General features: G+C 56.6%; 48 protein-coding genes (2 of these 48 cut by a window edge). 28 read left to right on the top strand and 20 right to left on the bottom strand.

Annotated elements, in window-relative coordinates:
- The 3 genes in view from bcsG to bcsE are tightly spaced (each overlapping or abutting the next) and all read right to left on the bottom strand, a layout consistent with a single transcriptional unit that may run on beyond the window.
- A protein-coding gene (gene bcsG / locus AC0TNG_RS09265; protein ID WP_473712986.1) for a cellulose biosynthesis protein BcsG crosses the window boundary here: on the bottom strand, positions 1–1458 show its 5' portion. It extends 222 nt beyond the left edge of the window; only the first 1458 of its 1680 coding nucleotides appear in the window; its start codon is at positions 1456–1458; the stop codon falls past the left edge of the window.
- Positions 1451–1648 carry a cellulose biosynthesis protein BcsF gene (gene bcsF, locus AC0TNG_RS09260; RefSeq protein WP_024908822.1) on the bottom strand — a complete coding sequence of 66 codons (198 nt, stop codon included), beginning with the start codon at positions 1646–1648 and terminating at the stop codon, positions 1451–1453. The genes bcsG and bcsF overlap by 8 nt, the downstream gene beginning before the upstream one ends.
- Positions 1642–3204, bottom strand: a complete 1563-nt coding sequence (gene bcsE / locus AC0TNG_RS09255) for a cellulose biosynthesis c-di-GMP-binding protein BcsE (protein ID WP_473712984.1) — start codon at positions 3202–3204, stop codon at positions 1642–1644. Before bcsE ends, bcsF begins: the two co-directional genes overlap by 7 nt.
- A 175-nt stretch (positions 3205–3379) precedes the next feature.
- On the opposite strand from bcsE, the gene bcsR reads away from it, so the two are divergent.
- The 9 genes from bcsR to AC0TNG_RS09210 all read left to right on the top strand — a co-directional run bounded on the left by bcsR (position 3380) and on the right by AC0TNG_RS09210 (position 19245).
- Positions 3380–3568, top strand: coding sequence for a cellulose biosynthesis protein BcsR (gene bcsR, locus AC0TNG_RS09250; RefSeq protein ID WP_024908824.1), 189 nt, complete (start codon positions 3380–3382; stop codon positions 3566–3568).
- An 11-nt stretch (positions 3569–3579) separates the two neighbouring features.
- Positions 3580–4332 carry a cellulose biosynthesis protein BcsQ gene (gene bcsQ, locus AC0TNG_RS09245; RefSeq protein WP_024908825.1) on the top strand — a complete coding sequence of 251 codons (753 nt, stop codon included), beginning with the start codon at positions 3580–3582 and terminating at the stop codon, positions 4330–4332.
- Complete coding sequence (gene bcsA, locus AC0TNG_RS09240) at positions 4329–6944, top strand: UDP-forming cellulose synthase catalytic subunit (RefSeq protein ID WP_473712983.1); 2616 nt, start codon at positions 4329–4331, stop codon at positions 6942–6944. The genes bcsQ and bcsA overlap by 4 nt, the downstream gene beginning before the upstream one ends.
- A gap of 10 nt (positions 6945–6954) precedes the next feature.
- Complete coding sequence (bcsB, locus tag AC0TNG_RS09235) at positions 6955–9375, top strand: cellulose biosynthesis cyclic di-GMP-binding regulatory protein BcsB (RefSeq protein WP_473712982.1); 2421 nt, start codon at positions 6955–6957, stop codon at positions 9373–9375.
- Positions 9376–9381: 6 nt separating this feature from the next.
- Positions 9382–10488 (top strand): cellulose synthase complex periplasmic endoglucanase BcsZ, encoded by a 1107-nt coding sequence (bcsZ, locus tag AC0TNG_RS09230; protein WP_024908828.1) that lies wholly within the window; start codon positions 9382–9384, stop codon positions 10486–10488.
- Complete coding sequence (gene bcsC, locus AC0TNG_RS09225; protein ID WP_473712981.1) at positions 10470–13952, top strand: cellulose synthase complex outer membrane protein BcsC; 3483 nt, start codon at positions 10470–10472, stop codon at positions 13950–13952. The genes bcsZ and bcsC overlap by 19 nt, the downstream gene beginning before the upstream one ends.
- Before the next feature lie 119 nt (positions 13953–14071).
- Entirely contained in the window at positions 14072–16078 is a 2007-nt protein-coding gene (gene hmsP, locus AC0TNG_RS09220; RefSeq protein ID WP_024908830.1) for a biofilm formation regulator HmsP, read from the top strand.
- A 159-nt stretch (positions 16079–16237) separates the two neighbouring features.
- Complete coding sequence (locus AC0TNG_RS09215) at positions 16238–17524, top strand: dicarboxylate/amino acid:cation symporter (protein ID WP_023333768.1); 1287 nt, start codon at positions 16238–16240, stop codon at positions 17522–17524.
- A 227-nt stretch (positions 17525–17751) separates the two neighbouring features.
- Positions 17752–19245 (top strand): M16 family metallopeptidase, encoded by a 1494-nt coding sequence (locus tag AC0TNG_RS09210; RefSeq protein WP_024908831.1) that lies wholly within the window; start codon positions 17752–17754, stop codon positions 19243–19245.
- A 61-nt stretch (positions 19246–19306) separates the two neighbouring features.
- Here AC0TNG_RS09210 and kdgK read toward each other — a convergent pair whose 3' ends face one another.
- On the bottom strand, positions 19307–20236 hold the full coding sequence (gene kdgK / locus AC0TNG_RS09205; protein ID WP_473712979.1) for a 2-dehydro-3-deoxygluconokinase: 930 nt from the start codon (positions 20234–20236) through the stop codon (positions 19307–19309).
- A 228-nt stretch (positions 20237–20464) separates the two neighbouring features.
- Between kdgK and pdeH the strand changes: the two genes are divergently transcribed.
- Entirely contained in the window at positions 20465–21238 is a 774-nt protein-coding gene (gene pdeH, locus AC0TNG_RS09200; RefSeq protein WP_024908833.1) for a cyclic-guanylate-specific phosphodiesterase, read from the top strand.
- A 65-nt stretch (positions 21239–21303) separates the two neighbouring features.
- Complete coding sequence (locus AC0TNG_RS09195) at positions 21304–23346, top strand: AsmA family protein (protein ID WP_473712978.1); 2043 nt, start codon at positions 21304–21306, stop codon at positions 23344–23346.
- Between the two features lie 93 nt (positions 23347–23439).
- Here the strand turns inward: AC0TNG_RS09195 and AC0TNG_RS09190 are convergent, their stop codons facing one another.
- The 3 genes from AC0TNG_RS09190 to AC0TNG_RS09180 all read right to left on the bottom strand — a co-directional run bounded on the left by AC0TNG_RS09190 (position 23440) and on the right by AC0TNG_RS09180 (position 26998).
- The gene (locus AC0TNG_RS09190) at positions 23440–24762 is read right to left on the bottom strand and encodes an MFS transporter (RefSeq protein ID WP_024908835.1); all 1323 of its coding nucleotides are present in this window, start codon (positions 24760–24762) and stop codon (positions 23440–23442) included.
- A 260-nt stretch (positions 24763–25022) separates the two neighbouring features.
- Complete coding sequence (gene yhjD, locus AC0TNG_RS09185; protein ID WP_024908836.1) at positions 25023–26048, bottom strand: inner membrane protein YhjD; 1026 nt, start codon at positions 26046–26048, stop codon at positions 25023–25025.
- A 50-nt stretch (positions 26049–26098) separates the two neighbouring features.
- Positions 26099–26998 carry a LysR family transcriptional regulator gene (locus AC0TNG_RS09180; protein ID WP_048991720.1) on the bottom strand — a complete coding sequence of 300 codons (900 nt, stop codon included), beginning with the start codon at positions 26996–26998 and terminating at the stop codon, positions 26099–26101.
- 119 nt (positions 26999–27117) lie between these two features.
- On the opposite strand from AC0TNG_RS09180, the gene AC0TNG_RS09175 reads away from it, so the two are divergent.
- Entirely contained in the window at positions 27118–27876 is a 759-nt protein-coding gene (locus AC0TNG_RS09175) for an SDR family NAD(P)-dependent oxidoreductase (protein ID WP_061716335.1), read from the top strand.
- Between the two features lie 156 nt (positions 27877–28032).
- Positions 28033–28632: a response regulator transcription factor gene (locus AC0TNG_RS09170; protein WP_407821238.1), complete on the top strand. Its 600-nt coding sequence runs from the start codon at positions 28033–28035 to the stop codon at positions 28630–28632.
- Here AC0TNG_RS09170 and AC0TNG_RS09165 read toward each other — a convergent pair.
- Both AC0TNG_RS09165 and AC0TNG_RS09160 read right to left on the bottom strand, forming a co-directional pair.
- Positions 28611–28949, bottom strand: a complete 339-nt coding sequence (locus AC0TNG_RS09165) for a lysozyme (protein WP_473712977.1) — start codon at positions 28947–28949, stop codon at positions 28611–28613. The two genes, AC0TNG_RS09170 and AC0TNG_RS09165, sit on opposite strands and share 22 nt — an antisense overlap.
- 71 nt (positions 28950–29020) lie before the next feature.
- Positions 29021–29560 (bottom strand): GNAT family N-acetyltransferase, encoded by a 540-nt coding sequence (locus AC0TNG_RS09160; protein WP_290094181.1) that lies wholly within the window; start codon positions 29558–29560, stop codon positions 29021–29023.
- A 149-nt stretch (positions 29561–29709) separates the two neighbouring features.
- On the opposite strand from AC0TNG_RS09160, the gene AC0TNG_RS09155 reads away from it, so the two are divergent.
- Complete coding sequence (locus AC0TNG_RS09155; protein WP_290094180.1) at positions 29710–31299, top strand: STY4199 family HEPN domain-containing protein; 1590 nt, start codon at positions 29710–29712, stop codon at positions 31297–31299.
- 66 nt (positions 31300–31365) lie between these two features.
- On the opposite strand, the gene AC0TNG_RS09150 is transcribed toward AC0TNG_RS09155, so the two are convergent.
- The 4 genes from AC0TNG_RS09150 to AC0TNG_RS09135 form a co-directional block, all read right to left on the bottom strand.
- Positions 31366–33015 (bottom strand): alpha,alpha-trehalase, encoded by a 1650-nt coding sequence (locus AC0TNG_RS09150; protein WP_024908843.1) that lies wholly within the window; start codon positions 33013–33015, stop codon positions 31366–31368.
- Between the two features lie 199 nt (positions 33016–33214).
- On the bottom strand, positions 33215–34396 hold the full coding sequence (locus tag AC0TNG_RS09145) for a glycoside hydrolase family 5 protein (protein WP_473712976.1): 1182 nt from the start codon (positions 34394–34396) through the stop codon (positions 33215–33217).
- A gap of 135 nt (positions 34397–34531) precedes the next feature.
- Entirely contained in the window at positions 34532–35884 is a 1353-nt protein-coding gene (gorA, locus tag AC0TNG_RS09140) for a glutathione-disulfide reductase (protein WP_061716339.1), read from the bottom strand.
- 71 nt (positions 35885–35955) lie between these two features.
- A complete protein-coding gene (locus AC0TNG_RS09135) occupies positions 35956–36798 on the bottom strand; it encodes a 23S rRNA (adenine(2030)-N(6))-methyltransferase RlmJ (RefSeq protein WP_473712975.1) in 843 nt (280 codons plus the stop codon).
- A gap of 207 nt (positions 36799–37005) precedes the next feature.
- Between AC0TNG_RS09135 and prlC the strand changes: the two genes are divergently transcribed.
- Complete coding sequence (gene prlC / locus AC0TNG_RS09130; protein ID WP_473712974.1) at positions 37006–39048, top strand: oligopeptidase A; 2043 nt, start codon at positions 37006–37008, stop codon at positions 39046–39048.
- Positions 39049–39055: 7 nt separating this feature from the next.
- A complete protein-coding gene (gene rsmJ / locus AC0TNG_RS09125; RefSeq protein WP_024908847.1) occupies positions 39056–39808 on the top strand; it encodes a 16S rRNA (guanine(1516)-N(2))-methyltransferase RsmJ in 753 nt (250 codons plus the stop codon).
- Positions 39809–39904: 96 nt separating this feature from the next.
- Here the strand turns inward: rsmJ and uspA are convergent, their stop codons facing one another.
- Positions 39905–40342 carry a universal stress protein UspA gene (gene uspA / locus AC0TNG_RS09120; protein WP_003861223.1) on the bottom strand — a complete coding sequence of 146 codons (438 nt, stop codon included), beginning with the start codon at positions 40340–40342 and terminating at the stop codon, positions 39905–39907.
- Positions 40343–40625: 283 nt separating this feature from the next.
- On the opposite strand from uspA, the gene uspB reads away from it, so the two are divergent.
- Entirely contained in the window at positions 40626–40961 is a 336-nt protein-coding gene (gene uspB / locus AC0TNG_RS09115; RefSeq protein ID WP_003861224.1) for a universal stress protein UspB, read from the top strand.
- 43 nt (positions 40962–41004) lie between these two features.
- Here uspB and AC0TNG_RS09110 read toward each other — a convergent pair whose 3' ends face one another.
- The gene (locus AC0TNG_RS09110; protein ID WP_024908848.1) at positions 41005–41412 is read right to left on the bottom strand and encodes a hypothetical protein; all 408 of its coding nucleotides are present in this window, start codon (positions 41410–41412) and stop codon (positions 41005–41007) included.
- 179 nt (positions 41413–41591) lie between these two features.
- Complete coding sequence (gene pitA, locus AC0TNG_RS09105) at positions 41592–43091, bottom strand: inorganic phosphate transporter PitA (protein WP_473712972.1); 1500 nt, start codon at positions 43089–43091, stop codon at positions 41592–41594.
- 228 nt (positions 43092–43319) lie between these two features.
- Between pitA and AC0TNG_RS09100 the strand changes: the two genes are divergently transcribed.
- The 3 genes from AC0TNG_RS09100 to AC0TNG_RS09090 all read left to right on the top strand — a co-directional run bounded on the left by AC0TNG_RS09100 (position 43320) and on the right by AC0TNG_RS09090 (position 46213).
- A complete protein-coding gene (locus AC0TNG_RS09100) occupies positions 43320–44513 on the top strand; it encodes a BaiN/RdsA family NAD(P)/FAD-dependent oxidoreductase (protein WP_473712970.1) in 1194 nt (397 codons plus the stop codon).
- A gap of 109 nt (positions 44514–44622) precedes the next feature.
- The gene (locus tag AC0TNG_RS09095; RefSeq protein WP_024908850.1) at positions 44623–45021 is read left to right on the top strand and encodes a potassium channel family protein; all 399 of its coding nucleotides are present in this window, start codon (positions 44623–44625) and stop codon (positions 45019–45021) included.
- Between the two features lie 166 nt (positions 45022–45187).
- Entirely contained in the window at positions 45188–46213 is a 1026-nt protein-coding gene (locus tag AC0TNG_RS09090; RefSeq protein WP_024908851.1) for a TerC/Alx family metal homeostasis membrane protein, read from the top strand.
- A 60-nt stretch (positions 46214–46273) separates the two neighbouring features.
- Here AC0TNG_RS09090 and AC0TNG_RS09085 read toward each other — a convergent pair whose 3' ends face one another.
- The 3 genes from AC0TNG_RS09085 to AC0TNG_RS09075 form a co-directional block, all read right to left on the bottom strand.
- Positions 46274–46936: an HAD family hydrolase gene (locus AC0TNG_RS09085; RefSeq protein ID WP_248166212.1), complete on the bottom strand. Its 663-nt coding sequence runs from the start codon at positions 46934–46936 to the stop codon at positions 46274–46276.
- 524 nt (positions 46937–47460) lie between these two features.
- Positions 47461–48255: an SDR family NAD(P)-dependent oxidoreductase gene (locus AC0TNG_RS09080; RefSeq protein ID WP_148769390.1), complete on the bottom strand. Its 795-nt coding sequence runs from the start codon at positions 48253–48255 to the stop codon at positions 47461–47463.
- A gap of 32 nt (positions 48256–48287) precedes the next feature.
- Positions 48288–49169 carry a LysR family transcriptional regulator gene (locus AC0TNG_RS09075; protein WP_248166214.1) on the bottom strand — a complete coding sequence of 294 codons (882 nt, stop codon included), beginning with the start codon at positions 49167–49169 and terminating at the stop codon, positions 48288–48290.
- A 99-nt stretch (positions 49170–49268) separates the two neighbouring features.
- Between AC0TNG_RS09075 and AC0TNG_RS09070 the strand changes: the two genes are divergently transcribed.
- From AC0TNG_RS09070 to arnF, 8 genes are all read left to right on the top strand, one after another.
- Positions 49269–49775, top strand: a complete 507-nt coding sequence (locus tag AC0TNG_RS09070; RefSeq protein ID WP_024908855.1) for a phenolic acid decarboxylase — start codon at positions 49269–49271, stop codon at positions 49773–49775.
- 452 nt (positions 49776–50227) lie between these two features.
- Complete coding sequence (gene arnB / locus AC0TNG_RS09065; protein ID WP_090420545.1) at positions 50228–51367, top strand: UDP-4-amino-4-deoxy-L-arabinose aminotransferase; 1140 nt, start codon at positions 50228–50230, stop codon at positions 51365–51367.
- A 1-nt stretch (position 51368) separates the two neighbouring features.
- Entirely contained in the window at positions 51369–52352 is a 984-nt protein-coding gene (gene arnC, locus AC0TNG_RS09060; RefSeq protein WP_023333737.1) for an undecaprenyl-phosphate 4-deoxy-4-formamido-L-arabinose transferase, read from the top strand.
- Complete coding sequence (gene arnA, locus AC0TNG_RS09055; RefSeq protein WP_024908857.1) at positions 52349–54331, top strand: bifunctional UDP-4-amino-4-deoxy-L-arabinose formyltransferase/UDP-glucuronic acid oxidase ArnA; 1983 nt, start codon at positions 52349–52351, stop codon at positions 54329–54331. The genes arnC and arnA overlap by 4 nt, the downstream gene beginning before the upstream one ends.
- Positions 54328–55230: a 4-deoxy-4-formamido-L-arabinose-phosphoundecaprenol deformylase gene (arnD, locus tag AC0TNG_RS09050; RefSeq protein WP_024908858.1), complete on the top strand. Its 903-nt coding sequence runs from the start codon at positions 54328–54330 to the stop codon at positions 55228–55230. The genes arnA and arnD overlap by 4 nt, the downstream gene beginning before the upstream one ends.
- Positions 55227–56882, top strand: coding sequence for a lipid IV(A) 4-amino-4-deoxy-L-arabinosyltransferase (arnT, locus tag AC0TNG_RS09045; RefSeq protein ID WP_267217645.1), 1656 nt, complete (start codon positions 55227–55229; stop codon positions 56880–56882). Before arnD ends, arnT begins: the two co-directional genes overlap by 4 nt.
- On the top strand, positions 56882–57217 hold the full coding sequence (gene arnE / locus AC0TNG_RS09040) for a 4-amino-4-deoxy-L-arabinose-phosphoundecaprenol flippase subunit ArnE (protein WP_267217673.1): 336 nt from the start codon (positions 56882–56884) through the stop codon (positions 57215–57217). Before arnT ends, arnE begins: the two co-directional genes overlap by 1 nt.
- Positions 57214–57603: a 4-amino-4-deoxy-L-arabinose-phosphoundecaprenol flippase subunit ArnF gene (gene arnF, locus AC0TNG_RS09035; RefSeq protein WP_267217646.1), complete on the top strand. Its 390-nt coding sequence runs from the start codon at positions 57214–57216 to the stop codon at positions 57601–57603. The genes arnE and arnF overlap by 4 nt, the downstream gene beginning before the upstream one ends.
- On the opposite strand, the gene acpT is transcribed toward arnF, so the two are convergent.
- Positions 57551–57671, bottom strand: partial view of a 4'-phosphopantetheinyl transferase AcpT gene (gene acpT / locus AC0TNG_RS09030; RefSeq protein WP_473712969.1) — the end only. It continues 497 nt past the right edge of the window; 121 of the gene's 618 nt are visible here — the last part of the coding sequence; the start codon falls outside the window, past its right edge; its stop codon occupies positions 57551–57553. The two genes, arnF and acpT, sit on opposite strands and share 53 nt — an antisense overlap.

Here is a 57671-nt window from a genome sequence, read left to right as displayed (position 1 = left end):
TATTGGTGCGCCCTGATGCGGTGCCTTCATACCAAAGAATTTAATGCCTGCAGGTACGTTGGTGATGGACGGGCTTGGGATATCACGCAGACCTGACACCTGCATTCTGTCACCTTTCAGCGCACCACCGTGCTCAGGCACCACAACCACCATCACTTTACGGCCTGATTTTTCCAGCTCCGTGAAGAACGCGTCCAGCTCGTCGAAGAACTTCTGCGCACGCACTTTATAATCTGCCGTTTTGCTCACACCCGGGAAATGGTTACCGTCATGGAGCGGCAGGGTATTAAAGAACGTCGCGCTGCGTGGATTACTGTCTTTTTCGATGGTCTGCAGCCAGCGTTGCAGGACGGCGGTATCATCATAGACGGGCGAGCCGTCGAAGCCCAGCAGAGAGACAGGAAGACCGGTTTGGTCCATCAGCGGTGACTGCATACCACCCTGTTCGCGCACCTCTTTCAGGAAGTTACCGAACTGGCCGTTATGCCCCAGCATCAGGTGCTGCGTAAAGCCCAGCTTGGCGAGGTTATCGAACAGATAACACTGGTTGCCGGCGGGTTGATACAGGTTTTTATGCGATGTCTGACCGCAGCTTGCACGCAGCAGGCGGATCGCCGCCGGGCCGCTGTACGAGGTGGCAGAGTTGAAATCTTTAAACTGAATGTCGAAATGAGACCACAGCGGATGAGACATCAAACCAGCTGCATCCACATCGGCCCAGGAGAGAGAGCAGATGTTGATCACCAGCAGTTCAAACGGCTGAGCATCCGCCGGCAGCGCATCCGGGAATTTCGTCTGTCGCTTGTCTTCCCCGGTATAGAAACTGGAGAGCCAGGCGTTCAGGTTGGTTGAGGTCGGCGGTGCGGTCTGGGTTGGGATATCACCCACCACTGGCGTATCGCCTGCCGTGGTGACGGTGGCCGCTGCGCTTCCCCCGGTGGTGGTCACCGTGGTGGTCGGTTGACCGGCAGGCCACAGCGAAAAGTTTGGCCCAGCCAGGGTCAGCACGTTAAGCCAGATCATAATCGCGACGACAAACACCGTGACGCGGATCCACTGTGACAGGAACAGCCAGGCAACCAGCAGCACAAATACCGCGCCTATCATCTGCCAGTTAATAAACCTCTCGGTCAGATCGAGGACATAGCTGGCGCTAAAGCCTGCCACCTGGGACCCCTGGCTCATAATGCTGTCCGGCCCCGGTAGCCAGGTATCATGCCAGAACAGCGCAAAGCCGACGGGGATGGCAACCCAGTGACGTAAGCGATGCAGCCTGATATTTGGCAGCGGCATCAGCAGGAAGGCCATAAACACGAGGTTGAGTAGAGGATGGAAATTCAGATAGCCTGCCCAAAGCAGACCAAACTTCACCAGAAAGTAGAAGTTCCAGCCGGAAAGGCCGCGCCAGTATTGCCAGAGCGGCGAGGGTGACGAAGCGGTATAGGTAGAATTAGTCATGTTTTCGGTCTGCCTTGACGTGTGATGCCCGTGTCAGTGTTCCGGCTGGTTTTACGTAGCGAGGTTTTATAAACAGCACTCTGGCCGTATCACGGATACGGCGTATGGAATGACGCGCATAGTAGCCAAGCGGGAAAAAGATCAGCGCACAGAATATAACCAGTTGAATAATATCGCTGATATTCATGATGATGCGTTCTCCGCGTTGTCTGTTAATAAGCGAAGGGGTTCCGGCACCCGACGCCAGACGTGTCCATCATGTCTGGCATTGAGGATCGGTTTGGCATCGCTCTTGATAGCGAGTGGCTTAACCCATTGTTCAGGCTGGAGCGCACGCATCTGCACCAGCTCCGCGCTGATCGTATTATCTTCGAACCAAATCATACGGTTCGAGAAAATATCCCCGGTAGGCAGAGGGAAGATGTGGTTAAGCGCCGTATCGAGATCGTTTACCCGGCAGAAGGACAAAAACAGCACCAGGCGATTGTCGCCAATGGACATGATGTCCCCTGTACGGTTTGGGCGGCATAAGGTAAGCGCCTGTTCAACACGGATACCCGGAACAGGGCGCAGGGCAACCATAACCCCTTTTCCGTCTGCAGGAAGAAGCGTATTGCTCATCATGTTGCCGACGGCGTCGCAGAAGGTATCCCATTTTTGGTAACCGCGCAGCTTCATCGGCTGCGTCATGGAGAGCAGCGTAGAAATGTCTTCCGGTACATGGCGGCTAAACTGCTGACCCTGAACGCTTTCGATAAGCGTCAGGCAGCGTGACAGCGGCGCGTTCCAGGGGATAACCATATTGGCGCCGCAACCCAGAAGCAGACGCTCATCGGTAGCGCGCAGGCTGGTATTGTTTTCGCGTACGATGATTTTTAACGCACTGCCGCGCTGGCGGCGTAAGGTGTGGATTTGCCTCGCCAGCGTCTCAATCTGGTTATTCTGCATCAGCGAGAAAATAATCGTTGCCGCCTGGGTTGTGCGCGCTTCATGGAAGAGGGCTTCGTTAGATTCAAACAGTGACCAGTTTTCCGACAGGGCAGGTGCTCCCTCTAAAACCGCGATATGGCTCAGAATGCGTTTTTCATCACTGCGCGGTTGCACCACGGTTTCTTCCTGCTGTGCCAGGTGCCACTTACCCTCGATGTGTTTCAGCGTAAGTTGTTGCCTGGCGCTCACGCCTTTTTCATTACACCAGAATGCAATATCGTAGAGATAGCTTCCCGCCTGGTCACGAACGCTTGCCAGACCGAACAGGGAGCGATATTCACCCATTAAAAGTGAGAATAGCTTGTCATTATTACTGCCGGGATTGACTATCAATAGCGTGCAATTTTGAAATTTTGCCCATTTATTGATTTTTTCCAGCCACGGCAGCAGTTTTTCAGAAGGGATATTTTGCAGGACGTTATTTGCGCATTTAAGGATCACTAAATAGTGATCCGGATCAATAGTGCACTGAACGTCGCGGGACAAAAAGTATAGACTATCGGCATCCGATGTCATGGAAAATAATCGCACCGTCTGAGGCCCGCAATCGTTTTCCAGCGTGATAATTTTCTTCGGATCTTCGCCCATGCTAATGACGGCCACGCGGGAATCCTTATCCTGGGCAGCAATTGTCTGGTTTACCAGACTGATAGCATCTTCATTTCGGTCCGTATTAATCCACCAGACTCCTCCGACTGGCATGTGGCTCAATTCGTCCCATAATGACTGGATGCCAATAGAAAATATGGAGTCCACGGTGTCCCTCTTTTCGTCTAATTTATCTGTATCTCAGTTTACTAGCGAAAGCGTAGAAATAAACCTAACATTGAAATTAAAGAACATCAGATTTAGCATGTAAATGAAATTTGTCAGGGCAGGAAGCCCCGCAACTTCTTTAGCGTGCGATTTTCCTCAAAGGGATGGAAAAAGAATGGATAATAACGAACCCGGAACCCCAGTCGATTCGACCCTGGGTTACACATTCCAAAACGATTTTCTGGCGCTGACGCAGGCCTTTTCTTTACCTGAAATAGATTACACCGATATTTCCCAGCGGGAACAGTTGGCCGCGGCTATTAAACGCTGGCCGTTATTAGCTGAATTCGCCCATCAACATTAAGGGAGCCATTGATGGCCATACTCGGATTACAGGGTGTCCGTGGCGGTGTGGGTACCACATCTGTTACCGCGGCGCTGGCGTGGTCATTACAGCTTTTAGGTGAATCGGTGCTGGTTATTGACGCCTGCGCCGATAATTTGCTGCGTATGTCGTTTAACGTCGATTTTACTCGCGAAGAGGGCTGGGCCCGGGCGCTGCTCGACGATAAAGACTGGCAGGATGCAGGGATGCGCTATACCTCCCAGCTCGATCTGCTGCCGTTTGGTCAACTGACCACCACGGAGCGCGAGAATGAAGCCGCGTATCAGCGTCTGTTTTCGCAGTTCACGCTGGCGCTGCAGACCCTGAAAGAAAAGGGGCACTACAAGTGGATCCTGCTGGATCTGCCGCACGGCGCCGGCACGCTGACCCGACAGCTTATTGCCCAGTGCGATCATGTGCTCTCGATCGTCAACGTCGATGCGAACTGCCATATCCGCCTGCATCAGCAGGGGCTACCTCAAAATGGCCATATCCTGATTAACGATTTGCGCATTGGCAGCCAGATCCAGGACGATCTGTATCAGGTCTGGCTGCAGAGCCAGCGCCGCTTGCTTCCCATTGTCATCCATCGTGATGAGGGCATGGCGGAATGCCTTGCGTCTAAGCAACCGCTCGGCGAATACCGCAGCGATTCACTGGCGGCAGAAGAGATCCTGACGCTGGCTAACTGGTGTCTGCTGAACTTCGCCAACAGGGCGGAGCATGCAGGGAGTGATGTATGAGTCGTTTCGCCAGCTGGTTACTCATCCCACCGGTCAGTTCGCGTTTGAGCGAACATTACCGGCATTTTCGCCGTCACGGCGCGTCGGCATTCAGCGCCGCGCTCGGCTGTTTCTGGATGATTCTGGCCTGGATATTTATTCCACTCGAACACCCGCGCTGGCAGCGCATACGTGCCCGGCACAGTGAATTGTATCCGCACATTAATCCCGACCGGCCACGTCCTTTGGATCCGGCGCGTTATCTCATTCAGGCCATCTGGCTGGTGGCGACCTCATCCCGCGCGGAGACAAAAACGCCGCACTGGCGCAGTTTCTCCCGCGTGCAGCAGCTACGTGAACGCTACCACCAGTGGCTGGATAAACTGCCCAACAGCGTCAGCGATAAGACCAGCCATCTGGATAACCATAAAGAGCTCGGGCATCTCCACCCGGGCTTGCGGCGTTTTATCCTCGGCGTGATCGTCGTGTTCTCGCTCATTCTGGCGCTGGTCTGTATTACGCAGCCTTTCAACCCTCTGGCGCAGTTCACCTTCCTGATCCTGCTGTGGGGCGTGGCGCTGCTGGTCCGCCGTATTCCGGGCCGCTTCTCGGCGCTGATGCTGATTGTGTTGTCGTTGACCGTCTCCTGTCGCTACATCTGGTGGCGTTATACCTCGACGCTGAACTGGGACGATCCGGTGAGTCTGGTGTGCGGCCTGGTGCTGTTGTTTGCTGAAACCTATGCCTGGATTGTGCTGGTGCTGGGCTATTTCCAGGTGATTTGGCCGCTCAACCGCCAGCCGGTTCCGCTGCCAAAGGACACCACCCAGTGGCCAACCGTCGATCTCTTCGTGCCGACCTACAACGAAGACCTGAGCGTGGTGAAGAACACCATCTATGCCGCGCTGGGCATCGACTGGCCGAAAGATAAGCTCAAGGTCTGGATCCTGGATGACGGCAACCGTCCGGCGTTCCGCCAGTTCGCAGAGGAAGTCGGCGTCGAGTACATCGCCCGTCCGACGCACGAACATGCTAAAGCCGGGAACATCAACAACGCGTTGAAGTATGCCACCGGGGAGTTTGTCTCGATCTTTGACTGCGACCACGTCCCGACGCGCTCGTTCCTGCAGATGACTATGGGCTGGTTCCTGAAGGAGAAAGAGCTGGCGATGATGCAGACGCCGCACCACTTCTTCTCGCCGGACCCGTTTGAACGTAACCTTGGCCGTTTCCGTAAAACCCCGAACGAAGGCACGCTGTTCTATGGCCTGGTGCAGGACGGAAACGACATGTGGGATGCCACCTTCTTCTGCGGCTCCTGTGCGGTTATCCGCCGTAAACCGCTGGATGAAATTGGTGGTATCGCCGTCGAAACGGTCACCGAAGATGCGCATACCTCGCTGCGCCTGCACCGTCGTGGCTATACCTCAGCCTATATGCGCATTCCGCAGGCTGCCGGTCTGGCAACGGAGTCACTGTCGGCGCACATTGGTCAGCGTATTCGCTGGGCGCGCGGGATGGTGCAGATTTTCCGTCTCGATAACCCCCTGATCGGGAAAGGGCTCAAGCTGGCGCAGCGTCTCTGCTACGTCAACGCCATGTTCCACTTCTTATCCGGTATCCCGCGGCTGATCTTCCTGACCGCGCCGCTGGCGTTCCTGCTCCTTCACGCTTATATCATCTACGCCCCGGCGCTGATGATTGCGCTGTTTGTTCTGCCGCACATGATCCACGCGAGCCTGACGAACTCGAAGATACAGGGTAAATACCGCCACTCCTTCTGGAGTGAAATCTACGAAACGGTGCTGGCCTGGTACATCGCACCGCCGACGATGGTGGCGCTGATTAACCCGCACAAAGGGAAATTCAACGTTACCGCGAAGGGCGGCCTGGTGGAAGAGGAGTACGTCGACTGGGTGATCTCCCGTCCGTATATCTTCCTGGTACTGCTGAATATCGTTGGCGTCATCGCCGGTATCTGGCGTTACTTCTACGGCCCGGAAAACGAAATCCTGACCGTCTTCGTGAGTATGGCCTGGGTCTTCTACAACCTGATTATCCTCGGCGGCGCGGTGGCGGTGTCGGTGGAAAGCAAACAGGTTCGTCGCGCGCATCGCGTTGAAATCTGCATGCCTGCGGCGATCGCCCGTGAAGATGGCCATCTCTTCTCCTGTACCGTGCACGACTTCTCTGACGGCGGTCTGGGGATCAAAATCAACGGCCAGGCGAAGGTGCTGGAAGGGCAGAAAGTTAACCTGCTGCTTAAGCGCGGTCAGCAGGAGTATGTCTTCCCGACGCAGGTTGTTCGCGTGGCGGGCAATGAAGTCGGTCTGCAGCTCATGCCGTTGACCAAAAAGCAGCATATCGATTTTGTGCAGTGTACGTTTGCCCGCGCGGATACGTGGGCTCTCTGGCAGGACAGCTTCCCGGAAGATAAACCACTGGAAAGCCTGCTGGATATTCTGAAGCTGGGGTTCCGTGGCTATCGTCACCTTGCAGAATTTGCCCCGTCGTCGGTGAAATTAATTTTCCGGTCACTTACTTCGCTGGTTTCCTGGGTCGTGTCGTTCATTCCTCGTCGTCCTGAGCGGGATGAGGCGAAGCAGGCGGACCCGGTTATGGCTCAACAATGATGATAACGCGATGAAAACAAAACTTTCCTGGTTATGTGCAGTGGCAATGGGGATGAATGTCCTCCCCGCAACAATGGCTAACGCCGCTCCTGGTAATGCAGCGGCAACGCCTGCGCCAACGGTACCTGTCGTCGCGCAAGCAACCGATCCGGTTGTCACCGCGGCACCGGGTCAAACAGAAAACATCCTGCCGAACCAGCCAACGGAGGGGAACACCCTGCCGGCAGACGGTCAGGTCATCGGGCAGGTGATGCCGGGCGTCCGGGGGGCGAATGCGCCCGTCGTCGCAGACAATGCGCCGTCACGGGACGTCAAGCTGACCTTCGCGCAAATTGCGCCGCCTCCGGGCAGCATGGTGCTGCGCGGTATCAACCCTAACGGCGGCATTGAATTTGGCATGCGCAGCGATGAGGTCGTCTCTAATGCGGTGCTGAACCTTGAGTACACCCCGTCACCGTCGCTGCTGCCGACCCAGTCTCAGCTGAAGGTCTATCTGAATGATGAGCTGATGGACGTTCTGCCGGTCACCAAAGAGCAGCTGGGCAAGAAAACCCAGGCTCAGGTGCCGATTAACCCGCTGTTCATCACCGACTTTAACCGTATCCGCCTGGAATTTGTCGGTCACTACCGCGATGTCTGCGAAAACCCGGCCAGCAACACGCTGTGGATGGACGTCGGGCGTAACTCCTCGCTGCAGATGACCTACCAGTCGCTGGCGCTGAAAAACGATCTCTCGGCCTTCCCGGTTCCGTTCTTTGATCCGCGTGATAACCGTCCGCTCACGCTGCCGATGGTGTTTGCCTCATCCCCGGACGTGACCGAGCAGCTGGCGGCCACCATCGTGGCGTCCTGGTTTGGTTCACGTGCCGGCTGGCGCGGCCAGAGCTTCCCGGCGATGTATGACAAGCTGCCGGACAGAAATGCCATTGTGTTTGCGACCAACGCGAAACGCCCGGCCTTCCTGCGCGATCATCCGGACGTCAAAGCGCCGACCGTTGAGATGATAAGCCATCCGGAAAACCCGTACGTGAAGCTGCTGGTGGTCTTTGGTCGTGATGATAAAGATCTGGTGCAGGCAGCAAAAGCGATTGCCCAGGGCAACGTCCTGTTCCGCGGCAACAGCGTGGTGATAGATGAGGTCAAGCCGCTGCTGGCGCGTAAACCGTATGATGCGCCAAACTGGGTGCGTACCGACCGTGCGGTAACCTTTGGCGAGCTGAAAACCTATGAAGAACAGCTGCAGGCGACGGGGCTTGAGCCAGCGCCGATTAGCCTGTCGCTGAATCTGCCGCCGGATCTGTACCTGCTGCGCACCAACGGCATTGATATCAATCTGAACTACCGGTATACCGCGCCAGCCACCAAAGACAGCTCGCGCATGGATATCAGCCTGAACAACCAGTTCCTGCAATCCTTCAGCCTGCAAAGCACGCAGGATACGAACCGCCTGATGCTTCGCCTGCCGGTGCTGCAGGGGCTGCTGGACGGTAAAACGGATGTTTCCATTCCGGCACTGAAGCTGGGTGCGATAAACCAGCTGCGCTTTGACTTCCAGTACATGAACCCGATGCCTGGCGGCTCGGCGGAAAACTGCATCACCTTCCAGCCGGTTCAGAACCACGTGGTGATTGGCGATGAGTCGACCATCGACTTCTCGAAGTACTATCACTTCCTGGCGATGCCGGACCTGCGCGCGTTTGCTAACGCGGGCTTCCCGTTCAGCCGCATGGCCGATCTCTCTGAGTCCATTGTGGTGATGCCAAAAGCGCCAAACGAAGGGCAGGTCACGACCCTGCTGGACACCATGGCGACCGTTGGGGGACAAACAGGATTACCGGCGATTAACGTCACGTTGACGGACGATGGCAGCCAGATTCAGAACAAAGACGCTGACATCATGGTGATCGGTACCATTCCGGATAAGCTAAAGGATGACAAACGTATCGATCTGCTGGTGAAAGCGGCCCAGTCCTGGGTTAACACGCCGCTGCGCCAGACCGAGTTCCCGAGCATTATGCCGGATGTGAACGACCGTCAGGCCAGCGCGCAGACGACGGTAACGTCTCAGGGGGCGATGGCCGCAGTGGTGGGCTTCCAGTCCCCATACAACGAACAGCGCAGCGTGGTGGCCCTCCTTGCGGACAGCCCGCGCGGGTATGAACTCCTCAATACGGCCATGAACGACAGCGGTAAACGTGCCGCGATGTTTGGTTCCGTGTCGGTGATCCGTGAGTCCGGCGTCAATAGCCTGCGCGTGGGCGATGTGTACTACGTGGGCCATCTGCCGTGGTTTGAACGCCTGTGGTATGCGCTGGCTAACCATCCGGTGCTGCTCGCCATCCTGGCTGCGGTCAGCGTGGTCTTGCTGGCATGGGTGCTGTGGCGTCTGCTGCGTATCATCAGCCGTCGTCGTCTGAACCCGGATGAGTAAGATGTAATGAAAGCCTTTCGCTGGTGTGCATTAGCAGCGGTGATGCTGGCGGCGCTTCCTCTTCGCGCCGCCTGTACCTGGCCTGCCTGGGAGCAGTTTAAAAAGGACTACATCAGCGAGGGCGGGCGTGTCATTGATCCCAGTGACACGCGCAAAATAACGACCTCGGAAGGGCAAAGCTACGCCCTGTTCTTTGCCCTGGCGGCGAACGATCGCAACGCGTTTGACCAGCTGCTGACGTGGACGCGCGATAATCTTGCCAGCGGCGATCTCAACGACCATCTGCCTGCCTGGCTATGGGGTCAGAAGGATAAAGAAACGTGGGCGGTGATTGATACCAACTCCGCCTCTGACGCCGATGTCTGGATCGCCTGGTCACTGCTCGAAGCGGGTCGGCTGTGGAAACATCCGGACTATACCCGCACGGGTAAAGCGTTGCTGAAACGCATTGTCAGCGAGGAAGTGGTGAAAGTGCCGGGGCTCGGCGCAATGCTGCTTCCCGGTAAAGTCGGTTTTGCCGATGAACAGGTCTGGCGCTTTAACCCCAGTTATCTTCCTCCGCAGTTAGCGAGTTATTTCACGCGCTTTGGTTCCCCGTGGACCCAGCTTCGTGAAACCAATCTGCGCCTGCTGCAGGAGAGTGCGCCGAAAGGCTTTTCGCCGGACTGGGTGCAGTATCAGAAACACAAAGGCTGGCGGTTACAGCAGGATAAGGCGCTGGTGGGCGGCTACGACGCCATCCGCGTGTATCTCTGGGTGGGCATGATGAGTGACAACGATCCTCAGAAAGCCCGGCTGCTGACGCGCTTCCAGCCGATGGCGGCAAAGACCTTGAAACGGGGTGTGCCGCCGGAGAAAGTGGATGTGGCGACGGGGAAACGCACCGGGAATGGTCCGGTCGGGTTCTCTGCCGCCATGCTGCCGTTTTTACAACAGCGTGATGCCCAGGCGGTTCAGCGCCAGCGCGTTGCGGACCATTTTCCCGATAACAATGCCTATTACAGCTACGTGCTGACTCTCTTTGGGCAAGGATGGGATCAGCATCGTTTTCGCTTCACCGCAAAAGGTGAATTAATACCGGATTGGGGCCAGGAATGCGCAAGTTCACAGTAAATCTACTCACTTTATCGCTTGGCTTGGCACTGATGCCGCTGGCTGAAGCCGCCAACTCTCCGCAGCAGAAACAGCTGCTGGAACAGGTTCGGCTGGGCGAATCGACACAGCGTGAGGATTTGGTTCGTCAGTCGCTTTATCGTCTAGAGCTGATTGACCCGAACAACCCTGACGTCATTGCCGCACGCTTTCGCTACCTGCTGCGCCAGGGTGATAACGCCGGTGCGCAAAAAGAGCTGGATCGTCTGAAAGGGATCGCGCCGGGCTCGAGTGCGTACCAGTCATCACGCAATACGATGCTGCTTTCTACCCCGGATGGCCGGCAGCAGCTCCAGCAGGCGCGACTGCTCGCCACCACGGGACACACGCAGGAGGCGATTGCCGCCTATGACAAGCTGTTTGACGGCAACCCGCCGGGCGGCGACGTGGCCACGGAATACTGGAACGTCGTGGCGAAAGACCCTGCTCGCCGAAATGCAGCCATTAACCAGCTCAAGAAAATAAACAGCAGCAGCCCCGGAAATACGCAGCTTCAGGCAACGCTGTCCCAGCTTTTGTTCCAGAGCGGACGCCGTGATGAAGGCTTTGCGATATTGCAGGAGATGGCCAAATCCACCAATGGCCGTAACCAGGCGTCTGATATGTGGTATGACCAAATCAAAGGTCAGCCTGCCAGCAGCGCCAGCGTCAGCGCGCTGCAAAAATACCTGAGCGTATTCAGCGACGGGGATAGCGTCGCGGCGGCGCGTGCCCAGCTTGAAGCGCAGCAAAAACAGCTCGCCGATCCGGCGTTCCGCGCGAAAGCGGAAGGGCTGGCGGCGGTGGATGCCGGGCAGGGGAGTAAGGCGGTGGCGGAGCTGCAAAAAGCCGTCAGCGCCAACCATGCCGACAGTGAGGCGGTGGGCGCCCTTGGACAGGCGTATTCCCAGAAGGGCGACCGCGCCCGCGCGGTGGCACAGTTTGAAAAGGCGATTGCCCTCGATCCCCAGAGCGATAACCGGGGTAAATGGGACAGTCTTCTGAAGGTTAACCGCTACTGGCTGCTGATCCAGCAGGGCGATGCGGCGCTGAAGGCGAATAACCCGGCGCAGGCGGAGCGTTACTATCAGCAGGCACGCGGTATCGACAATACCGACAGCTATGCCGTGCTGGGGCTGGGCGACGCCGCCGCGGCGCGTAAAGATAACGACGCGGCGGAACGTTACTATCGCCAGGCGCTGCGTATGGACAGCGGCAACAGCAATGCGGTCCGCGGCCTGGCCAATATTTACCGCGCGCAGTCCCCGGAGAAGGCCTCGCAGTTTATCCAGTCTCTCTCCACCAGCCAGCGCCGAAGCATAGACGATATTGAACGTAGCCTGACCAACGAGCAGCTCTCCACTCAGGCCGAACAGCTGGAAAATCAGGGGAAATACGCTCAGGCGGCAGACATTCAGCGTCGTCGTCTGGCGCTCTCTCCCGGCGACGTGTGGATAACCTACCGTCTCTCGCGCGATCTCTACAGCGCGGGTCAGCGCAGCCAGGCGGATACCCTGATGCGTCAGCTTGCCAGCCAGAAACCGTCCGATCCGGATCAGGTGTACGCCAACGGGCTCTATCTTTCCGGAAACGATCAGGACCGTGCCGCGCTGGCGCATCTGGATACGCTGCCGCGCAGCCAGTGGAACGGCAATATTCAGGAACTTGCCGACCGCCTGCAAAGCAACCAGGTGCTGGAAACCGCCAACCGTCTGCGCGACAGCGGCAAAGAGCAGGACGCAGAGAATCTTCTTCGCCAGCAGCCGACCTCCACCCGTATCGACCTCACGCTGGCGGACTGGGCACAGCAGCGTGGCGATCTGGACTCGGCGAAAACGACGTACAATGCCGTCCTGCAGCGTGAACCGCAGAACGAAGACGCGATCCTCGGCCTGACCGAGATTTACAGCGCGCAGGGTAACAAGGATGCCGCGCGCGCAGAGCTGGCGAAACTGCCCGCCGCGCAAAACGGCCAGCCGCTGTCGCTCAACATGCAGCGCCGGATCGCGATGGCGCAGGCGGGCCTGGGCGATTCCGCTGCCGCAGAACAGACCTTCAACAAAATCATTCCGCAGGCTAAATCGCAGCCCGGCTCCATGGAAAACGCGCTGGTGCTGCGTGATGCCGCACGTTTCCAGGCGCAGAACGGCCAGCCTCAGCAGGCGCTGGAAACCTATAAAGATGCGATGGTATCGACGGGGATCACGACGACGCGTCCGGCTGACAACGACAGTTTCACCCGTCTGACGCGTAACGATGAAAAAGACGACTGGCTGAAGCGCGGCGTGCGCAGCGATGCCGGTGACCTGTATCGTCAGCAGGATGTTAACGTCACGCTGCAGCACGACTACTGGGGCTCCAGCGGCACGGGCGGTTATTCCGACCTGAAAGCGCATACCACCATGCTACAGGTGGATGCCCCGCTTTCTGATGGGCGCATGTTCTTCAGAAGCGATCTGGTCAACATGGACGCCGGTTCATTTGATAGCAAGAACGGGACTTACGACCCTAAATGGGGAACCTGCTACGAAACGCCGTGTAGCGGCAACACCCATCAGTCCGACAATGGCGCAAGCGTCGCCGTCGGCTGGCAGAATAAAACCTGGGCGATGGATATTGGCACCACGCCAATGGGCTTTGACGTCGTCGACGTGGTGGGCGGCATCAGCTACAGCAGCGATCTGGGGCCCATCGGCTATACCGTTAACGCCCATCGCCGCCCAATCTCCAGCTCTCTGCTGGCCTTCGGCGGGCAAAAAGATACCAATACCGGCACCACCTGGGGCGGCGTACGCGCCACCGGTGGCGGCGTAAGTATGAGCTATGACAAAGGGGAAGCGAACGGCGTCTGGTCAAGCCTGAACGCGGAAACGCTGACGGGTAAAAATGTGGAGGATAACTGGCGCGTCCGCTGGATGACGGGTTACTACTACAAGCTCATTAATAAAAACAATGAGCGCCTGACGGTCGGCGTCTCCAATATGCTCTGGCACTACGACAAAGACCTGAGCGGTTATACCCTGGGCCAGGGCGGCTATTACAGCCCGCAGGAGTATGTCTCCTTCGCGCTGCCGGTGACCTGGCGTAAACGCACGGAGAACTGGTCCTGGGAGCTGGGTGGCTCGGTGTCCTGGTCACACTCCAAAACCAAAGACGAGCTGCGCTACCCGATTCAGAATCTGATCCCGACCGATGAGCCAGACCGCTATACCGACCGGGGCGCGATGGAAACCGGCAGCAGTTCTTCCGGTACGGGTTATACCGCACGGGCCATTATCGAACGCCGCGTAACGTCCAACTGGTTTGTGGGCATGGGCGTGGATATTCAGGAAGCGAAAGACTATACCCCAAGCCACGCGCTGATCTATGTGCGCTACTCTGCTGCAGGCTGGCAGGGCGATATGGACTTACCGCCGCAGCCGCTCATCCCGTACGCGGACTGGTAATCGGATTTTCCTTAATCCATTTGTAAGTCTCTCTTAATAGCGCGGCAATCGGGTATACTCAGGCGCGCCAGGTTTACACCCTGGCGCGCCCTGCGCTTCGAGTTTTGTGGAGAGTCATTTTGCGTGTCAGCCGTTCCTTAACAATCAAACAGATGGCGATGGTTTCTGCCGTCACCATGCTGTTTGTCCTGCTTTTCTGCGTAATTCTGCTGTTTCATTCCGTACAGCAGAATCGCTATAACACGGCTTCGCAGTTAGAAAGTATTGCCCGCTCGGTGCGCGGCCCGCTCTCCGCCTCGATTCTGAAAGGGGATATTCCCGAAGCGGAAACCATTTTAAAACGCATTCAGCCTGCCGGCGTCGTTAGCCGCGCCGACGTCGTCTTGCCTAACCAGTTTCAGGCGCTGCGGATGAGCTTTATCCCGGAGCGTCCCGTCCCGATGATGGTGATGCGCCTGTTTGAACTGCCGGTGCAAATTTCGCTGCCCGTTTATTCACTCGAACGCCCTGCCAATCCGCAGCCGCTGGCCTACCTGGTATTACAGGCGGACTCTTACCGCATGTATAAATTCGTCATGAGCTGGGTGGTTACGTTAGTGACCACTTGCTTACTTATGACGCTTATTCTCAGCGTGGCGCTCACCTGGTGCATTAACCGGCTGATTGTTCATCCGCTGCGCCGTATCGCCCGCGAGCTGAATACGCTTGCGCCGCAGGATCAGATGGGGCATCAGCTTGAGCTACCGCGTCTGCATCATGACGATGAGATAGGCATGCTGGTGCGCAGCTACAACCTCAACCAGCAGCGCATCCAGCGTCAGCAGGATGAGTTAAACAGCAGCGCCACGCGCTTCCCGGTGTCGGAGCTTCCCAATAAAGCCTTCCTGATGGCAATGCTGGAGCAAACCGTTGAGCGCCAGCAAACCACGGCGCTGATGGTTATCGCCTGCGAAACTCTGCAGGACACGGCTGGCGTGCTCAAGGAGAGCCAGCGCGAAATGCTGCTGCTCACCCTGGTGGAAAAGATCAAATCTGTCCTTGCCCCGCGCATGGTGCTGACCCAGGTCAGCGGTTACGATCTGGTAGTGATTGCCAATGGCGTAAAAGAGCCCTGGCATGCAATCACATTAGGTCAGCAAGTACTTACTGTCATTAATGAGCGGTTGCCCATTCAGGGTATCCAGCTTCGCCCGAGCGCCAGCATCGGTATCGCCATGTACTACGGTGATTTAACGGCGGAACAGCTTTATCGTCGCGCCTTCTCGGCGGCGTTTACTGCCCGGCGCAAAGGGAAAAATCAGATCCAGTTCTTCGACCCGGAGCAGATGGAAAAGGCGCAGCAGCGCCTGACGGAAGAGAGCGACATCCTGACCGCGCTGGATAACCGCCAGTTTGCCCTCTGGCTACAGCCGCAGGTGAATTTGCTGACGGGAGAAGTGAAAAGCGCCGAGGCTCTGCTGCGTCTGCAGCAGCCGGATGGTTCATGGGAACTGCCGGAAGGGCTGATTGAGCGCATTGAGTCCTGCGGCCTGATGGTTACCGTCGGCTACTGGGTGCTGGAGGAGTCCTGCCGTCAGCTTGCGGCCTGGCAGGAGCGCGGCGTGACGCTGCCGCTGTCGGTTAACCTGTCTGCCCTGCAGCTTATGCACCCGACCATGGTTTCAGAGATGCTGGAGCTGATCCATCGTTACCGCATCAAGCCAGATACGTTAACCCTGGAAGTGACGGAGAGCAGACGTATTGACGACCCCAATGAGGCGGTCGCGATCCTGAAGCCGCTGCGTAATGCCGGTATTCGCATTGCGCTGGACGATTTTGGCATGGGGTACGCCGGGCTGCGCCAGCTTCAGCACATGAAAACCCTTCCGGTAGATGTGCTCAAAATTGACAAAGCGTTTGTCGACGGTCTGCCGGACGACAGCAGCATGGTGCAGGCGATTATCCAGATGGCGCGCAGTCTCAACCTGCACCTTATTGCCGAGGGGATTGAAACCGACGCGCAACGCGCCTGGCTGGCAGAGGCGGGTGTGGAGAGCGGGCAAGGCTTCCTTTTTGCCCCTGCTGTTCCTTCGGATGTCTTTGAACAACGATACCTTTCTGGTGCTGACGACCCCGCAAAAGTGTAACTTTGTTGCTGGCTTGTGCGAGCCAGCTCAAAGTTCTTAACATTTGTGTTTCAAATTTGAACTGAGTTTATTTCTGTCCTGTTATGTGGGTGTTATTTTAAAGCCGCAGGTTAACCATAACCTTACAAAACCTGTGGTTTTTCTTCCCAAGGACACCTTATGAAAACCTCACTCTTCAAAAGTCTTTATTTCCAGGTCCTGACAGCCATCGCCATCGGTATTCTGCTGGGTCACTATTACCCTGAACTGGGCGCGCAAATGAAACCGCTTGGCGACGCGTTCGTTAAGCTCATCAAAATGGTCATCGCTCCGGTGATCTTCTGTACGGTAGTCACGGGCATCGCTGGCATGGAAAGCATGAAGGCGGTCGGTCGTACCGGTGCAGTGGCGCTTCTTTATTTCGAAGTGGTCAGTACCCTTGCGCTGATTATCGGTCTGATCATCGTCAACGTGGTGCAGCCAGGCGCGGGGATGAACGTAGACCCCTCAACGCTGGATGCCAAAGCGGTCGCGGTGTATGCCGAGCAGGCGAAAGATCAGGGCGTGGTCGCCTTCCTGCTGGACGTCATTCCTGGCAGCGTCATTGGCGCGTTCGCCAGCGGAAACATCCTCCAGGTTCTGCTGTTCGCCGTGTTGTTTGGCTTTGCCCTGCACCGTCTGGGCAGCAAGGGCCAGCTTATCTTTAATGTGATCGAAAGCTTCTCACAGGTCATTTTCGGCATCATCAATATGATCATGCGCCTGGCGCCCATCGGTGCCTTCGGTGCGATGGCCTTCACCATCGGTAAATATGGCGTCGGCACGCTGGTGCAGTTGGGTCAGCTGATTATCTGCTTCTATATCACCTGTATCCTTTTCGTGGTGGTGGTGCTGGGCTCCATCGCCCGCGCGACAGGTTTCAACATCTTCAAATTTATCCGTTACATCCGCGAAGAACTGCTGATTGTTCTGGGGACCTCCTCTTCAGAATCGGCGCTGCCGCGTATGCTCGACAAGATGGAGAAACTCGGGTGTCGTAAATCGGTGGTCGGGCTGGTGATCCCGACGGGCTACTCCTTCAACCTGGACGGCACCTCGATATACCTGACGATGGCGGCCGTATTTATCGCTCAGGCGACCAACAGCCATATGGATATTTTCCATCAGATTACCCTGCTGGTGGTGCTCCTGCTCTCCTCTAAAGGTGCGGCAGGCGTAACGGGCAGCGGCTTTATCGTGCTGGCAGCCACCATTTCTGCTGTGGGTCACCTGCCGGTGGCGGGTCTGGCGTTGATTCTGGGTATTGACCGCTTCATGTCTGAGGCGCGTGCGTTAACCAACCTGGTGGGTAACGGCGTGGCAACGGTGGTGGTGGCGAAATGGGTGAAAGAGCTGGATCACAAAAAGCTCGACGATACTCTGAATAATCGTTCAACTGACAGCAAAAATCCTGGCTTATCCTCTTAAACTTGTCACAAATGCCCGTATTCCCTTGTGGGGATGCGGGCTCCTGCGCATAATAACTGTTCATACCTGTCATAATTCGACAAGATTTTTTTTGGGTATATTTCACTTCGGACCGTGACGTTTTGCCGAACGCGCGGTCTAATCGACGTGTTTTCATCGTCATCTTTAAGAGTGAAGCGCGTCGCGAGGCACTCTTTTTTAACCAGGAATGTTGATCAGGGGTTCACATGCAGGGCACAAAAATTCGACTCTTAACCGGCGGTTTGCTGATGATGGCAGCAGCCAGTTATGTGCAGGCAGATGCGCTCCAGCCAGACCCGGCCTGGCAACAAGGGACATTAGCGAACGGTTTTCAATGGCAGGTCTTAGCCACGCCGCAACGTCCCAGCGATCGTATTGAAATCCGTCTGTCTGTTAATACCGGTTCCCTCACGGAAAGCACCCAGCAAACCGGTTTCAGCCACTTTATTCCCCGGCTGGCGCTCACGCAGAGCGGCAGCCTGCAAGCGGTTCAGGTGCGTTCACTCTGGCAGCAGGCCATCGATCCGAAACGCCCACTCCCTCCGGCTGTTGTCTCGTATGACTACACCATGTTTAACCTGAGCCTGCCAAACAACCGTAACGACCTGCTTAAAGAAGCGCTGACGTATCTCTCCGATGCCTCTGGCAATCTGGCGATCACGCCGGACACGGTCAACTATGCGTTGAGTAACAGCGACATGGTGGCAACCTGGCCTGGGGATACCAAAGAGGGCTGGTGGCGTTACCGCCTGAAGGGCTCAACGTTACTGGGACATGATCCGGCCGAACCGCTGAAACAGCCGGTGGACGCCGAACAGGTGAAATCGTTCTATCAGAAGTGGTACACCCCGGACGCGATGACGCTGATCGTGGTGGGTAACGTGGACAGCCGCGCGGTGGTGGAGCAGATCAACAAAGCGTTTGGCGATCTGAAAGGCAAGCGTGAAACGCCAGCACCTGTCCCGACGCTCTCTCCGCTGCGTGCAGAGCCTGTCAGCATTATGACGGACACCGTGCGTCAGGATCGCCTCTCCGTCATGTGGGATAACGCCTGGCAGCCCATCCGTGAATCTGCGGCGATGTTACGCTACTGGCGTGCCGATCTGGCACGTGAAGCGCTGTTCTGGCACGTCCAGCAGACGCTGAGTAAGAACAACGTGAAGAATATCGGTCTTGGCTTTGACTGCCGCGTGCTGTTCCAGCGTGCACAATGTGCCATCAACGTTGAATCACCGGGCGATAAGCTAAATGCCAATCTGGGTGTGGTCGCGAAAGAGCTGGCAAAAGTGCGTAAAGAGGGGCTTTCCGAAGAGGAATTCAACGCTCTCGTGGCGCAGAAAAAACTCGAGCTGCAGAAGCTGTTTGCGACCTACGCTCGCGCCGATACCGACATTCTGATCAGCCAGCGTATTCGTTCCCTGCAGAATCAGGTGGTGGACATTGCGCCGGAACAGTATCAGAAGCTTCGTCAGGACTTCCTGAACGGTCTGACCGTCGATATGCTCAATCAGGACCTCCGTCAGCAGCTGTCGCAGGAGATGGCGTTGATCCTTCTGCAACCGAAGGGCGAGCCGGAATATGACATGAAGGAACTTCAGACGACCTGGGATGCCATTATGGCTACCGCGCCGCAGCCAGCGCAGGCCGCCACGGCGGATGATTTACATCCGGACGCGACGGATATCCCGCAAGGGCAGTAATGCAAACATTCCCTCTCCCTGTGGGAGAGGGTTAGGGTGAGGGCATCAGCCCGCACCCTACTTAAACAGGCATCGCCTCGCGCGGAATAATCGCCCCGCGATACTGAATCACCGTGCTGGCCGTCAGGTGCCCGCGCTGTGCCGCCGCTTCCCGCGTTCCACCCGTCAGGCGTACCGCCAGATAGCCCGCGCTGAATGAATCACCTGCCGCCGTGGTATCAATCACTTTCTCTTTGGCAAGCTTCACTGCCGGAACGTCAACCAGCGCTTCACCCGCCACCGCGACCAGGCACGAATCCGCACCGCGCTTAATCACCACTTCGCTCACGCCTGCCGCCTGCGTGCGCGCAATTACGTCCTCTACCGGTTTTTCACCCCACAGGGCGTCTTCATCGTCGAGCGTCAGGAAGGCGATGTCGGTGCACTGCAGCATCTGCTGATAGACCTGCTGCGTCTCTTCGCGGCTGGCCCACAGGCGCGGGCGGTAGTTGTTATCGAAAATAACCTTACCGCCGTTGGCACGGCATTCGCGCAGCAGCGAGAGCAGCTTGTCTCGGCTGGCGGGGCTTAAAATCGCCAGGCTAATGCCGCTCAGGTAGAGATAGTCAAATGTCGCCAGCTCTTCGCAGATGGCCGCGGCCGCGTCGCTCTCCAGCCAGAATTTGGCTGCGGCTTCGTTGCGCCAGTAATAAAACGTGCGTTCGCCTGTACTGTCGGTTTCGATGTAATAAAGCCCCGGGAGGCGGTTTTCCATACGCTGAATCAGCGACGTTTCAACATGTTCACTCTGCCAGGCCTCCAGCATTTGCTGGCTGAAGCTGTCCGTACCCAGGGCGGTAACGTAGTTCACGGTGAGCGCCTCAGGCGCGACCTGACGGGCAATATAAACGGACGTGTTTAACGTATCGCCACCAAATCCGCGGCTGACTTCCGCGCCTTTTTGTGACAGCTCAATCATGCATTCGCCAATCACGGCAATTTTTTTGGACATAGTCGTGAACCTGAACAGAAGAATTATCAGCAGTGTGCGCTGAGTGAATTAACCGGTCAACTATATTAAAACAACGTTCCATTATTTTTTTGAGCCAGCACGTGTTCCCGCGCATTTCTGTCATCTTAATTTCATTTTCCGGGTGAATTGAACATAAAGTTCTCAATTGTCGCGCCGATAATCCTGTGACGAGTCCAGAAAGGCTATCCCAACAACAGGACATCTGAAATGAAGTCAGAGCAGGTTATCCAGCGGCTGAGCACTACGCCTGAGGCAAGTATTGAGAACTTGCAGGAGCATCGCTACTGGCTGCAATGTGAGCGTGCGTACACCTATCAGCCGATCTACCGAACAGATGGTCGACTGATGGCCATCGAAATTTTGACCGTCGTTACGCACCCCTCAAACCCTACTCAGCGCATCGCGCCGGATCGCTATTTTGCCGAAGTTGCCGTTCGCCAGCGTCTGGACGTGCTGGAAGAGCAGCTTCGCATGCTGGCAACGAAGCACGCCTTTTTCGAACAGCACGATATCCTCGCCTCGGTGAACGTCGATGGTCCAACCCTGCTGGCGCTGCGCCAGAACGCGAAATTGCAGGAGCTGATCGCCACCCTGCCGTGGATGCGCTTTGAGCTGGTGGAGCATGTCCGTTTGCCGCAGGACTCCTCGTTTGCTTCGATATGCGAATACGGCCCGCTGTGGCTGGATGACTTTGGCACCGGCATGGCGAACTTCTCCGCCCTGAGTGAAGTGCGCTACGACTACATTAAAGTGGCCCGCGATCTGTTCATTATGCTGCGTCAGACCCCGGAAGGGCGGAATCTGTTTACGCTGTTATTACAGCTGATGAACCGCTATTGCCAGGGCGTGATTGTTGAAGGTGTGGAAACGCTGGAAGAGTGGCGCGATGTGCAAAACTCTCCCGCAGCGGCGGCGCAAGGCTACTATCTCTCTCGCCCGGTACCCATGGATCGCCTCGATAACGTCATAACGACCCTCTGATAAACCCGCTTCCCTTTGTCTGGACTATAGTTTTACAGGACAGGTCATCAGGAAAGGGGATAAAAATGACAAGAACAACCAGGGTAATCTCCTGGACAGCAGGGATTTTCTTGTTGTTGATCGTGGTTGTCGCCATCATTATTGCGACGTTTGACTGGAACCGTCTCAAGCCGACCATCAACCAGAAAGTCTCAACCGAGCTGAACCGCCCCTTCGCCATACGGGGTGATTTAGGGGTGGTATGGGAACGCCAGAAAGAGGAGCCCGGCTGGCGAAGCTGGATCCCCTGGCCACATATCCATGCTGACGACATCATTCTCGGCAACCCGCCGGATATCCCGGACGTCACTATGATCCACCTGCCGCGGGTTGAAGCCACGCTGGCTCCGCTGGCACTCTTCACCAAAACGGTCTATCTGCCGTGGATCAAACTTCAGCAGCCCGATGCGCGCCTGATCCGCCTCTCCGAAAAAAACAACAACTGGACGTTTAGCCTGGCCAGCGACAGCGAAAAAGATCCGAATGCCCAGCCTTCTTCCTGGTCATTCCGTCTCGACAATATTCTCTTCGATCGCGGGCGGATCGCCATCGACGATAAGGTCAGCAAGGCGGATGTGGAGATCCTGGTCGATCCGCTGGGCAAGCCGCTGCCGTTCAGCGAGGTCACGGGGACGAAAGCGAAAGGTGATGCGGCAAGCGTGGGCGAATATGTCTTCGGCCTGACGGCAAAAGGACGCTATAACGACCAGCCGCTCAGCGGTAAAGGGAAAATAGGCGGCATGCTGGCGCTACGGAGCGAAGGCACGCCGTTCCCGGTGCAGGCGGACTTCCGTTCCGGTAACACCCGCGTGGCGTTCGTGGGCACGGTCAACGACCCGATGAATATGGGTGGCGTGGACCTTCAGCTTAAATTTGCCGGTGATTCGCTGGGCGAGCTGTATGAACTGACCGGCGTACTGCTGCCGGATACCCCACCGTTCGAAACGGACGGGCATCTGGTCGCCAAAATCGATACCGAAAAAGCGTCCGTTTTTGACTACCGTGATTTTAACGGCCGCATCGGCGACAGCGATATCCACGGCTCGCTGACCTACACCACTGGAAAACCGAGGCCGAAGCTGGAAGGGGACGTTGAGTCCCGACAGCTGCGTCTGGCCGACTTAGGCCCGTTGATAGGTATCGACTCCGGTAAAGGTACGAAGTCAAAAGAGGTGAAGAAAGATCCTCAGCCTGCCGGCAAAGTGCTGCCTTATGAACGTTTTGAGACGGATAAATGGAACGTGATGGATGCGGATGTGCGCTTCAAAGGCGGAAAAATTGAACATGGCAGTACGCTGCCGATAAGCAATCTTACGACCCATATCCTCCTTAAAAGCGCCGACCTGCGTCTGCAGCCGCTGAAGTTTGGCATGGCGGGCGGGACGATTTCCTCGAACATTAACCTGGAAGGCGATAAGAAGCCGATGCAGGGACGGGCGGAGATTCAGGCGCGTCGATTGAAGCTGAAAGAGCTGATGCCGAACGTCGAGTTGATGCAGAAAACCCTCGGTGAAATGAACGGTGATGCCGATATTCGCGGCGTGGGGAACTCGGTTGCGGCGCTGCTGGGCAGCGGCAATGGTAACCTGAAGCTGCTGATGAACGACGGGCTGGTGAGCCGCAACCTGATGGAGATCCTGGGGCTGAACGTCGGTAACTACGTCATCGGGCAAATCTTTGGTGATGACGAGGTGCGGGTGAACTGCGCGGCGGCCAATCTGGATCTGGTTAACGGCGTGGCGCGTCCGCAGATTTTTGCCTTTGACACGGAAAACGCGGTGATTAACGTGACCGGTACCGCGAGCATGGCCTCGGAGCAGCTTGATCTGACTATTGACCCGGAAAGTAAGGGGATTCGTATCATCACCCTGCGCTCGCCGCTTTACGTGCGCGGGACCTTCAAAAATCCGCAGGCGGGCGTGAAGCCCGGACCGCTGATTGCGCGTGGCGCAGTGGCTGCGGCGCTTGCGACGCTGGTCACTCCAGCCGCAGCGCTGCTGGCCTTGATTTCGCCGTCAGAAGGCGAGGCGAATCAGTGTCGGACCATTTTGTCGCAGATGAAGAAGTAAGTTGCGGCCTGTTATTGCCGGGTGGCGCTGCGCTTACCCGGCCTACATTTGAATCGTAGGCCGGGTAAGGCGTAGCCGCCACCCGGCATTAGCTTACAGAGCCTGATGTTTCGTCTCGTGCGTCAGCAGCAGCGCAATCAGCGTCAGCCCCGCCATTGCCGCCAGATAAACCCCCACATAGAACAGACCATAGTTTGCCTGCAGCCAGGTGGCGATATACGGCGCAACGGACGCGCCCAGAATAGACGAGACGTTGTAGGAGAACGACGCGCCGGTATAACGCACTTCCGTTGGGAACAGCTCAGGCAGCAGCGCACCCATCGGGCCGAAGGTCAGCCCCATCAGGCTCAGGCCAATCAGCAGATAGGCCATCACCAGCGCCGGGCTACCTGAACCCAGCAGCGGCGGGAAGACGAACAGGGCAAACAGAATGATCAGTGTGGTGATGGTAATCATGCTCGCGCGGCGACCGAACTTATCCGCCAGCAGGCCCGCAATCGGAACCATCACGCCAAACCCGATCACCGCCATCATCAGCATCCACAGCACTTCGTTACGCGGCAGACCCAGCCCAACCGGCGCGGCGGCGGTACTGAAGGTCATGGAGTAAACGGTCATGATGTAGAACAGCGTATAGGTTGCCAGCATGATGAACGTGCCCAGCACGGTCACGCGGACGTGTTTGGTCAGCAGCGTACCCAGCGGCACTTTCACCTGCTTGTTCGCCGCGGCCACTTTTGCGAAAACTGGGGTCTCATGCAGAGAAACGCGCACGTACAGGCCAATCAGCACCAGCACGGCTGAGAAGATAAACGGAATACGCCAGCCCCAGCTCATGAACTGTTCATCCGTCAGCAGCCAGGAGAGCAGCAGGAACGTCCCGTTGGCAAAGAAGAAGCCAATCGGTGCGCCCAACTGCGGGAATGAGCCATACAGCGCGCGCTTGCGTGCCGGGGCGTTCTCGGTGGCCAGCAGCGCCGCGCCGCCCCATTCGCCGCCAAGGCCCAGACCCTGACCAAAACGCGCCAGCGCCAGCAGGACCGGCGCCAGAATGCCGATGGTCTCATACGTAGGCAGCAGGCCGATGGCCACGGTGGAGATGCCCATCGTCAGCAGCGAGGCCACCAGGGTGACTTTGCGGCCAATGCGATCGCCAAAGTGTCCAAACAGCGCAGAGCCAATCGGACGCGCAACAAACGCGATAGCAAAGGTCGCCAGAGACTGCAGCGTGGCCGCGGTCGGATCGCCCTGCGGGAAGAAAATATGCGGGAAGACGATGACCGCGGCGGTGGCATAAATATAAAAGTCGAAGAACTCAATGGCGGTGCCAATCAGCGATGCGACGACAACTTTATTGCGCGAGTTTACCGGAACGTTTTCCGTTCCTGAGTCGAGTGTGGTGGCGGTTGCTTGCATAATATTTTCTTATTTTTGTCGAACGAAAGGCCATATTACGCACAGCAAAAGCGACATTTCAATCTGTAACAAAGCCGCGTGCTGGTGATAAAAGCAACAAAAAGCGGATAATTTTCAGGCCAGCCAAAACACGTCTATGAAATGCTTCACAGATTTTAAATATCAGTCAATAAAACTGGTTTTTGGTTAAATAAAAGTTACAGGCTGGATTTATATGCTGAAATGATGAATCGGGCTGAAATTTCAGCCCGAGAGTGGGGTTACCGGTGCGTTTTGCCCGGCATTCGCGGGTCGTCTTTGTACTCGGCAGTGGCAATCCACGCCGCGCAGAACAGGGTCAAACGCGCGAAGAAGTAGAAGAACGCCATCAGCCCCAGCACCGAGCCAAACGCCGCGCCGGAAGGGGATTTAACCAGTGACGGTAAGGTGTAGGTCATCACGATTTTGATCGCTTCAAAGCCGATCGCCGCAATCAACGTGCCGCGGATCAGCGCCTTCTTGCGCGGACGATGGCGGGGCAGACGCCAGAAGATCCAGAAGAACAGCAGGTAATTGGCAAAGATGGAAATGGCCAGACCAATGCCGCGCCAGGCGGGCTTCAGCCATTCGATGTAATCAAGGTAAAGCGCGGAGATGATCATCTGCTGCGCCGAGCCTGCCACGGAGGTAATGGAAAGCGTCACGATGAGCGCGACAAGCAGGCCAATCAGCGAAACAAAATCGCGGAGGTACTTAACCCAAATTTTCTCCTGGTCCTGCGGCTTACGCTCCCAGACATCGCGCGACTGGGCGCGAATGGCCTCGCGCAGGTTGCCCATCCAGTTAACGCCGGAGTAAAGGGCAATCAGCAAACCGACGATACCGACGGTAGTACGCTGCTGAACGGCGGTATTGATGGTGCTTTTGAGCGTGCTGGCAAGGGTTGGGTCACTGACGTTATTCAGGATCTTATTGAAGATATCCTGCAGCAGCGTCGGGTGCGACGCGAGCACAAAACCTGCCGCCGCAAACGACACCATCAGGATTGGGATCATCGACAGGAAGGAAAAATAGGTGATGGCGGCACCAAACTGATTTCCCATGCGGTCATTAAAGCGTTCGGTCGCGCGTATCAGATGCGCAATCATGGGAAACTGCTGAATTCTGGCGACAATGCCGGTGACGGTCCCCAGCGCTTTGCTGGCGGTACCAGGGGACCTGGCCTCTTCAGGCCCGGTTTCCATCTTTTTGACGGGCTCATACTCTAAATGTTGGGTGGGTCGTTGCGGGTTGTTTTCCGGCGTCACGCGTCTTGTCCTTTTCGTTTGGCTGGATGTTACTGAATTATAGCTTGCGACTAGTCCACGTAAGCTTTTGTGAGTTCGGTTAGCCACTCCATGAACAGATGGACCCGGCGGGAGAGGTTGCGGCGGTGGGGATAAATCAGGGAGACAGGCATCGGTTCGGCCCGGTATTGCGGCAGGATCTCAACCAGTTTCTTCGCGCGGAGTAAATCGCGCACCCCAACCCGCGGAACCTGAATAATGCCCAGTCCGGCGAGACAGGCAGCCTGGTAAGTTTCCGTGCTGTTGACGGTTAAAACCCCGCCCGTTTTTACCCACTGCGTCGCACTGCCGTTATAAAACTCAAAGCCCTGCGGGCGAGTTCCCAGCATCGCGGCGTAGTGGATCACGGCGTGTGAGCCTAAATCGTCCAGCGTTTCCGGGTAGCCAAAACGCGCCAGATAATCCGGACTGGCGCAGTTAATCACCGACAGCTTGCCCAGCGGACGGGCAATCAGCCCTGAATCCTTCAGCGTGCCGACGCGGACGACGCAATCAAACCCCTCACGGATCACATCCACCAGGCGATCGCTGCTGCTGAGTTCCAGTTCAATGCCCGGATAGTGCTGCAGGAAAGCAGGCAGTTTGGGGATGACTAAATTTCGAGCAACGCCGACGGGCATATCCACGCGGAGCCGTCCGCTGATGCTGGAGGGATCGTGCTGAAACATACCGTCGAGTTCATCAAGGTTTGCCAGCAGATCTTTTGCCCGCTCGTAATAGACCATGCCGTCCTGCGTCAGGCTGACGCGGCGCGTGGTGCGGTGCAATAGCTGGGTGCCAAGCCGGTTTTCCAGGGCCTGAATTTGTCGTGAAACGCTGCCTTTCGGCAGGGTTAATGTTTCGGCCGCGCGGGAAAAACTCTCCAGTTCCGCGACGCGGACGAATAACTGCATTGCGTGAATTTTATCCATAGCGGAAGCTCATTGTTGTTACAGCTGAAACAGTGAAGCGTTTTAACCCATCTTTATTGATTTTCTATCACCTAATAAGCTCTTTCTCAATCTCCTTAACAGCCAAAACGAGGTTTATGATGAGTGAACGTATCGCATTAGTGACGGGTGGTAGCCGTGGTCTGGGTAAAAACGCTGCGTTAAAGCTGGCGGCAGACGGCACGGGAATCGTCCTGACATACAACCGTAGCCAGCAGGAAGCGCTGGATGTTGTGCATGAAATTCAGGAAAAAGGCGTTAACGCAGCGGCATTACAGCTCAACGTCGGGGATATCACGGGTTTTGATCATTTTGCCCAACAGCTTCAGGAAACCCTTAGGCGTGTCTGGCAGCGTGAAACTTTTGACTATTTATTGAACAATGCCGGAACGGGTTTATATGCGCCCTATACCGACACGACGGAAGCCCAGTTTGATGAGGCGCTGAACGTTCATTTCAAAGGACCTTTCTTCCTGACCCAGCGCCTGCTGCCGTTGCTGAACGACGGGGGACGGATCCTCAACGTCTCCAGCGGGCTGGCCCGCTTTACCCAGCCGGGCTCAGGGACCTACGCGGCCATGAAGGGGGCGATGGAAGTGCTGACGCGTTATCAGGCGAAAGAGCTGGGCGCGCGCGGGATCGCCGTCAATATCATCGCGCCGGGCGCGATTGAAACTGACTTTGGCGGCGGACGCGTGCGCGACAACGCGGAGCTGAATCAGCTGCTGGCCTCGCAAACGGCGCTGGGACGGGTGGGGCTGCCGGACGATATTGGCGATGCCATTGCGGCACTGCTCAGCGACAAACTGGGCTGGATGAATGCGCAACGTATTGAAGTCTCAGGCGGCATGTTCCTGTGATCTACGCGCTTAAGGAAATCCTTAAGGTCAGTGTGTCTAAATACGGACAGATATAAAGAACTCGGGGGGTTTTGTAACGTCTCCATTCGTTGAGTTTTTTCTTAAATAACCCCTCTGTAGAATCCCCCTTCGCTATTCTCAGAGGGATAAAAAACGATGCGAGTAATCATGTTTGACAGGCAGTCACTCTTTATTCACGGAGCGATACACAGTCTTCAGACGCTCATTCCGGAAATAGATATGACAGGGACCTGTCAGGCAGACGATTTATGGACCCAGATTTCCGCTTCACCGTCAGCTATCGTCATGATTGACGGCAATTTAATGCAGGACGAGGGGAGCGCTTTGCTGGAAGAGATGCTGCAACGCTTTCCGGCGATACGCGTGATTCTGGTTTTGGCGAAAAAAGAGGCCAGATGGGTTGAGCAATTGCGGCAGCGAAACATCATGGCCATTATTCCCCGAAATGCCAGTCCCGAGCGGTTTTCCGCCGTGCTGGATTCGGTGTCCAGAGGGATGGTCTGTTTTCCCGGGGAGTGGGTCAGGCAGCCGTCGTCTCAGGCGTTATCATCCCTGAGCGAGCGTCAGCGCGACGTGTTGGAATTGCTGGCGGCGGGGGAGTCAAATAAAGAGATTGGCCGCAATCTCAACATCAGTGCGGCCACGGTAAAAGCGCATCTCGAGGCGCTTTTCCGGCGGCTGGACGTGAAAAACAGAACGCAGGCTGCCATGTACTATACCCGTGAGAAGGCCTGAAAAATCGCGTTTGGGAGCGAGGGCATCTCTCCGAAGCTGAATATCATCATAACCAGCGCATCATGCTGCTGTTGGGTTAATGGATGTGTCACACTTTCCCGCAGCAGCGCTTCACGCAGCTGAATATCGTCATGCAGCAAATCTTCTGCCTCGGCAGGCGTGATGGGACCGTGAAAAAGTGCCCGATCGCGGATAACGTGGCCATAGCCAATAACCCATAATCCGTTTTCGTCACGATATTTCTCCAGAGAAAGACCCTGGTGTTTTTTTATTAACGCAATGGCGGCAGAAGATATTTTCAGCGCATGACCTTTCATATTCATTTCCTCTTAAGAGCGACACTGTAGAGGAAACGACGTCCGAGAAATATCCGCCAAATGGCTATTGATCAGGCATTATTATTCAGGTATTCCTGCTGCAATAAACCAAATAACCAGTCATTTTGCCAGCGCCCCGCAAGGTAATAGCTCTCGCGTAATTCGCCTTCCAGGCGAAAGCGGGCTTTTTCCAGCAGGCGCCTTGAAGCGACATTTCCCACGGTGACGGTGGCGGTGAGTCGACGTATACCGCCCTGATGAAAAGCATAATCACAAAGCGCTTTCAGGGATTCAAAGCCGTAGCCTTTCCCCTGCGCCTCGGGTGCGAAAAGGAAGCCCACTTCGGCACAGTCCCCCTCCCGATGAATATACCCGGTAACGCCCAGCGGAGCCTGTGAGGCGGTGTCACGTACGACGAGACAGAGCCAATGCGCGCTGCCCGGTGACCAGGGCGTCAGGCGCGAATCAAATGCCTCGCGGATCGCCGCAACGGGGCGGTTTTCCGCCACAAAGCGCATGACGTCGGGATTCTGCTGTAATGCCAGAAAAAAGGGCCAGTCTTGTTCCAGCAGAGGTGAGCAGGTAAGGCGAGGGGTAATTAAAACCGGCATTCAGATTCTCCTGAAACATTTTAAATGATTTTAGGGTTGTCACTTTATTTCAACAGAAAGTCAGGTATGGTTAATCGCGTATAAATAAAAAGAAAAAAAGGCCGTCTCGTGCCCATTCCGGATGTCTTCGTTGTCGCTTAAGGAAAACAATGAGTCTCAGCACATCACATCATATTCGCGAACAGTTCGAACACTGTCTGGCGGTCATTCGCCATGCGTCGGTGGAAATTTTGCTACTTCTGAATGTACATGCTTCTGAGGGTAAAGATCCACGCTGGTTTCTGGAGCAACTCGACAGTGCTCGATTAGCGCTGGGCGGCTGGGGAGCCGTTGCGAAAAAACTCAACCTGAATGACGCCGAGATGTCGGAATTTACGCTCCAGCTGCGCCTGCTGCAGCAGCGCGTTCCGCAGTATGAAAGCGGACAGGATGTGAGTGAAAACCAGCTTATTGCGGCGATGCGGTTTGTCACCGCGCTGGAACACCTGCGCCTGCAGCAGCCGCTGCTGACCTACAGCACGGACCTGGCACCGGGAAGCGAACTTCAGCAACAGCAGGCGCACAAGCAGGTGCGGGCGATTGAGCTGATGATTAAAGGGCTCATCCAGCAGGCCTGGCCCGATCAGGTACGGCTGAACAATCATCTGAAGACCTTGTTTAACGCCGATCGCGTTCGGCGCTGGCTGAAGCTTGGCGAGATCAACGATGTCCTGAGCGGCATGATGTTCAGCGAGCTGGCGCAAATGCTGGTGGATAAAAAAGAGTTCAGCCGCTATTACGCTTCGCTGTTCAGCGATCCGTCCATGCTGACGCTGCTGGTTGAACCGCGTAAAACGCTGCAAACCTTCCTCGACGACATCCGGCAAATCCGCAACAGCATCACCGTTCAGAAAACGTTAAGCTCGGCGCAAATTCAGCTGCTGGATAACTACTACGCGCAGATCGCACGGCCCGTTCAACGCGCGTTTGAAGAGGGGAGAACGCGCGTCAATCCGGCGGGATTCATGGCGGTAGATGCCAGCGAACTGCATACCTTCTGGGAAAAGGCGCAGAAAATGGATCGGGTCACCGGTGGGGATCTGTTTGAAGTCCGCGACACCATTGAAAAGCCGACCCAGCGCGCGCCGCGCACCCCCGAACAACGCGAACAGCTTATTTCCGGCGCGCTATGGGGGGCGGTTGGCGTCATGGTGATTGCCATCGTGGCGGGGGGATTCTGGCTGGTGACCAGCAGTAAACCGCAGCCTGCGACCGCCAGCGCGGCTGAAGCGGCACCACCACAGGAAATGCGCGAGACGCCTTCCTCGCGTGAAACGCTCACGCGCATGGGGGTGACCTGGGACGAGAATAATTTCCGCTCGGCCATTAATCGCAACGACACCCGCGTGACCCAGCTTTTTTTGCAGGGTGGTATGGACTGGAAGCTGTCCTGGACCGAAGAGGCGATGTCGGCAGGCTATGACGACGTGCTGGAGCTGATGTTACGCTACCGGCAAAACATGGTGGAGGAGAAGCCGTGTCGCCGCTTCATCAACACGCTCAGCCACGCGATGTCGAACGGCGAGTCTCTGACCTCGGTACGTAAAGAGTATCTTAAAGCGTTCTGCACCGTGCCTGCCGTGGTGAAACGCCAGCAGCACGATCTCGACATGGCCACACGCCGTGCGAAGTCACAGCCGGATGCCACCACGAAAAAATGGCAGTCCATTCAGAGCGCCATTTATGAGGTGATCCGCTAAGTTGTTCTCCCTCTCCCTGTGGGAGAGGGCCGGGGTGAGGGCACCAGACCGCACCCCGCACCCTGCTCAAGGCTCCCCATACAACCCAATCAGCCGCCGCACCACGCCGTTCGTCCAGCCGAAACCATCCTGCAGCGGATACTCCCCACCGCCCCCTTCGCGCGGCGTGCTGCTGGCGATGTGGTACTTCTCAATCAGCTTATGGTGCGTCTGATAAAAATGGTTCACCGTATGCAGCCAGCTCCAGGCGATCTCATCCCCCAGCGAATCGTTGCCGTACTGCTTGAAGCCCTGAATCGCCATCCACTGCAGCGGCGCCCAGCCGTTGGGTTTATCCCACTGCTCGCCGGTTTCATACTCGGTCGCCAGAATCCCGCCCGGCGTGAGCAGTCGCGCCTTGACCGCATCCGACAGGCGCTCGGCCTGCTCATGGGTTGCCATGCCGACATACAGCGGCACGATGCTGGCGGCAGAAAACAGCGCTAGCTCTTCGCGTCGCCAGTCGTAGTCGCGGTAACAGCCGCTCTCCTCGTCCCACAGATAGCGGTTCACCGCCTCGCGACGATCGCTGGCTTTCTGGCGGAACAGGTCGGCCGTCTCTTTGTCCCCTTTCGACGCCGAAATGTTGGCAATGGCGCTTTCCAGCTTGAACAGGAAGGCGTTCAGGTCGATGGGGATAAACTGCGTCGTGCGGATGCTGGCGAGCCGCGACGGATCGCGCAGCCAGCGGGACGAATAGTCCCAGCCGGACGCTGCCCCCGCCCGCAGGTCGCGATAGACCTCGTTTGGCGGTCGCCCTGAGTGGCGCGCGGTTTCCACGTCCTCAATCCACGATTCGTCGCGCGGGGTATCACGGTCATCCCAGTAGCGGTTGAGCAATGAACCGTCCGGCATGCGCACGGCGCTGCGGTAGGCCTGGTTAAGCAGCAGCGACTCCGCGCCGTCCATCCAGAAGGCGTACTCCATTTTGAGGTGATCCAGATAGCGTTTCGCACCGCGCACGCCGTCCTCCTCGAACAGCTCCACCATCAGGGCAAAGACCGGCGGCTGGGAGCGGCTGAGATAATAGGTACGATTGCCGTTGGGGATATGCCCGTAGCGTTCAATCAGCCAGGCGAAGTTGTCCGCCATGCACTTCAGCAGGTCGTTACGACCGCTCTCCGCCAGCCCCAGCATGGAGAAATAGGAATCCCAGTAGTAGGTCTCGCTGAATCGTCCGCCGGGAACGATATAGGCCTGCGGCAGCGCCAGCAGGGAAGACCAGGGAATATGATCCTGCGGCTCGCGCGTCAGCACCGGCCACAGGTTATCAATGTGCTCCTTGAGGGAGAGGCCCGGGTCGGAGACATACTCGGTGCCGAACGTTTCCGGCATCCAGAAGTGGTTCTCCACAAACTGGCGCAGGTCGAAGTCCCGGTGGCGTCTGACCTTGCGGTAGCGGATCAGGATATCCAGCGGATCCATTTTCGGCGCGCAGTCGGGGAAGGTTTTGCTGTCCGCAAACAGCCGCGTCGACTGCACATGCTCGAACAGTTCAAGATAGCGGTCTGCGGGCGTCAACGCATCGGAGGCGGGTAGCCCCTCGATCATTTCGGGTTCCGGCTCCGCCTCAATCATTTCATCCAGTTTCAACTCGCAGGGATCGGTCTCGTAGCGCAGCTCTTCTGCAATCTCGAATTCGATGTTCTCGGTAGCCTGTAGTTTCTGGTTGAACATGGTGATAGGGACCTCCGGTTGTGTGTTCAAAAGACAGGTTTATCCGGGCGTCTTATAAGCGTAGACATTCGCTTCGGTAGAGGGGGAGGAATATGTGCGGTAGATCACTATTTTCGGAGCATTCGTTTTGCAACGATTTATGTATGTTAACAGTAGCCTCTCCAGGAGAGGCTACTGAACAAGAGGCGAGTATCCCGGATCAAAGGCCTTGTTTTAGCCGCGTAGCAATCGGTTCAAATTCCTCTGTGGAGTGGCGCTTGAGCGTATCCGGTGCGTTATCCTCAATGGCTTTCCAGTAGGCCCACGGCACCGGTTTTTTCCCCAGCTCATAGTCCATGGCGTCCCAGGCATCTTCACGAAACGCATAAAATGCCCAGTGTGCATGATGTTTGTCGAGGACGGTCAGGACATCATTAAGCCACTGCCGGCAGCCCTGCAGCGTGCGAACGCAGCCAAACTCTCCCGCGACAACCCGGTTGGCCGGAATACCATTCTGCTTCGCCCAGTCAAAGGGCGCGTTCATCCATTTCTCTATGGCCGTAGCGTCCCATTTCATCTTTTTACCGCCGAACGTGATCATGCCTGGATAGTCGAACGGCACCTTGCGGCGTGCATTTGGCGCGCTGGTGAAATCATAGGGCTCGTACATGTGGAAGCTGTAGAGCACCCGCTTATCCTCAAGCGCGGACGGCCAACCAGAAAAACCACGCGCGGAGGCGTACCAGCCTCCATCGACCATAATCGGTGTGGTGGCATCGACCTCGCGGATGGCGGCAATAATCTGATTGTAGAGTGCGGGGAGGTTACGCGCCGTGCTTTGCTGCTGCTGATACCAGGTTTTTAGCGCCTCTGGCGACGCCTGCTCGCTAATGTTGCCTCTTTTTTCAGGCGCGGGTTCATTGACCAGGTTCCAGGCGGCAATGCCCGGTTCGTCCTTCAGGGCCTGGGCCAAATCACGCCAGAACTGAGCGGCTTCCTGCCAGTATTTTTTATCCTGCCAGATGCGGTCATCAAACTGGTTATTGTTATTTTGCGCCCAGCGCATGCCGGGTAAAGAGAGTGGGGCAATAACGACCTGTAGCCCGGCCGCGTGTGCTTTCCTGATGGAGGCTTTGAGCGTCGCGAGGTCTGCGGCCTCGAGCCCACGGTAACCGTCGGCGTTGCCGAGAAGAAAATCTCTCCCGGCAGGTTTCCATTTATCATAAGAGAGGCGAACCCACGTCGCGCCATAGCCACGCAGCGCATCATAGTATTCCTGCGTGGGCGGCAGGCGGTTAAAGCTGTTTCCGCCGTGCTGAGGGGTATCCCAGAAGGTGATTTGATCAGATGAGGAGGCAGCAAAGCAAAAAAGAAGCAGGGTCAACCCGATAAGCGCTTTCATCTCAATTCCTTTTTAGCGTGATGATGATTTTATATTCGCCGGGATGATGAGGCTTTGTCTTTAAATTATCGAGCCATATAAAAAAACTGGCCCGCAAAGGCCAGTTTTGATGACGTGCTTTCCTGCGAAAAGCCCTTAACGCATGGTCACAAACTCTTCCGCCGCCGTTGGGTGGATTGCCACGGTGTTATCGAAATCTTTCTTCGTTGCGCCCATCTTCAGCGCCACGGCGAAGCCCTGCAGGATCTCATCCATGCCGAAGCCGATGCCGTGGATACCGACAATCTTCTCGTCCGGACCGACGCAGACCAGCTTCATACGGCACGGCTGACGGTGAGAGGTGACGGCGGTATACATCGCGGTAAACGCCGATTTATACACTTTCACCTGGTCGTCGCCATACTGCTCGCGCGCCTGCGGCTCGGTTAAGCCGACGGTGCCGATTGGCGGGTGGCTGAAGACCACGGTCGGGATGTTGCTGTAGTCCAGATGCTCGTCCGGCTTGTTGTTAAACAGGCGCTCGGAAAGACGACGACCCGCCGCAACGGCCACTGGGGTCAGCTCAACCGCACCGGTATTATCGCCGACCGCATAAATGCCCGGTACGCTGGTGTTCTGGAATTTATCGACGACGATATAGCCTTTTTCGTCGGTTTTCACGCCGGTCACGCCCAGGTTGAAGTTATCGTTAGCCGGTTCACGGCCAATCGCCCAGATCAGGCAATCGACGGTCTGGCTGCGGCCATCTTCCAGCTCCAGGGTCAGGCTGCCGTCTGCATTTTTCACGACCGCTTTTGGCACGGCGTTGGTATGCAGGGCTGGACCTTCGGTGTTCATCACTTCAACCAGCGTATCAACGATCAGCGGATCGAAGCTGCGCAGCGGCGCGTGTTTTCGCACGAACAGGTGCGCCTCTGCGCCCAGGCCGTTAATCACCCCGGCCAGTTCCACCGCGATGTATCCCGCGCCCACCACGGCAACGCGCTTAGGCAGGGCAGGCAGTTCGAAGAAACCGTCGGAGTCGATGCCGTATTCCACGCCCGGGATATTCGGGTGGCTAGGACGGCCGCCGGTGGCGATCAGGATGTGATCGGCGGTGATCGTCTCGCCGTTCACTTCGATCGTTTTCGCGTCCACAAAGCGGGCGAAGCCGTGGATAACGTCGACGTTATTTTTGCCCAGCACGTTGTCGTACGAGGTATGAATACGGTCGATGTAGGCGGTACGGCTGGCGATCAGCTTGTCCCAGTCAAAGTTATTAATGGTGGTGTCAAAGCCGTAGTCCGGGCCATACATATGGATAGCTTCACGGATCTGCGCCGCATGCCACATCACTTTCTTCGGTACACAACCCACGTTCACGCAGGTGCCGCCCAGCGCTTTGGCTTCAATCAGCGCGCACTTCTGGCCGTACATGGCCGCGCGGTTGATGGAGGCGATGCCGCCGCTGCCGCCGCCGATTGCGATGTAGTCATAATGCTTAGTCATAGCTTTTGTCCTTAATCGTGAATTGCCGCGATTGTATACCTGAAATCAATAGTTTCCACCGATGGCTGCGATTACTCCGGCACGATCCAACTGACGGTGGCGTGGCCTGTACCCGCTGGCACCAGCGTTTTGTGCAGCCACGGCAGCACGTTGTTCATCTGCGCTTCGAGCTTCCACGGCGGGTTGATTACAATCATGCCGGAGGCGGTCATGCCGCGCTGATCGCTGTCCGGACGTACCGCCAGCTCAATCTGCAGGATTTTGCGGATGCCGGTCGCTTCCAGGTCTTTGATCATGCGTTTGATTTGCGCGCGCAGCACCACCGGGTACCACAGGGCGTATGTCCCGGTAGCGAAGCGTTTGTAGCCTTCATGGATGCCTGTCACCACCGCCTGATAGTCGGTTTTGATTTCGTACGGCGGGTCGATAAGCACCAGGCCGCGACGGGAAACCGGCGGCAGCTTGGCTTTCAGCTGCTGGTAGCCGTCGGATTTTTCCACGCGGGCGCGGCTGTCTTTCTGGAATTCAGAACGCAGCAGCGGGAAGTCGCTCGGGTGCAGCTCGGTCAGCTGGATGCTGTCCTGCTCGCGCAGCAGTTGGCGTGCAATCAGCGGCGAGCCCGGGTAGTAGCGCAGCTGGCCGTTGCGGTTGAAGTGATTCACCACGCCGATGTACGGCTCCAGCTCGGCAGGCAGGTCGTCCTGCTGCCAGATGCGGGCAATCCCTTCCAGATATTCACCGGTACGCTCGGCATGCTCGCCGCTCAGCTGGTAACGGCCCGCGCCCGCGTGGGTGTCCAGATAGAGAAACGGCTTCTCTTTCTCTTTGAGCGCTTCGATGATCAGGCTCTGAACGGTGTGTTTAAGGACGTCGGCGTGGTTGCCAGCGTGGAAGCTGTGGCGATAACTGAGCATGGGTAATGATATTCCGCTGAATTGACGATTTGCCACAGTTTACAGCAGAACGGCGCAGATTACCCGTAGGCCCGGTAAGCGCAGCGCCACCGGCCTCTTTTCCGCCACGTCTGGCATTGAAATCCTCTACACTTAACCCCATTCTAGATCGCATATGCACAGCGCCGGATGCGCGCTTCATTCACCTATTTCAACAGGACAGCGTTTATGACCAATCCATTACTGACGCCTTTTTCGTTGCCGCCGTTTTCTAAAATCCTCCCTGAGCATGTGGTTCCAGCCGTTACGCAATCGCTGGACAACTGCCGCGCGGCGGTAGAAAGTGTGGTAGCGCAGGGCGCGCCGTACACCTGGGAAAATCTGTGTCAGCCGCTGGCCGAAGTGGACGACGTGCTGGGGCGTATTTTCTCCCCGGTGAGCCACCTGAACTCGGTAAAAAACAGCCCGAAACTGCGCGAAGCCTACGAACAGACCCTGCCGCTGCTCTCTGAGTACAGCACCTGGGTCGGCCAGCACGAAGGGCTCTACAAAGCCTACCGCGACCTGCGCGACGGCGACCATTATGCCGAACTGAACACGGCGCAGAAAAAAGTGGTCGATAACGCCCTGCGTGATTTTGAGCTGTCCGGGATTGGCCTGCCAAAAGAGAAGCAGACCCGCTACGGTGAAATTGCCGCGCGCCTGTCTGAGCTGGGCAACCAGTACAGCAACAACGTGCTCGACGCCACCATGGGCTGGACGAAGCTGATTACCGACGAAACGGAGCTGACAGGCATGCCGGAAAGCGCCCTGGCGGCGGCAAAAGCCCAGGCCGAGGTGAAAGAGCAGGACGGCTTCCTGTTAACGCTGGATATCCCGAGCTATCTGCCGGTGATGACCTACTGCGACAACCAGGCGCTTCGCGAAGAGATGTACCGCGCCTACAGCACCCGCGCCTCCGATCAGGGGCCGAACGCCGGTAAGTGGGACAACAGCCCGGTGATGGCGGAAATCCTCGCCCTGCGTCACGAGCTGGCCCAGCTGCTGGGCTTTGAGAACTACGCCGACAAATCTCTCGCCACCAAAATGGCGGAAAATCCGCAGCAGGTGCTCGACTTCCTGACCGATCTGGCGAAACGCGCCCGTCCGCAGGGTGAAAAAGAGCTGGCCCAGCTGCGCGCCTTCGCGAAAGCGGAGTTCGGCGTGGACGAGCTGCAGCCGTGGGACATCCCTTACTACAGCGAAAAACAGAAGCAGCATCTCTACAGCATCAGCGACGAGCAGCTGCGCCCGTACTTCCCGGAAAACAAAGCCGTTAACGGCCTGTTCGAAGTGGTGAAGCGCATCTATGGCATCACCGCCAAAGAGCGTACCGATATCGACGTCTGGCATCCGGACGTGCGCTTCTTCGAGCTGTATGACGAGAAAAACGAACTGCGCGGCAGCTTCTACCTCGATCTCTACGCGCGTGAGAACAAGCGCGGCGGGGCGTGGATGGACGACTGCGTGGGCCAGATGCGTAAAGCCGACGGTACTCTGCAGAAGCCGGTCGCCTACCTGACCTGTAACTTCAACCGCCCGGTAAACGGCAAGCCAGCGCTGTTCACCCACGACGAAGTGATCACCCTGTTCCACGAGTTCGGTCACGGTCTGCACCATATGCTGACCCGCATCGAAACCGCAGGCGTGGCCGGGATCAGCGGGGTGCCGTGGGATGCAGTCGAGCTGCCAAGCCAGTTTATGGAAAACTGGTGCTGGGAGCCGGACGCGCTGGCGTTTATCTCCGGCCACTATGAGACCGGCGAACCGCTGCCGAAGGAGCTGCTGGATAAAATGCTGGCGGCGAAGAACTACCAGGCGGCGATGTTCATCCTGCGTCAGCTGGAGTTCGGCCTGTTCGACTTCCGCCTGCACGCCGAGTTCAGTCCGGAGCAGGGCGCGAAAATCCTGGAAACCCTGGCCGAGATTAAAAAGCAGGTCGCCGTGATCCCAGGGCCAACCTGGGGCCGCTTCCCGCATGCGTTCAGCCATATCTTTGCAGGCGGCTACGCGGCGGGTTACTACAGCTACCTGTGGGCCGACGTGCTGGCGGCGGATGCCTTCTCTCGTTTCGAAGAAGAGGGGATCTTCAACCGCGAAACCGGCCAGTCGTTCCTCGACAACATCCTGACCCGCGGCGGTTCCGAAGAGCCAATGGTGCTGTTCAAACGCTTCCGCGGCCGCGAGCCGCAGCTGGATGCGATGCTTGAGCATTACGGGATCAAAGGCTGATTGTTACGTGAAGATCTGCTTAGTGGATGAAACAGGCGCCGGAGACGGCGCCTTATCTGTTCTGGCCGCCCGCTGGGGGCTGGAGCACGATGATGAAAACCCGATGGCGCTGGTGATGACCACAGCACATCTTGAATTACGCAAGCGTGACGAACCGAAGCTCGGCGGGATTTTTGTCGATTTTGTCGGCGGGGCGATGGCGCACCGGCGCAAGTTCGGCGGCGGTCGCGGCGAAGCGGTGGCTAAAGCGGTCGGCATCAAAGGGAGCTACCTCCCGGACGTGGTCGATGCCACGGCGGGGCTGGGGCGTGATGCCTTTGTGCTGGCGTCTGTCGGCTGTCGGGTGCGGATGCTGGAACGTAACCCGGTGGTGGCGGCCCTGCTCGACGACGGTCTGAGCCGTGGCTACGCGGACCCGGAAATCGGCCCGTGGTTGCAGGAGCGTTTGCAGCTGATTCATGCCTCGAGCCTGACGGCACTGACCGATATCACCCCGCGCCCGCAGGTGGTCTATCTCGACCCGATGTTCCCGCACAAGCAGAAAAGCGCGCTGGTGAAGAAAGAGATGCGGGTGTTTCAGTCTCTGGTGGGGCCTGATTTGGATGCGGATGGTCTGCTGGAGCCGGCTCGTCAGCTGGCGACGAAGCGGGTGGTGGTAAAACGCCCGGACTATGCGCCGCCGCTGGCGGACGTTGCCACGACCAATGCGGTGACCACCAAAGGGCACCGGTTTGATATCTACTCAGGTACGCCGGAATAAAAAAGCCGGGTGGCGGCTTCGCCTTACCCGGCCTACGTCCTCGATCTATCCCCTCTCCCTGTGGGAGAGGGTTAGGGTGAGGGGAATTTAACGCACTTACTCGTCTTCTTCGTCACGCAGTGGAACAATCAGCATATCCACGTGAACGGTGTTAATCAGCTGGCGCGCGGAAGACATCAGCTTGCTCCAGAAGTCCTGATGGTGACCGCACACCACCAGGTCCATGTCATATTTCTTGATCGCATCAACCAGTACCTGGCCCAGGTCGCCGCTGCCGCTCAGGGTTTCGGTAATCGGGTAGCCTGCGTTAGTGGATAGTTCGCTCAGGGCGTGGTGCGTCTCTTCGGAGATACGCTTCTGCATATCGCCCAGATTGACGTCGATCAGACCGGTGTAGAGGTCGGAGTAATTCACATCAACGTGAATCAGCGAAACTTTCGCGTTGTAGGGACGTGCCATGGATACCGCTTTATCAACCAGCACTTTGCTCTCCGGGGAGAGGTCTACCGCGATGAGAATGTGTTTGTAAGCCATAGTGTTACTCCTTCCTTAAGTTATCGATGACTAAATGGGAAAGCCGTCGTCTGATGCTTTCATTACGGCCCAGTTAAACATATTTTTCAAGCTTTGGTGTTGATAACGATTAACCTTGTGGCAAAAAAATTAACGGATCTCCTACACTATTAAATGAGCCGTTCGGATATTAAAACGCGAACCGGATCGACTTTTGGTCATTCTTTCACTGAACTGTCTGTCAGGGCATTGGGGTGCGGTAGCTCAGAAGCCTTGCTTCGTGGGCGGACGCCGGGGAGGATGTATGATTAGCACCGTCGCATTGTTTTGGGCGTTATGCGTAGTTTGCATAGTGAATATGGCGCGCTACTTCTCATCGTTACGTGCGCTGTTAGTGGTACTTCGTGGTTGCGATCCGTTGCTTTATCAGTATGTGGACGGTGGAGGGTTCTTCACCTCGCATGGGCAGCCCAGCAAACAGATGCGTCTGGTGGGATATATCTACTATCAGCGCTACCGCGATCATCACGATGAAGAATTTATCCGTCGCTGCGAGCGCCTGCGTCGTCAGTTCATTTTAACCAGCGCCCTGTGTGGGCTGGTCGTGGTCAGCATGATTGCATTGATGATTTGGCACTGAGCATCACAGCAGGCGGGGTCAACCCCGCCTTCTTTCCTCTGGCTCAGGGCTTAACCGTGAACCGGAGATCGGAGATATCGCTCTCAATCGAAATAACCTTCCCGCTATAGGCGATATTAACGTCTCCGTTTGTATCAATGCTGGCCGCAGTGATTGTACCCGTACCTTCAATGACAGGATGCTTCATTGCCAACTGATGGATAATGTCGATGTCTTTCCCTGTTATCTTTTCCGAGAGATAGTAACGGTAGATTGTCGGTACGGTGGCGCCACCTTGATTGTTCACGGTCATATAGAGCCAGACGCTGTCAGATAATTTATAAACGCGTTGAAGTGCATCGTTATTTCGCTGATTAGGCTGGTGGTTTAGCCACACAAATCCAATGACCAGAGCCAGAAGCGAAACCGTAACAAGGCGATGAATCCATTTAGTAGCCGTTTTGAATGGCATAGTCTTTTCCGTCATGGGGGGAACTGAGAATATTCGCGGGGATAATAGTTATTTGTGCAGTAAAAATCTGAACAGATAGTGTTCAGATTTTCCTAATCACAGCAATGGATTAAGTAACACAACAGCCATAAAAAAAGCGGGTCAGTTTCCTGACCCGCTTTTTTGTCGCCTTCAACCGATTAAATCAGCTTCAGCGAAATCCAGTACAGCCCGCCAGACAGCAGGATGGATGCCGGAAGGGTGAATACCCAGGCCATCAGAATGTTGGTTACGGTTTTGCGCTGCAGACCACCACCGTCAACAATCATGGTACCTGCCACGGACGAAGAGAGTACGTGGGTGGTGGATACCGGCATACCGGTGTAGCTCGCCAGACCGATAGACACCGCCGCCGTCATCTGCGCGGACATACCCTGCGCATAGGTCATGCCTTTCTTACCGATCTTCTCGCCGATGGTGGTCGCCACACGGCGCCAGCCAATCATCGTACCGATACCGAGCGCCAGTGCGACCGCCATGATGATCCAGATTGGCGCGTACTCAATGGTGTTGAGCATATCGCCTTTCAGTTTCTTCAGGAGACGCTGGTCGTCAGCACTCACGTCAGGCAGCTTCGCCACTTTATCCGTCACATCAGAGATGCACAGCATAATGCGACGCAGCTGACCACGCTGCTCAACGGTCAGTTTGTCATAACTTTCGATATTGCCCAGCATGCCTTTGGCACGTTCCAGCGCGTTAATCGCGTTTGCCGGATGGCAGTGGAATTCGCCTGGCGCAGTCGCGGCACCGGCTTCCGGTGACGGGATTAACTGGTCAACGCCGGTCGCCTTCTTCAACAGGTCAGGATGCTGCTGGAAGTAGATTTCGACGTTGTTGACCGCATCGCGAGTACGGGTGATTTCGTAGCCGGAGGCGTTCATATTAACCACGAAGCCTGCCGGTGCGACGCCAATCAGTACCAGCATCACCAGACCAATGCCTTTCTGACCATCGTTCGCGCCGTGTGAGAAAGCCACGCCGATAGCGGAAATGATCAGGGCGATACGCGTCCAGAATGGCGGCTTTTTCTTGCCGTCTTTCTTTTCACGCTCTGCTGGCGTCAGGTGAATACGGGAGCGTTTTTTAGTATTGCTCCAGTAACGACGCAGGATGAAGATCAGCCCGCCTGCCACCACCAGACCCACGATTGGGGAGACGATGAGAGAAGCGAAAATCCCCAGTACTTTCGGGATATTTAACGCATCAACAACCGATGTACCGGTCATGAGGGCGTTGGTTAACCCGATACCGATAATCGCGCCGATGAGGGTGTGAGAACTGGATGCAGGCAGGCCGAAATACCAGGTACCGAGGTTCCAGATAATTGCAGCAAGCAGCATTGAGAACACCATAGCGAGGCCATGGCCAGAACTTACGTTAAGCAGCAGATCCGTTGGTAGCATATGCACAATGGCATACGCAACGCTCAGTCCGCCCAGGAGGACACCAAAAAAGTTAAATACCGCCGCCATAACAACCGCAAGCTGCGATCGCATTGCGCGAGTGTAGATAACCGTCGCTACTGCGTTTGCAGTGTCGTGGAAGCCGTTGATCGCTTCGTAAAACAGTACAAAAACCAGAGCAAGCAATAGTAAAAGCCCGGTATGTAAATCCAGGCCGGCAAACAAATGTAGCATAGGACGTTACGCCATTTTGAGGACATGAACGCGGCGCATTATCCAGGACAAATGCGCAACGGGCAAAGTGAAATATAGACTTTTTTTGACATACCACCTGATTTGAGAAAAGTGCCTGAAAGGATATTCTTTAAATTTCAAGGGAATGGCTTTGTAATATCTTTTTACGCTGGTGTGACCACAGAGGAAACTTTACAATCCGCGGCAGTTAACAAAGAGGGTTTTGACGTGGAAAGGTTTGATGCCGTGGTAATTGGCGCCGGTGCGGCGGGTATGTTTTGTGCGGCGATGGCCGGACAGGCGGGTCGTCGCGTGCTGCTGCTGGATAACGGTAAAAAGCCAGGCCGTAAGATCCTGATGTCCGGCGGCGGGCGCTGCAACTTTACTAACCTGTATGTTGAACCCGCGGCCTATTTGAGCCAAAACCGTCATTTTTGTAAATCTGCGCTGGCGCGTTATACCCAGTGGGATTTTATCGACCTGGTCGGTAAGCACGGTATCGCATGGCATGAGAAGACGCTGGGCCAGCTGTTCTGCGACGACTCCGCGCAGCAGATTGTCGATATGCTGGTGGCCGAGTGCGAGAAGGGCGGCGTCGTCATGCGCCTGCGCACGGAAGTGCTGGAAGTCGCCCGCGACGACCAGGGCTATACGCTACAGCTCAACGGCGAAACCGTCAGCGCCGATAATCTGGTGATCGCCAGTGGCGGCCTCTCTATGCCGGGTCTGGGCGCTTCCCCGTTTGGCTATAAGATTGCCGAACAGTTTGGCCTGAAAGTCTTGCCTACGCGCGCCGGGCTGGTGCCGTTCACGCTGCATAAACCGCTTCTCGAACAGCTTCAGACGCTGTCTGGCGTGTCTGTTCCCTCCGTCATTACCGCCGAAGACGGGACGGTGTTCCGTGAAAACCTGCTCTTTACCCATCGTGGCCTCTCCGGCCCTGCGGTACTGCAAATCTCCAGCTACTGGCAGCCGGGGGAATTCGTCACGGTTAACCTGCTCCCGGACTGCGATCTCGACGCGTTCCTTAACGAGCAGCGTACCGCGCACCCGAATCAGAGCCTGAAAAACACGCTGGCAATGCAGCTGCCGAAGCGTCTGGTGGAATGTTTGCAGGTGCTGGGGCAGATCCCCGACGTGTCGCTCAAGCAGCTTAACAGTCGCGAGCAGGAGACGCTGGTGGAGACCCTGACAAACTGGCGCGTGCAGCCAAACGGCACGGAGGGCTACCGCACCGCGGAAGTGACGCTGGGTGGGGTTGATACGAATGAACTCTCTTCCCGCACCATGGAAGCGCGCAACGTGCCGGGGCTCTATTTTATTGGCGAAGTGATGGATGTGACCGGCTGGCTAGGCGGGTACAACTTCCAGTGGGCATGGGCAAGTGCCTGGGCGTGTGCTCAGGCGCTGGCAGAGAAATAATCACGCAACGAAATTATTGCACCAACTTTTCCTCCCCCTTCGACTAAGCTTCGACCAGGTGCCCCGCTGCGTTCGCGGGGCCGTACTCCTTTTGGTCAGAGCACGCATCATGCAGCTACTCAGCATTATTATTTTGCTTACCCTAACCGTGGTGATTCATTCGCTGTGGATGTTTGGCGTTTTAAAATTCATCACATTAGAAGTCGATTCTGCGGTACGTATTGTTTTACGCAATGTCGGTATCGTGATCTCTATGATTTTCGCCCATCTCCTGGAAGCCGGGCTATTTGCGGCGTTTTATTTTGTCATCGACGCGTTTAATGACTGGAATACCAGCTTCTACTTTTCGCTGGTGAGCTATGCGACGGTAGGGTACGGCGACGTCACGTTACCCCAGCACTGGCGGCTCATCGGCGGGGTGGAAGGGCTGGTGGGCGCGTTGATGGTAGGCTGGTCTGTAGCGGTTCTGGTGGCGGTGCTGCAGCGTTTGCGCGGCATGAGCGCTTAAACGGCAGATGCACGATCCCCGTCTGGTAAGGTAAAGTACCCCTCCTTGCGCGGCCAGATGGCTGCGATTTTGAGGGCGAAGAGGCTGATTAACGGCCCGCCCTTTTCTGTTCCTGGTTTACGCCAGTTTGCATGGTTCTGTGTTTTGTCTGCCAAAAGGGTTTTGTATGTCTGCTGCTCATCTCGGTTTCCCGACGGAAACCGTTGTTGTCTTTGTGGTGATGGCCGTTGGGGCGATGTTTATCGACCTCTTTATGCACCGTCACGATAAACCTGTTTCGCTGAAAAGCGCGGCGATGTGGTCCATCTTCTGGGTCATGATGGCGATGGCCTTCGCCGGATTCCTGTACGTTCACCACGGCGCCGAGATGGCGAGCCTGTTCCTCACCGGCTATGCGCTGGAAGAGGTGCTCTCCGTCGATAACCTGTTTGTGATGATGGCGATCTTCGCCTGGTTCGGCGTGCCGGATAAGTACCGTCACCGCGTGCTCTACTGGGGCGTGCTGGGGGCGATTGTCTTCCGCGGTATTTTCGTGGCTATCGGCACCAGCCTGTTAAGCCTGGGGCCGTACGTTGAGGTGATTTTCGCGCTGGTCGTTGGCTGGACGGCGGTGATGATGCTCAGACGTAATGAAGAGAGCGACGAAGTGGAAGATTACTCGGGTCATCTCGCCTATCGCCTGGTGAAGCGCTTCTATCCGGTCTGGCCGAAAATCAGCAGCAATGCCTTTATTCTGACGCAGAAAGAGGTGGATGCGGAGCTGGAGAAGCCGGAAAACCAGGACGTGATGGTCGGCCGCGTGAAGAAGGCGAAGCGCTATGCGACACCGCTGTTGCTTTGCGTGGCCGTCGTTGAGCTCTCTGACGTGATGTTCGCGTTTGACTCCGTGCCGGCCATTATTGCCGTGAGCCGCGAACCGCTGATTATCTACAGCGCCATGATGTTCGCTATTCTCGGCCTGCGTACGCTCTACTTCGTGCTGGAAGCGCTGAAGCAGTACCTGGTACACCTCGAGAAAGCCGTGGTGCTGCTGCTATTCTTCGTGGCGTTCAAGCTGGGGTTAAATGCCACCGACCACTTCTGGCATCATGGTTACAGCATTGGCGCGACGGCCAGCCTGTTTGTGGTACTAGGCGTGCTGGCGCTGGGGATTATTGCGAGCGTGATGTTCCCGGGAAAACGTGAGGCCTGATGTACCGCTTTTCTCCCTCTCCCTGTGGGAGAGGGCCGGGGTGAGGGCACCAGACCGCACCTAACCCTTAATCGGTGAATTCCGGCGCTTGCGCGGCGGGTGGAAGTGCCGCCAGTGCGGATCCTGCGCCGCCGCCAGCAGCTCGTGGTCGCCGCGGGTGTCTCCCCAGGCGCGCAGGTGATAGGCGTTCAGATCGCCATACACTTTTTCCAGCCTTGCCACCTTCTGGGCGCAGCGGCAGTTGTGGCCCGTGATGCGCCCTGTCAGCTTGCCATCTTTCACTTCCAGCCGCGTGCCAATCAGCTTAATGCCCAGTTTGTCAGCCCACGGCTGAAGCACCAGCGCCGGAGAGGCGGAACAGATGGTCACCTCCGCACCGGAATTCACCTCAGCCGCCACCGCCAGAACCCCTTCGGGACGCATCAGCTTGTTCCAGTATTTTTCGCAAAAGGCTTCCGCCTGCTGGCGCAACCAGTGTTCATCCACGCCCGTCAGGAACGTTTTGATCAGCACTTCCTTTAGCTCATCGCGCGTCAGCTTACGACGCACGCAGTGGAGCGTGGGCAGCGCCATACGCACCAGACGACCCGCGAAGTAACGTTTCCCGAAGGCAAAGCGCAGGAAAGGAATAAAGCTGTCGTGGTGCGTTAATGTCCCATCAAAGTCAAAGACAGAGAGCACGCTGGATTTCGCCACCGTCTCGTCGGCAATCATATTGGTCATAAATACGTCTTAGCTGAAATACACATTCTGCGGATCAGTTTACCTGCTTTAGCTGGACAGTCCTTATACCACCACCAATTTTTTCTCCATCTTGCGATCTCAAAGTGAGTCCATTTTTGGTCTCGATAAGGATTGGTGAAAAAAAGAGCTGCCTATATTATCGCCACATCGCACGATATTTCGGGGAACCATTGGGTCCCACAGGTAAGGAAAAACTCACTCACTACGTCTTTCTTGATATGACTCTTAGATCGTTTATTTCAATCCTTACTTTAAGTTTTGCATCGTTTTCTGCATTCAGTTTTCAACTTCCCGCGTCGATGTTATCGATGAACCATGAACTGGCAGTATCGCCAGCGAAATCTGCCCTGAAGCATCAGGCAACGGATCCGCTGCGCTAGCGTATTCTCGATCCATACCAGAAAGGGGAAATCACCCGGTAACCGCGGGGCGGAATCACGCATTGCGGCGCGCAGATTGCTCCATTCCGCCCGACGTGTTGCGGCAAGTGATGCCTGACAACATTAAATAATGTCATCCACGACGCCGCCATCGACGCGTAACGCCGCGCCGGAGGTGGCGGAGGCCTGTGGCGAACAGACATAAATCACCATATTGGCCACCTCTTCAACCGTGGCCGCGCGCTGGATCACCGAGCTGGGGCGGTTGGCCATCACAAACTCTTTCGCCAGCTGCTCCAGCGATTTGCCGGTTTTTTCGATTTCATCTTTCATCATCTCTGCGAAACCGTCAGACATCGTCGGGCCTGGCAGTACGCTGTTGACCGTCACGCCGCTCCCTGCCACGAACTTCGCCAGCCCGCGTGCCAGCGAGAGCTGCGCCGTTTTGGTCACGCCGTAGTGGATCATATCCGCCGGGATATTGCAGGCCGACTCGGAGGAGATAAACACCACGCGTCCCCAGCCTTTCTGCACCATGCCCGGCAGCAGGGCGCGGGACAGACGCACGCCGGACATCACGTTGGTCTGCCAGTAACGCTCCCAGGTTTCATCGTCGGTGGCATAGAAATCCTCAGGGCCGTAAATCCCGGCGTTGTTGACCAGGATATCGACGTTATTTGCCACCTTCAGCAGCGACTCGACCCCTTCCGCCGTGCTGAGATCGGCAATCGCGGCGCGCACCTGTACGCCCGGCACCACCTGCTGCAGCTGCTGAATGCCTTTGTTCACCGATTCCGTGCTGCGGCCATTGACGATCACTTCCGCCCCGCTTTCTGCCAGACCTCTGGCAATGGCGAACCCGATCCCGCCGGTTGAGGCGGTCACCAGCGCCACTTTCCCCGTAAAGTCGATTTTCATCATCAGCTCCCTATCGTTTTAACGTTCGGACCTTAAAGCGTAGCAGGTGAGGATGACGGCTCCTGGCTAAAAAGGCGCAGCAGCGTCTCCACCTGCTCGTCAAGCGGGGCGAGGGAGCGCTTTACAATCAGGTGAAGCGGCGTTGCTCTGTGCGCACCGTGGCTCAGCGGCAGGCGTTTCAGGACGCCTTGATCCAACTGGGTCTGGATGCGTTCCTCTGGCAGCCAGCCGTAGCCGACCTGAGAGACGACGGCCTCTATGGCGGCATCGATGGTGGAGAAGGTCCACGACTCACCGGCAGCACGTGCGGCGGGCTGGCTGTCCGCAATCTGGATAAGCGGCCACGGGCGCAGCATCTCATCATTTAGCGGCGCGTCGAGGTGAAAGAGGGGATGCTGGTGATGGGCCACGGCAACAAAGTCGATATTCATCAGCCATTCGCCGAGCCCGGTAATGTCCTGGCGGCGGGTTAAGATCATCACATCGGCTTCGTCGTTAATGGCGTCGGCGCGGGTGTTTTCCAGCACTTCGGTGAGTCGTACCTGGGTCTGCGGATACTGCTGCTGGAACTGGCGCAGAATGGCGAACAGGCGGCGGCGCGGGAAAATGGAGTCCACCACCAGATCCAACCGCGTGCGCATCCCGTTGCGAAGGGTCGCTGCGCGCGTCTCAACATACGAAAAGGCTTTCAGCAGCGGTTTAACCTGGTTGAGCAGAAGCTCACCGGCCGGGGTTAACACCGCCCGTCGCCCCTCCGGGACCAGCAGCGCCACGCCGAGCCGCTCCTGCAGCAGTGACAGGTTATAGCTCACCGAAGACTGGCTGCGGTGGGTTTCTTCTGCGGCTTTGGCAAAGCTGCCCGCTTCCACTACTCGTTCCAGTAAGGACCATTGTTCCAGCGTCGTCTTATGCATGATTTATCTAAAATTTGGATGAATTTGATTAAAACATAGCGTTATTCATCCATTTTTTGAAGGGGTACGATCGTCTCATCAAAACAAAGGAGACATCTTATGAACACCTTCGACAAACACGACTTAAGCGGCTTCGTTGGCAAACACCTTGTTTATACCTACGACAACGGCTGGAACTACGAGATTTACGTCAAAAATGAGACGACCCTGGATTACCGTATTCACAGCGGCCTTGTGGCAAACCGTTGGGTGAAAGATCAGCAGGCTTACATCGTGCGGGTAGGGGAAAGCATCTATAAAATCTCCTGGACCGAGCCAACCGGCACCGACGTCAGCCTGATTGTGAACCTGGGCGACAAACTGTTCCACGGCACCATCTTCTTCCCGCGCTGGGTCATGAACAACCCGGAAAAAACCGTCTGCTTCCAGAACGACCATATCCCGCTGATGAATAGCTATCGCGATGCGGGTCCGGCGTATCCAACGGAAGTGATTGATGAATTTGCCACGATCACCTTTGTGCGCGACTGCGGCGCAAATAATGAAAGCGTTATCGCCTGCGCCGCCAGCGAATTGCCGAATGATTTCCCTGCTAATCTTAACTAAGCGCGACAGTTGAATGCGCGACAATTGATATTAATAGAAAGTTCCCGGAGGATGTCGGAATTCCCACCCAAACCTCCGGGATTTTTATTTTGGTTGAGTATTCATTTACTTTTCTTATAATTTTAATGTAAACGAAATGAAATAGTAGAGTAATCGCTGTGAGTCCACCCGCAAAAAAACAAAAAAATAGTTAGAATCACTATCCTGCTGTTGTAAAACGATTTTCTATCCTATTTTATGTGCTGTTTCCCTTCCGCTCTTCGCCTGTCTTAATTTTTTCCTAAGAAAACGACGCTACTTTTGCTTCAGTTGATGGTTTGTTGACATAACTGTTATAGCGACTTAATTTTATTTGGTCTTTATTTAATAACCATCTTGCATGATCCCATTGAGCTGCCCATTACGACAGCGCAGTAAAAGATGACGCCTTTAATACAGCAAGGAAATTAATAATGAGTGATTTTCTGCCTTTTTCGCGACCGTCGATGGGCGCTGAGGAAATTGCGGCGCTTCAGGACGTTTTGATGTCGGGCTGGATCACCACGGGGCCTAAGAATCAGGAACTTGAAGAGGCATTCTGTCAACTTACCGGGAATCAGCATGCGATTGCCGTCTGTTCAGCCACCGCGGGTATGCACGTCACGCTGATGGCGCTGGATATTGGCCCGGGCGATGAAGTCATTACCCCTTCCCAGACCTGGGTCTCCACGCTGAATATGATCGTGTTGCTGGGTGCCACACCGGTCATGATTGATGTGGACAAAGATACATTAATGGTGACGCCAGAAGCCGTTGAAGCCGCCATTACCCCGCGTACCAAAGCCATTATTCCCGTTCATTATGCCGGCGCGCCGTGTGACATCGACGCTATCCATGCCATCGGTGAACGTCACGGTATTCCGGTTATTGAAGATGCGGCCCATGCCGCCGGAACGTACTACAAGAACCGTCACGTGGGCTGGAAAGGGACGGCGATTTTTTCCTTCCACGCCATTAAAAATATGACCTGCGCGGAAGGCGGCTTAGTCGTCACGGATAATGCCCAGCTGGCACAGCGGATCCGCAGTCTGAAATTCCACGGCCTTGGCGTAGACGCCTATGACCGCCAGACGCACGGTCGTGCGCCGCAGGCGGAAGTGATCGCACCGGGCTATAAATACAACTTGGCGGACATTAATGCCGCGCTGGCGCTGGTGCAGTTAGGTAAACTGAAAGAGGCCAACAGGCGCCGCCAGGAAATCGCTGAACGCTACCTGCGGGAGCTGGCCGATACGCCGTTCCAGCCGCTCACCATTCCGTCATGGCCGCACGTGCACGCCTGGCACCTGTTTATTATTCGCGTTGATGAAGCGCGCTGTGGGATCTCACGCGACAACCTGATGGCGGCGCTGAAAGAGAAAGGCATCGGTACCGGCCTCCATTTCCGCGCGGCGCACACCCAAAAATACTACCGCGAGCGTTTTCCTGAAGTATCGCTCCCGAATTCTGAATGGAATAGCGCGCGTATTTGTTCCCTCCCTCTTTTCCCGGATATGACTCATGACGACACAACCCGTGTCATTACCGCACTCCATCAGCTTGCAGGACATTGATATGTTCAGTGCACCGCCTGTACAAAAAGTTTCCGTGGTCATCCCGGTTTATAACGAGCAGGAGAGCCTGCCCGAACTGATCCGCCGTACAACGGCCGCCTGTGACACGATGGGCAAGGCTTACGAAATTCTGCTGGTGGATGACGGCAGTAGCGATAATTCCGCACTGATGCTGACCGAAGCCGCGCAGGCTGAAGGCAGCCACATTGTGGCCGTGCTGCTCAACCGCAACTACGGCCAGCATTCGGCGATTATGGCGGGGTTTAGCCACGTCACGGGCGATCTGATCATCACCCTGGATGCTGACCTGCAAAACCCACCGGAAGAGATCCCGCGCCTGGTTGCCAAAGCCGATGAAGGCTATGACGTGGTCGGCACGGTACGTCAGAACCGCCAGGACAGCCTGTTCCGTAAGCTGGCGTCACGCACCATTAACCGCCTGATCCAGCGCACCACCGGTAAAGCGATGGGTGACTACGGCTGCATGCTGCGCGCCTACCGCCGCCATATTGTCGACGCCATGCTGCATTGCCATGAGCGCAGCACCTTCATTCCTATTCTGGCGAACACCTTTGCCCGCAAGGCAACGGAAATCCCGGTTCTGCACGCCGAGCGCGAGCACGGGGAATCGAAGTACAGCTTTATGCGTCTCATCAACCTGATGTATGACCTCATCACCTGCCTGACCACCACGCCGCTGCGTCTGCTGAGCGTTTTCGGCAGCATCATCGCCGTGGCCGGTTTTGCGCTGTCCGTTCTGCTGGTGGTGCTGCGACTGGTCTTTGGCCCGCAGTGGGCGGCGGAAGGGGTCTTCATGCTCTTTGCCGTGCTGTTTATGTTCATCGGCGCCCAGTTTGTCGGAATGGGCCTTCTCGGTGAATACATTGGCCGTATCTATAACGATGTTCGCGCGCGTCCGCGCTACTTTATTCAACGTGTTGTCCGTCAGGAACACAAAGCATCTCAAGAGGAAATTCACCCATGAAAGCTGTTGTATTTGCCTATCACGATATGGGGTGCACGGGCACGCTGGCCCTGCTGGAAGCGGGCTATGACATTGCGGCAATCTTTACTCATCCGGACACCGCCGGAGAGAATAACTTTTTCGGCTCCGTGGCGCGCATCGCCGCCGAGCGTGGGATCCCGGTTTATGCGCCGGACGACGTAAATCACCCGCTGTGGGTGGATCGCATCCGCGCGCTCGCGCCTGACGTGATCTTCTCGTTCTACTATCGCAACCTGCTCTCCGACGAGATCTTAGGCCTGGCCGCAAAAGGCGCCTTTAATCTTCACGGCTCTCTGCTGCCGGCCTACCGTGGCCGCGCTCCGCTGAACTGGGTGCTGGTGAACGGTGAAACGGAAACGGGCGTGACGCTGCACCGCATGGTGCGCCGTGCGGATGCGGGCGCTATCGTGGCACAGCAGAAGGTCGCTATTGATGCGGACGAAACTGCGCTGCAGCTGCATCACAAGCTGAACGCGACGGCACAGACGCTGCTGCGTGATGCACTTCCCGCCATCCTCAGCGGCACCTTCAGCGAAACCGCGCAGGATGAGAGCAAGGCAAGCAGCTTTGGTCGCCGTACGCCGGAAGATGGTCGTCTGGACTGGAACAAACCGGCCCGCCAGCTGCACAACCTGGTGCGCGCCGTGACCGACCCGTGGCCGGGCGCGTACAGCTTTGCTGGCGTTAGCAAATTTATCGTCTGGAAATCCCGCGTGCGTGACGATATTCCTGCCGCTAAACCGGGCACCGTCGTCTCTGTCTCCCCGCTGATTGTGAGCTGCGGCGAGCAGGCGCTGGAGATCGTCACCGGACAAACCGACAACGGCCTGTACGTTCAGGGCACACAGCTGGCTCAGTCTCTGGGCCTGGTGACCGGGGCGCTGATCACCAGCGCACCGGTTGTAGCCATCAAACGCCGTACCCGCGTGCTTATCCTCGGCGTAAACGGCTTTATCGGTAACCACCTGACCGAGCGTCTGCTCAAAGACGATAACTACGAAATCTACGGTCTGGATATCGGCTCTGATGCGATCAGTCGTTTCCTCGACAACCCGCGTTTCCACTTCGTGGAAGGGGATATCAGCATCCATTCCGAGTGGATCGAATATCACATTAAAAAATGCGACGTGGTGCTGCCGCTGGTCGCCATTGCCACGCCAATCGAGTACACCCGTAACCCGCTTCGCGTGTTCGAGCTGGACTTCGAAGAGAACCTGAAGATCATCCGCGACTGCGTGAAATACGACAAGCGCATCATCTTCCCGTCCACCTCTGAAGTGTACGGCATGTGTACCGATAAGAACTTCGACGAAGACACCTCCAACCTGGTGGTCGGGCCGATCAACAAACAGCGCTGGATCTACTCCGTCTCCAAACAGCTGCTGGACCGCGTGATTTGGGCCTACGGTGAGAAAGAAGGTCTGCGCTTTACCCTGTTCCGTCCGTTCAACTGGATGGGGCCACGTCTGGATAACCTGAACGCGGCGCGTATCGGCAGCTCCCGTGCGATCACCCAGCTGATCCTGAACCTGGTGGAAGGCTCGCCAATTAAGCTTATCGAAGGCGGGAAACAGAAACGCTGCTTTACCGATATCAGCGACGGTATCGAAGCGCTGTTCCGCATCATCGAGAACAAAGACAACCGCTGCAACGGTGAGATCATTAACATCGGTAACCCGGACAACGAAGCGAGCATTCGCGAGCTGGCCGAGATGCTGCTGGCCAGCTTCGAGCGTCATCCGCTGCGCGATAAGTTCCCGCCGTTTGCCGGTTTCCGCGAAGTGGAAAGCAGCAGCTACTACGGTAAAGGGTATCAGGACGTTGAGCACCGTAAGCCAAGCATTCGCAATGCGAAGCGCTGCCTGAACTGGACGCCGACGGTGAAGATGGAGCTGACCATTGATGAGACGCTCGATTTCTTCCTGCGCACCGTGGAGCTGTCGGAACAGGACTCATGAAAAAAGTCGGTTTACGCATTGATGTCGACACCTTCAGGGGAACGCGTGACGGCGTACCCAAACTGCTGGAACTGCTGAGCAAGCACGGTGTGCGTTCCAGCATTTTCTTCAGCGTGGGGCCTGACAACATGGGACGCCATTTATGGCGTCTGGTTAAACCGGCATTTCTGTTCAAAATGCTGCGCTCGCGCGCAGCATCCCTCTACGGCTGGGATATTTTGCTGGCCGGCACCGCCTGGCCCGGCAGACGCATCGGCGCGGGTAATGAAGCGATTATCCGCGAGGCGGCTCAGCATCATGAGATTGGCCTGCATGCCTGGGATCACCATGCCTGGCAAGCCTGGGCAGGCGTCTGGGACATCCCGCGCCTGTCCCGTGAGGTCGAGCGGGGGATGCTGGAGCTGGAGGCCATTACCGGTCAGCCCGTGCGCTGCTCTGCCGTGGCGGGATGGCGTGCGGATCAGCGCGTCGTGAAAGCCAAAGAAGCCTTCGCGTTTCGCTACAACAGCGATTGCCGCGGAACCGGACCCTTTTTGCCGCTGTTAGGCGAAAATCGCTACGGTACGGTGCAAATTCCGGTCACGCTTCCCACCTGGGATGAAGTGGTCGGACGCGAGGTAAAGGCGGATGAGTTCAATCGCTACATTCTGGACCGCATTCATCGTGACGCCGGTACGCCGGTCTATACCATCCATGCCGAAGTGGAAGGGATTGCGTATCAGCATGATTTCGACGAACTGCTGACCATGGCCGCTCAGGAGGGCATCGAATTCTGCCCGTTGAGCGAGCTGCTGCCAGATGACCTCAGTACCCTGCCCGTGGGAAAAGTGGTCCGTAATGAACTGGCTGGCCGGGAAGGCTGGCTTGGTTATCAACAAACCGTGAGTCCGGTCCCATGAAAACAGCCCGTTATGGCTTAGCGCTTCTCGCACTGTTTATCGTTTACTACCTCATTCCTGTCGATGTCCGCCTGCTGTGGCAGCCTGATGAAACGCGCTATGCGGAAATCAGCCGCGAAATGCTGGCCTCCGGAGACTGGATTGTCCCGCATTTTCTGGGACTGCGTTACTTTGAAAAGCCGATCGCTGGCTACTGGATCAACAGTATCGGGCAGATGCTGTTCGGGCACACCAACCTCGCCGTGCGCGCCGGGTCCATCTTCTCCACCGGCTTAGCCGCGCTGCTGGTCATCTGGATGGCCTGGCGTCTCTGGCGAGATAAGCGGACAGCCATTTTCTCTGGCCTGATCTTCCTGACCCTGTTCCTGGTGTATGGCATCGGCACGTATGCGGTGCTGGATCCTATCATCACCCTGTGGCTGGTGGCGGCGATGTGCAGCTTCTGGCTGGCCTCACAGGCGCAAACTGTTGCCGGAAAAGCGGGTGGCTATGTGCTGCTCGGGCTGGCCTGCGGGATGGGGGTGATGACCAAAGGCTTCCTGGCGCTGGCGGTACCGGTGATTGGCGTGCTGCCGTGGGTGATCGCCCAGAAGCGCTGGAAAGAGGTGCTGATTTTTGGCTGGCTCGCGATCCTGAGCTGCGTGCTGATTGTTCTGCCATGGGGGCTGGCCATTGCGCAGCGTGAGCCTGACTTCTGGCGTTACTTCTTCTGGGTTGAGCATATTCAGCGTTTCGCCCAGAGCGACGCGCAGCACAAAGCCCCGTTCTGGTACTACATACCGTTCCTGATTGCGGGTAGCCTGCCGTGGCTGGCGCTGCTGCCCGGCGCGTTTCGTCTCGGCTGGAATGACCGACAAAACGCGGGTGGCGGGTTCTATCTGCTGGGATGGGTGGTGATGCCGCTGCTGTTCTTCAGCATTGCCAAAGGCAAGCTGCCGACTTATATCCTGCCGTGCTTTGCCCCGCTGGCGATCCTGATGGCGCGCTATGCCTGCCTCGCGGCGGAGAAAGGTGCCAGAGCGTTGCGCATTAACGGCGGGATTAACCTGGCGTTTGGCGTTATCGGCGTGATAGCGGCACTTGTGGTCTCGCCGTGGGGACTGTCTAAGCATCCGGTCTGGACCTCGGTCGAACTGTATAAAGTCTTCTGCGCGGTGGTCGCGTTCCTTATCTGGGCCGCGGTAGGCTGGTTTACGTTCAGGCAGAGTCAGCAGCGCTGGTGGCTGGCGGCACTGTGCCCTGCGGGGCTGGCGCTGCTGATTGGTTTTGCCATTCCTAACCTGGTGGTGGATTCCAAACAGCCGCAGTCGCTGGTCGACACCGTGCGCGAGCCGCTTCAGGACAGCCGATTTGTTCTGGCCAATAACGTGGGCGTGGCCGCTGGCCTGGCGTGGGAGCTGAAGCGCAATGACATCACGCTGTTTGGTCAGAGCGGCGAGCTGCGTTACGGGCTGGATTATCCTGATGTGAAAGATCGTTTTGTCGGTAGAGATGACTTCGCGCAGTGGCTGGCAGAGCACCGTCAGCAGGGACGCGTATCGCTGGTTATCCTGCTGTCAAAACGCGATGACCTTTCGCGGGCTAATCTGCCAGAACCGGACAGCCTGTATATCCAGGGCCGTCTGGCCTACCTGCAGTATCTGCCGAAGTGATGACCTGGATCTGGCTGATACTGGCAAGCCTGCTCAGCTGCGCGGGACAACTGTGTCAGAAACAAGCCACCCGTCCGGTGAAAGCCGGGCGGCGTGGGGCGCATATTGCGCTGTGGCTTGGCCTGGCCCTGCTGGCGCTGGGCAGCGGGATGCTGGTCTGGTTGGTGGTGCTGCAACGCCTGCCTGTCGGCATTGCCTACCCTATGCTGAGCCTCAATTTTGTCTGGGTGACGCTGGCGGCGAAGGTATTCTGGCGTGAAAACGTCGCGTTGCATCACTGGCTGGGGGTGGGGTTGATCATCGTTGGGATTGTTATCCTGGGAGGGAGCCTGTGAAAGGAGCGTTCTGGGCCTTATGCAGCGTGCTGTTAGTCAGCGCCGCGCAGCTGTTGCTGCGAGATGCCATGCTGGCACTGCCACCGGCCAGCGATGTTCTGGCGCTGATTTCCGCGCTATGGCACTTCTCATCCGGCACGGGCGCGCTGCTGCTGGGGTTGATGGGGTATGTGGCCTCTATGGGCTGCTGGTATCTGGCGCTGCATCGTATGGCGCTCAGCAAAGCCTATGCCTTGCTGAGCCTCAGTTATATTCTGGTGTGGGGCGCCGCGATCCTGCTGCCGGGCTGGGAGGAGCATTTCTCCTGGCACGGGCTGGCGGGGGTCGGGTTTATTATTCTGGGTGTGTTAGTGATTTTTCTGCCCCGAACGTCCCAACGTGAATAATCGACTCGTTGGTCAGGGTATAAGGGGTCGATGTGCAGACGGCAAGGCTCAGCGAGCCGACCTGTAGC

It is taken from the genome of Enterobacter sp. PL_is514, assembly GCF_055816715.1.
Note: the sequence above shows the minus strand (reverse complement) of the source record. Positions and strands in the feature narration are given on the sequence as shown.

What these genes read in the sequence shown, in the direction of transcription:
- bcsR (WP_024908824.1), top strand. Translation starts at nt 3,380, where the DNA reads ATGGATAATAACGAACCCGGAACCCCAGTCGATTCGACCCTGGGTTAC.
- bcsQ (WP_024908825.1), top strand. Translation starts at nt 3,580, where the DNA reads ATGGCCATACTCGGATTACAGGGTGTCCGTGGCGGTGTGGGTACCACA.
- bcsA (WP_473712983.1), top strand. Translation starts at nt 4,329, where the DNA reads ATGAGTCGTTTCGCCAGCTGGTTACTCATCCCACCGGTCAGTTCGCGT.
- bcsB (WP_473712982.1), top strand. Translation starts at nt 6,955, where the DNA reads ATGAAAACAAAACTTTCCTGGTTATGTGCAGTGGCAATGGGGATGAAT.
- bcsZ (WP_024908828.1), top strand. Translation starts at nt 9,382, where the DNA reads ATGAAAGCCTTTCGCTGGTGTGCATTAGCAGCGGTGATGCTGGCGGCG.
- bcsC (WP_473712981.1), top strand. Translation starts at nt 10,470, where the DNA reads ATGCGCAAGTTCACAGTAAATCTACTCACTTTATCGCTTGGCTTGGCA.
- AC0TNG_RS09215 (WP_023333768.1), top strand. Translation starts at nt 16,238, where the DNA reads ATGAAAACCTCACTCTTCAAAAGTCTTTATTTCCAGGTCCTGACAGCC.
- AC0TNG_RS09210 (WP_024908831.1), top strand. Translation starts at nt 17,752, where the DNA reads ATGCAGGGCACAAAAATTCGACTCTTAACCGGCGGTTTGCTGATGATG.
- kdgK (WP_473712979.1), bottom strand. Translation starts at nt 20,236, where the DNA reads ATGTCCAAAAAAATTGCCGTGATTGGCGAATGCATGATTGAGCTGTCA.
- pdeH (WP_024908833.1), top strand. Translation starts at nt 20,465, where the DNA reads ATGAAGTCAGAGCAGGTTATCCAGCGGCTGAGCACTACGCCTGAGGCA.
- AC0TNG_RS09195 (WP_473712978.1), top strand. Translation starts at nt 21,304, where the DNA reads ATGACAAGAACAACCAGGGTAATCTCCTGGACAGCAGGGATTTTCTTG.
- AC0TNG_RS09190 (WP_024908835.1), bottom strand. Translation starts at nt 24,762, where the DNA reads ATGCAAGCAACCGCCACCACACTCGACTCAGGAACGGAAAACGTTCCG.
- AC0TNG_RS09180 (WP_048991720.1), bottom strand. Translation starts at nt 26,998, where the DNA reads ATGGATAAAATTCACGCAATGCAGTTATTCGTCCGCGTCGCGGAACTG.
- AC0TNG_RS09175 (WP_061716335.1), top strand. Translation starts at nt 27,118, where the DNA reads ATGAGTGAACGTATCGCATTAGTGACGGGTGGTAGCCGTGGTCTGGGT.
- AC0TNG_RS09170 (WP_407821238.1), top strand. Translation starts at nt 28,033, where the DNA reads ATGCGAGTAATCATGTTTGACAGGCAGTCACTCTTTATTCACGGAGCG.
- AC0TNG_RS09165 (WP_473712977.1), bottom strand. Translation starts at nt 28,949, where the DNA reads ATGAAAGGTCATGCGCTGAAAATATCTTCTGCCGCCATTGCGTTAATA.
- AC0TNG_RS09160 (WP_290094181.1), bottom strand. Translation starts at nt 29,560, where the DNA reads ATGCCGGTTTTAATTACCCCTCGCCTTACCTGCTCACCTCTGCTGGAA.
- AC0TNG_RS09155 (WP_290094180.1), top strand. Translation starts at nt 29,710, where the DNA reads ATGAGTCTCAGCACATCACATCATATTCGCGAACAGTTCGAACACTGT.
- AC0TNG_RS09150 (WP_024908843.1), bottom strand. Translation starts at nt 33,015, where the DNA reads ATGTTCAACCAGAAACTACAGGCTACCGAGAACATCGAATTCGAGATT.
- AC0TNG_RS09145 (WP_473712976.1), bottom strand. Translation starts at nt 34,396, where the DNA reads ATGAAAGCGCTTATCGGGTTGACCCTGCTTCTTTTTTGCTTTGCTGCC.
- gorA (WP_061716339.1), bottom strand. Translation starts at nt 35,884, where the DNA reads ATGACTAAGCATTATGACTACATCGCAATCGGCGGCGGCAGCGGCGGC.
- AC0TNG_RS09135 (WP_473712975.1), bottom strand. Translation starts at nt 36,798, where the DNA reads ATGCTCAGTTATCGCCACAGCTTCCACGCTGGCAACCACGCCGACGTC.
- prlC (WP_473712974.1), top strand. Translation starts at nt 37,006, where the DNA reads ATGACCAATCCATTACTGACGCCTTTTTCGTTGCCGCCGTTTTCTAAA.
- uspA (WP_003861223.1), bottom strand. Translation starts at nt 40,342, where the DNA reads ATGGCTTACAAACACATTCTCATCGCGGTAGACCTCTCCCCGGAGAGC.
- uspB (WP_003861224.1), top strand. Translation starts at nt 40,626, where the DNA reads ATGATTAGCACCGTCGCATTGTTTTGGGCGTTATGCGTAGTTTGCATA.
- AC0TNG_RS09110 (WP_024908848.1), bottom strand. Translation starts at nt 41,412, where the DNA reads ATGCCATTCAAAACGGCTACTAAATGGATTCATCGCCTTGTTACGGTT.
- pitA (WP_473712972.1), bottom strand. Translation starts at nt 43,091, where the DNA reads ATGCTACATTTGTTTGCCGGCCTGGATTTACATACCGGGCTTTTACTA.
- AC0TNG_RS09095 (WP_024908850.1), top strand. Translation starts at nt 44,623, where the DNA reads ATGCAGCTACTCAGCATTATTATTTTGCTTACCCTAACCGTGGTGATT.
- AC0TNG_RS09090 (WP_024908851.1), top strand. Translation starts at nt 45,188, where the DNA reads ATGTCTGCTGCTCATCTCGGTTTCCCGACGGAAACCGTTGTTGTCTTT.
- AC0TNG_RS09085 (WP_248166212.1), bottom strand. Translation starts at nt 46,936, where the DNA reads ATGACCAATATGATTGCCGACGAGACGGTGGCGAAATCCAGCGTGCTC.
- AC0TNG_RS09080 (WP_148769390.1), bottom strand. Translation starts at nt 48,255, where the DNA reads ATGAAAATCGACTTTACGGGGAAAGTGGCGCTGGTGACCGCCTCAACC.
- AC0TNG_RS09075 (WP_248166214.1), bottom strand. Translation starts at nt 49,169, where the DNA reads ATGCATAAGACGACGCTGGAACAATGGTCCTTACTGGAACGAGTAGTG.
- AC0TNG_RS09070 (WP_024908855.1), top strand. Translation starts at nt 49,269, where the DNA reads ATGAACACCTTCGACAAACACGACTTAAGCGGCTTCGTTGGCAAACAC.
- arnB (WP_090420545.1), top strand. Translation starts at nt 50,228, where the DNA reads ATGAGTGATTTTCTGCCTTTTTCGCGACCGTCGATGGGCGCTGAGGAA.
- arnC (WP_023333737.1), top strand. Translation starts at nt 51,369, where the DNA reads ATGTTCAGTGCACCGCCTGTACAAAAAGTTTCCGTGGTCATCCCGGTT.
- arnA (WP_024908857.1), top strand. Translation starts at nt 52,349, where the DNA reads ATGAAAGCTGTTGTATTTGCCTATCACGATATGGGGTGCACGGGCACG.
- arnD (WP_024908858.1), top strand. Translation starts at nt 54,328, where the DNA reads ATGAAAAAAGTCGGTTTACGCATTGATGTCGACACCTTCAGGGGAACG.
- arnT (WP_267217645.1), top strand. Translation starts at nt 55,227, where the DNA reads ATGAAAACAGCCCGTTATGGCTTAGCGCTTCTCGCACTGTTTATCGTT.
- arnE (WP_267217673.1), top strand. Translation starts at nt 56,882, where the DNA reads ATGACCTGGATCTGGCTGATACTGGCAAGCCTGCTCAGCTGCGCGGGA.